Genomic DNA, 56875 nt, shown 5'->3' with positions numbered 1-56875 from the left:
CGAACTGCATGCCGAGCGCGACGAGCAGCGTGCGCTTGCCCTCGGCGAGGTCGTCGCCCGCCGGCTTGCCGGTGACCTCGGGGTCGCCGAACACGCCGAGCAGGTCGTCGCGCAGCTGGAACGCGACGCCGATGTCGGCGCCGAACGCGCGCAGCCCGTCGATCAGCTCCGGCGAGCCGCCCGCCATCGCGGCACCCATGTGCAGCGGCCGTTCGACGGTGTAGGCGGCGGTCTTGAGCCGGTCGATGCGCAGCGCGGCGTCCGCGGACGAGTCGCCCCGCGCCTGCGTCAGCACGTCGAGGTACTGGCCCGCGAGCATCTCGGTGCGCATGTCCCGCCACGGCTCGCTCATCCGGCGCAGCACCTCCGGCGGCAGCCCGGCGGCGAAGAGCATGTCGTCGGCCCACGCCAGCGCGACGTCACCGATCAGCACGGCCGCCGACATGCCGAAGCGCTCCGACGAACCGAGCCACCCCTGCTCGCGGTGCCGCGCGCCGAACGCGATGTGCACGGTCGGCTTGCCCCGGCGCACCGACGAGGCGTCCATCAGGTCGTCGTGGATCAGCGCGCACGCCTGGATCAGCTCCAGCGAGCTGACCGCCGTGAGCACCTCGTCCGCGAGTTCGCCGTCGGGATCGCCGCCCGCCGCCCGCCAGCCCCACCACGCGTAGGTCGGGCGGATGCGCTTGCCGCCGCCCAGCACGAAATCGGAGAGCGCGTCCACCGCGCTCGCGAAGCTCGGGTCCATCGCCTCCCCGGACGCGCGCCGGGAGGCCAGATAAGTGGTCAGCGCTGTTTCGACGTGCTGGGGCAGAGCGGCGTCGATGGGGTGGTGGGACACACGTCCATGGTCCGCTGTGTCCGGGACCACCCGCATGCCGGGGCCCGCGTACCACATGCTGAGCTGGGGTCTCACCTAGCGGAAGACCCACTAGGGTTGGTCCCATGACGTCGGTGGTGGAGCGGCTCCGGGGAGAGTCACCCAAGTTCTCGGTGGAGTTCCTGCCGCCTCGGGACGCGGAGGACGAGAAGGTCCTCTGGAAGGCCGTCCGCGAGCTGGAAGGCCTCGACCCGGCGTTCGTGTCGATCACCTACGGCGCCGGCGGGTCGCGCCGGGACCGCACGATCCGCGCCACCGGCCGCATCGCGCAGGAGACGACGCTGCTCCCCGTCGCGCACCTCACCGCCGTCGAGCACTCGGTGGCCGAGCTGCGCAACGTGATCGGCTGGTACGCGGCGATCGGCGTGCGCAACATCCTGGCGCTGCGAGGCGACCCTCCCGGCGACCCGATGGGCGAGTGGGTCGCGCACCCGGAGGGCCTGAACTACGCCGACGAGCTGGTGCGGCTGGTCCGCGAACTCGGCGACTTCTGCGTGGGCGTGGCGGCGTTCCCGTACGGGCACCCGCGGTCCGGCGACCTCGACACCGACCTGAAGTTCCTGCTGCGCAAGCTCGACGCGGGCGCGGACTACGCGGTGGCCCAGCTGTTCCACGCGCCGGAGCCGTTCCTGCGGATGCGCGACCGGGTGGCGGAGGCGGGCTGTTCCGCGGCGATCCTGCCGGGAATCATGCCGATGCTCTCGCCGCGCGGCCTGGCCAAGATCGTGGAACTGTCCGGCGCCGACCTGCCGCTGGACGTCGCGCGCCGTTTGGAGCCGTACACGGACGACGTGGCGGGGTTCCGGGCGACCGGCATCGACATCGCGACCGAGATGTGCCAGCGACTGCTCGACGAGGGCGTTCCCGCGCTGCACTTCTACACGATGAACAGGTCCAAGGCGACGAAGGAAGTGCTGGGGCGCCTGGGGCTGGTGACCCGCGCCTAGAGGGTGACGTTGCGCTTGTGCGCGATGAGGGCGAGCACGACGACGATCAGCGCGGCCCCGCCGGTGAGCCCGGCGACCAGCAGCGCCCAGCCGAAGAACGAGCTGGAGTTCTCGCCCGCGTACTGCACGGTGGCCTGCAGCATCGACGCCTGACCGGGTTTCGGAGACCACGCGATCGTGTTGTTCTCCTCCTCGCGGCCGTTGGTGTTCACGATCTGGCCGGGGAAGCTGACCTTCACCTGGATGTCCGCGCGTTCCACCGGGACCTGGGTCAGGTCGACCGACCCCGACAGCGTGACAAGATCACCTGACCGGCGGAAGCTGAGGCTGTAGCGGCTGTTCGACGAGCTGGTGGACGCCGACAGCGTCCGCATCTCGTCGAACGACAAGCCGTTGAAGAACAGCTGCGTACCCGCGTAGGACTCCACCCGGTACGGCTTGGTGGTGACGCGGCTCGCGAGCTCCGGCGGCACCTTGAGCTGCGGGCCGGGGTCGTTGTCCTGCGTCGGAGGCGTGGCCGCGACGATCTCGCCGGAGATGCGGTCGTCGTCCGACACGGCCATGGCGGCGTACACGCGAACGCAACCGCTCAACGAAAACAAAGTGAGCAGCAAGAAGACCGGCAGCAGAAGTGCCCGGGAACGACGCACGCGGACATCCTGCCAGCACGGCCCAAACGACGCAGGTCCCCTCCGAAGGTCGTGAGCTTGACTAACTACCTTTTGGTGTGGAGGGGCGCGAGGTAGCGTCTCGAAACATGGCATCCGTGCACGAGATCAGCAACAAATTCGTCAGCGACTACGTGGCGCTGGACCCCATCACCGCCACCAGTCTGGGCTTCGCGGGAGCCGACGACCAGCTGACGGACCTCTCCCCGGAAGGGCACGCGGCGCGCGACGAAATCGCCGTCCGCGCTCTCGCCGACATCACCGCCGCACAGCCCGCGGATGCCTCGGAGGAAGCGGCACGCGCCGTCTTCCTGGAACGGACGGGCCTGGAGCACGAGCTGTACGAGGCCGGTGAGACCGAGTCCTCGCTGAACGTCATCGCGAGCCCGATCCAGTCCGTGCGCGACATCTTCGACCAGATGCCCACCGACACGCCGGAGCAGTGGGCCACGATCGGCCGTCGCCTCTCCGCCGTGCCCGCCGCTCTCGACGGTCTGCGCGCTTCTCTCTCACACGCCGCTTCCCGCGGGCACGTCTCCGCGATCCGTCAGGTCACTCAGGTCGCCAAGCAGTGCGACACCTTCGCGACGACCTTCTTCGGCCCGTTCGCCGCTTCCGCCAATGTGGACGGCTCGGTTCGTTCCTCCCTCGACGCCGGCGCCACCGCCGCTGCCGCCGCCTACGCGGACTTCGCCTCGTTCCTGCGCACGACGCTGGCGCCGCAGGCGCCTGTCAAGGACGCGGTCGGCGAGGAGCGCTACCGCCTCGGTTCGCGCTACTTCACCGGGTCGCGGCTCGACCTGGCGGAGGCCTACGCGTGGGGCTGGGAGGAGTTCCTCGGCATCGAGGCCGAGATGAAGAAGGTCGCCGCGCGGCTCAAGCCGGGCGCGTCCCTGGCGGAGACCGCGGCGTTCCTCGACGAGCACCCGCGCTACCAGGTGCACGGCCAGGACGGCCTGCAGAACTGGATGCAGGAACTGTCCGACAAGGCCCTGCTCGACCTGCGCGACGTGCACTTCGACCTGCCGGACGCGCTGATGAACCTCGAATGCAGGATCGCCCCGCCCGGTGGTGCCGTCGGCGCCTACTACACGCAACCGACCGCCGACTTCTCCCGCCCCGGCCGCATGTGGTGGTCGATCGCCGAGGGCAAGTTGGTGTTCCCGACGTGGCGCGAGACCTCGACGGTCTACCACGAGGGCGTGCCGGGCCATCACCTCCAGTGCGCGACGGCCGTGTACCAGTCGGAGACGCTGAACGACTTCCAGCGCCTGATGTGCTGGGTGTCGGGCCACGGCGAGGGCTGGGCGCTCTACGCGGAACGCCTCATGCGCGAACTCGGCTACCTCGACGACGACGGCGACCTGCTCGGCATGCTCGACGCGCACCTGTTCCGCGCGGCCCGCGTGATCATCGACATCGGCATGCACCTGGAGCTGGAGATCCCGGCCGGCACCGGCTTCCACCCCGGCGAGCGCTGGACGCCCGAACTCGGCCTCGAGTTCATGATGACCCGCACGCTCTCGGAGCCCGCCCACATCCGCGACGAGATCGACCGCTACCTCGGCTGGCCGGGCCAGGCACCGGCGTACAAGATCGGCGAGCGCCTGTGGCTCGCCGCCCGCGAGGACGCGCGGGCCCGCAAGGGCGCCGACTTCGACCTCAAGGTCTTCCACAAGGAGGCCCTGGAGATGGGCGCGATGGGCCTCGACACCCTCCGTGAACGGTTGGCCGCCCTCTGACCCGCGCCCGCCACGCAACGCTCTGAACTGCGCTGATCGACCCTTATGCAAAAGACGTTTGCGGACGTCCGCAAACGTCTTTTGCATAACTGATATATCGGTAGGCTGATATATCAGATGTCAGTGATCATCGGTGAGGCGAGGGTGGAGGCTGCTGTCCTTGCCGGTGCCGGCCGCTTGCGCCTTGAGTTCGCGAGCGAACTCCGGATGCGCTTTAGGGCGTTACGCCGGGTCGGCCCACCGGACGCGCACGCGGTTCGTGATCGGCTCCGGGTCGTCGGTCCGCACGAACTCGAGCCACGGACCCGGCTCGGGCCGGACCGAGGCGAAGCCGTCCCCGTCGCGCACCACCGGATGCCCGGTCGCCCTGGCCGACTCCAGCGGATCACGTGAGTCGACGACGACGGCCGCGATCACGCCGGGATATTCGGGGCGGGGTTCGAGGACGCAGAACTCGTTGCCCTGCGGATCGCGCAGCACCACCCACGGCACGTCGCCCTGACCGACGTCGGCGAGTTCGGCGCCGAGCTTCAGCGCTCGCGCCACGACGTCCGCCTGGTGTTCGGGCGACGACGAGGCCAGATCGATGTGCACCCGGTTCTTCTCGATCTTCGGGGCGTCGTTCCACACGAACGTCAGCTCGATCTCGTCACCGGCGAACTCGGACCAGAACGCGGCCAGGGCCGGGGGATCCGCCGCCTCGAACGTGATTTCCACGCGTACGAGGGTACTGTCTCGCGCGTGGCGAAGCTGGTGCTCGGACCCCTCCTGAGGCATGTCGACGAATCGTCCGCGACGGTGTGGGTCGAGACGGACGCCGCGTGCGAGGTCGTGATCGCGGGGAACACCGCGCGCACGTTTCAGGCGGGACGGCAGCATTTCGCGCTCGTCAGACTCGAGAACCTCGGTGAGCGCACGGAATACGACGTCCGGCTCGACGGCGAACAGGTCTGGCCGGAATCCGGCAGCGGGTTCCCGAAACCGGTCATCCGCACCGGTGAGGTCCGCCGGATCGCCTTCGGCTCGTGCCGCGCCGCGCCGACCCAGCCCGTCGGCCCCGACGCCCTCGACGCGTTCGCGCAACGGCTCATGGAGACGCCCGAGGACGAGTGGCCGCAGGCGCTGATCCTGCTGGGAGACCAGGTCTACGCCGACGAACCCACCGAGGCCACCAAGCAGTGGCTGCGGGAGCGCAGGCAGGGCACGGAGGAACCGGACGGCGAGGTCGTGCACTTCGGCGAGTACGCCCGTCTCTACCACGAGACCTGGGGCGACCCGGAGATCCGCTGGCTGCTGTCGGTCGTGCCGACGGCGATGATCTTCGACGACCACGACGTGCGCGACGACTGGAACACCTCCGCGACGTGGCGCGCGGAGATGGCAGACAAGCCGTGGTGGCGCGACCGGATCCGCGGCGCCCTCTCCTCGTACTGGGTCTACCAGCACCTGGGCAACCTCAGCCCGGACGAGCTCGCGCGGAATCCCTTGTACGCCAAGGTGAAAGCCCAGGAAACGGACGTGCTGCCGTTGCTGGAGGAGTTCGCCGAGGAGGCGGACAAGGAGGTGGAGGGCCGCAAGTCGACGTGGTGGAGCTTCCGCCGCGACTTCGGCCGCGCCCGGCTGCTCATGGTCGACACGCGCTGCGGCCGCATCCTCGAAGAGGACAGGCGGCAGATGGTCAGCGACGCCGAGTTCGACTGGATCGAGCAGAACACCGGCGGCGACATCGACCACCTGCTGATCGGCTCGTCGCTGCCGTGGCTGATGCCGCACGCGCTCAGTCACTTCCAGTCCCTCAACGAGATCGGCGCGCGCAAACCGGGCTGGCAGGGCAAGGCCGCCGAGGCGATCAGGCAGGTGGTCGACCTGGAGCACTGGCCGGCGTTCCGCGAGTCGTTCGACCGGCTCACGCGGATGATCGAGAAGGCCGCGGGCAACGGCGCCGCGACGGTCTGCGTGCTGTCCGGCGACGTGCACCACAGCTATGTCGCCGAGGCCGAGTTCCCCAAGCCCACCAAGGCCGTGGTCGCGCAACTCGTGTGCTCGCCCATCCACAACGAGGCGCCGAAGTTCCTGCGGCCGGGGTTCCGGCTGTCGTGGTCGCGCGGGGCCTCGTGGGTGTTCCGCCGCCTCGCGACGCTGGCCGGCGTGCCGGAGGACCTGGTGCACTGGCGCAAGACCAGCGGCCCGCACTTCGGGAACTCCGTGGCAGTGCTGGACTTCGACGGCCCCCGCGCCCGCTACCGGCTGCTGTCGGCAACGGGCGAGGAGACCGCGTCCGTCCTACTTGGTCGCGAGCCGCAGTAGCGCCCACAACTGCGCGATGGCGTCGTCGTCGCCGACCGTCGTGACCAGGCGGTCGGGCAACCGGCCCCACAGCCAGCGGTACATCGTCATCGGGCTCGCCGACACCTGCGCGTCGGCGGCGTGCGCGTCCTCCGGGTCGACCACGCGCCACGCCGACGCGCCGCGCGGGCCGCAGCGCGTGAGCCACAGGTGGTCCTCGACCTGAATGGCCACGAGGCTCTCCCGCGACCCCCGCACCCCGAGCACGTCCAGCTTGTGCCCCAGCCACAACGTGAGCACCTCGTCGACGCCGTCGATCGCGACCTCGTCGGCGACGGCGCCGGGTTCCACGCCGGAGGCGCCCTGGACGTCCATGCGGTGCACCGTCGTCTCATGCGCGAGCCGTCGCCGCCAGAACCCGTAGTTCTGCCGGTCAGGCCACCACGTCGCGCACGGCTCGTCCTCGTCGTGCGCTTCGAGTTCCGCGATCACGGCCTCCGCGCCCGACCGCATGAAGTCGAGCGTGTCCTCGCCGGGCGCCGGGTAGTCCTGCCACTCCCCGGCCCGGGGTTCCCGGCCGAGCCTGATCCACGCCAGCACGCCGCGGTAGCCACCGCCGATGTGCCGCACGGTCTCCCCGAGGTTCAGACCGGGACAGGCCGGCACGCCCTTGTGCGGTGGCTGGCCGATCGCGGACATGGCGAGCAGTTCCGCCTCACGACGCAGGATGTCGAGAGAGTTCACCGCTTCTCCTCGCTCATCACGCGGTCGACGAGCAGCACGAACTGATGGGTCTGGCGCACCAGGTCGTCGGCCGTGCGCGCGTCAACGTGCCGGGTGATCCCCGCGAGCACGGCAGCCCGCGTGGACGACCACGACGCGAAGAAAGCGGCCCACTCACTCATCTCCGGCGCGAGCGCGCCGAGCAGCACCCACGCGCTGGTCGGCCTCGACCGCCCGCGATGGGGTCGTCCACGTAAGGCGAGCACCGCGGCGGCAGCGCGCAGTGCGGCGAGATAAGCGGTCGCGAACCGCTGCGGGGGCTCGGGCGTCCGCTCCGACTCGGCGAGCGAGTCGTGGGCCTGCCGCAGCAGGGCGAGCGCGGACGCGGGTGGCAACGGGATGGGGAAGGCTGCCGGATTCGAAAGATCGGCTGTCATCTCGGCCTCCTCGTGGCGTCGGTGAACGACGTCACCGCCGAGGGGAAGCCGGCGGCTCTCGGAGGTGGGGTGCTTCCCCCACCCCACCTCCGAGGCATGGTGAGACTCGAACACATGTTCGAGTCCTCGTCAGCGTAGCTCCCGGCCGATGGATTCCTCAACCCGCCCCACCACGTGGGCGCGAGTCGTGGTCTGATGGATACGTGAGTGCGCTCGAACACCCTGGAATCCGCAAGGTCGCGGAAGCCCTGCCGTCAGCCACCGCCGAACGCATCGTCGTGCTGCCGGACGCCGTGCGGACCGCGGCGGCCGCCGCGGAAGCGGTGGGCGTGCAGGTAGGCGCGATCGCGAACAGCCTGCTGTTCGCCGCGGTGCGTGACGGAGTCGCCGCCCCGCTGCTGGTCCTGACCTCGGGCGCACACCGCGCGGACACGTCGATGGTGGCCGAACTCGTGGGCGCGGACGCGGTGAAGCGCGCTGCCCCGGAGTTCGTCCGCGAGCACACGGGCCAGGTGATCGGCGGGGTGTCGCCGGTCGGGCACCCGGCGCCGATCGAGACAGTCGTGGACAAGGCGTTGTCCGGCTACGAGGAGATCTGGGCGGCGGCGGGTCATCCGCACGCCGTCTACCCCACGACCTTCGCGGACCTGGTGGCGCTGACGGGTGGACGCGTGGCGGTGGTGACGGCATGACGGCCTCGCCGCGCCTGGAGCGCATCGTCGAGATGACGGCCTCGGAGCTGAACGTGCGGCTGGGCGAAGCGCTCGCGCTGTACGTGACGGCCATGAACTACCCGCCCGGCACCGTCGAGCAGCGCGCCCCGATGTGGCTCGCGCACATGATGCGCGAGGACTGGCGTTGCGTCGTCGCGCTGGGGGAGCAGGACGAACTCGTCGGCATCGGCTACGGCTACCGCGGCGCGGCCGGCCAGTGGTGGCACGAGCAGGTGCGGCGCGGGCTGATGCAGGTCTCGCCGCCCACCGTCGTCGAGGACTGGCTCACCGACTACTTCGAGCTGACCGAACTGCACGTGCTGCCGCGCGCTCAGGGCCGTGGCCTCGGCGAGGAGTTGTTGCGCCGCCTGATGGAGGGCGTGTCGTCCTCCCGCGTGCTGCTGTCCACGCCCGAAGGTCCGAGCAAGGCGTGGAAGCTCTACCGCCGCGTCGGCTTCGTGGACGTGTTGCGGCACTACCAGTTCACCGGCGACCCACGGCCGTTCGCGGTCCTCGGCCGCACCCTTCCCGTCAGCTAACCCAGAGCCGCCCAAGCCCCCGAGTCGCGCTGTGGCTCGGGGGCTTGTTGTTGCGATCACCCGGCCTGCGTCCTACTCTCACTGATATGCAATATATTGGATATGGGTCACTGAAGGAGCGAGCGGCGGCCGAGATCCGAGCGGCGATCGTGCGCGGCGACCTGGAGCCGGGCACGCCCATCAAGGACGTCGAACTGGCGGAGAAGCTCGGCCTGTCCCGCACCCCGGTGCGCGAGGCACTCGCCACGCTGACCGACGAGGGCCTGGTCGAGACCAAGCCGCACGCGTACACCCGCGTCACCGCGCTGGAAGCGGAACCCGTGCGCGACGCCCTCGTCGTCGTCCAGTCCATGCACGCCCTCGCCATCGGCATCGCGGTGCCGAAGATGCCGGCCGAGGACATCGCCGCGATGCGCGCCGCGAACAAGGCCTTCAAGAAGGCGCTCGACGCCAACGACGCCGTCGCCGCGCTGGCCGCCGACGACGAGTTCCACGCGGTGGCCGTCCACCGCTGCGACAACTTCGCGATCGCCGCGACCATCGACCGCTTCACCCCGCTGGTGCGCCGGGCCGAGCACAGCCGGTTCTCCTCGCCGGACGGCCGCCACTCCGTCACCCAGCACCAGCAGATCATCGAGGCGTGCGAGAAGGGCGACCCCACACTGGCCGCCACCCTGGTCGACGCGAACTGGAACACCCTGGAGGACGAACTGTGAACAGATACCCGCTCCTCTTCGGCCCCTCGCCGGTCCACCGCCTGGACCGCCTCACCGCCCACCTCGGCGGCGCCGCGGTGTGGGCCAAGCGCGAGGACTGCAACTCCGGCCTTGCCTACGGCGGCAACAAGACCCGCAAGCTCGAGTACCTCGTCGCCGATGCGCTGGCCACCGGCTGCGACACCCTCGTGTCGATCGGCGGCATCCAGTCCAACCACACCCGCCAGGTCGCGGCCGCCGCGGCCAGAGCAGGCCTGAAAGCCGTGCTGGTGCAGGAGAGCTGGGTCGACTGGGCCGACGTCGGCAGCGATCGGGTCGGCAACATCCTGCTCAGCCGCATGATGGGAGCCGACGTCCGGCTGGTGAGCGCCGAGTTCGGCATCGGCGTCAAACCCGCCTGGGAACAGGCGATCGAAGAGGTCCGCGCGAACGGCGGCAAGCCCTACCCGATCCCGGCCGGCGCCTCCGACCACCCGCTGGGCGGCATGGGCTTCGCGAACTGGGCCGACGAGGTCCGCCAGCAGGAAGCCCAGCTCGGCGTCTTCTTCGACACCATCGTCGTCTGCTCGGTCACCGGCAGCACCCAGGCGGGCATGGTCGCCGGTTTCGCGAACGACCCGAACCGCCGCGTGCTGGGCATCGACGCGTCCGCCAAACCCGCCGAGACCCTCGCCCAGATCACCCGCATCGCGCACAACACCGCCAAGCTCCGCGAGGTCACGGTGTCCGAAGAGGACATCCTCCTCGACGACCGCTTCCACGCCGGCACCTACGGCATCGCCGACGAGTCCACCATGGACGCCATGCGCCTGGGCGCGAGCCTCGAAGGCATGATCACCGACCCGGTCTACGAGGGAAAGTCCCTGGCAGGGCTCATTCACCTCGTGTCGTCGGGGGAGATCGGCCGCGACAGCACGGTCCTCTACGCCCACCTCGGCGGGCAGCCGGCGCTCAACGCCTACAGCTCCCTGTTCCCCGCGTAGATCACGCGCGCAGGCGCAGACCCTTCGGCGTGGCGCGGAAACCGGCTTCCTGCAGGACCGTCGCCAGGTGCGAGGTCAGCGCGACCTCGCCGTCGGCTCGCTGGACCGCGAGCTGGCCCAGCCAGCCGTCGCGGACGGCCCGGCTCAGGGCGTTCGCGGCGGTGCGCAGGGTCGGCTCGTCGTCGGTGAACGACAGCAGCGATTTACCTCCTCTCTCGACGTAGAGCGCCGGGGTGCCGTCGACCAGCACCGCCAGCGCGCCGGCCTTGCGGGCCGGCCGGTGTTTGCCCTCGCCCAACGGATCCGGCCACGCCAGCGCGGCACCGTAGGGCTGGGCGGGATCGGCCGCGGCGAGCACCACCGCGGCCTGGTCGGTCTGGGACGGCTGACCAGGAGGACGGGACAACGCCCGCAGGCGATCCACCGCGCCGCGCGCCGCGAACTGGGCCGCGCCCAGCCCCTCGACGACGTAACCGCGGATGACCTGACCCGACTCCTCCATGGCCCGCAGCACCTTGTAGACGCCGCTGAACCCGCCCGTCACGCGCTCGGTGTCCAGCGCGCCCCTGGTCAGCACGCCGTGGCGTTCCAGGAAAGCCTCGGCGCGAGCGTGCGCCCGGCGGGTCGGGTCCTGCGCCGGCGCGACCGCCAGGGACCAGCGACCGGCCGCGGTCGGCGGCCCCGTGCGTGAAGGCATGTCGGGACGAGCGGCGCGCAGCCGTGCGTAGCGGCCGCGCGGGGCAGTGCGGCGAGGCTTGTGCGCCGCCCCGCCACCGGACACCAGCGCGCGCAGCGGCGCCAGCGTGTCGTTGGTGATCAGCCCCGCCCACACCAGATCCCACAGCGTGCCGACGACTTCGGCGTCCGTGCACGTCACGGTGAGCGAGGCCCGATCGACCACCTGACGGAAGAACAACGCCCCGCCGGACAACGCCTCCAGCACCGCCGTGTGCAGCGGCGACTCCGGAATGGACTCCGGCACCAGGTCGGGCAGCAGCAGATCGGCCACGTCGGTCGGGGCGAGCGCGATCCAGCCGTCGCCACCGGCCAGCGCGCCACACCCCGTCCACGTCACCTCGCCGGACGCCGTCAGCTCGTCCAGCAACGCCGGGTAGTAGCCGGGCAACCGGGACGGGAACAGCAGCGATTCCAGGGCACTCGCGGGAAGTGGCGCTCCAGCGAGCTGTTCCACCACCGAGAACACGTCGTCGACCGTCGGTGCCGCCCGCAACCGGCGGCCCAGGCCGTGCCACTGCGGGAGGAACCGGCCGAGCGCGGCGGGTTCGACCGGCTCCACCTCGGACCGCAGCCGGGCCAGCGAGGCCCGGCGCAGGCGGCGCAGCACGTCCGCGTCGCAGTACTCGGTGTGCGTGCCGCCGGGACGGAGCTCACCGCGCACCAACCGGCCCGTGGCGGCCATCCGTTCCAGCACCCCCGTCACCACGGCCACGCCCAGACCGAAGCGGGCAGCGGGTTCGGAGGCGGGGAACGGCCCGTGCGTGCGGGCGTAGCGGCTCAGCAGGTCGCCCAGCGGATCCGCCACCGGCTCGGTGAACGCTTCCGGCACGCCGACCGGAAGTGCGACACCGAGCGCGTCCCGGACCCGGCCCGCGTCCTCGATCGCGATCGTGCGTTCCTCACCGGCGATCCGGACGCGGATCGCCCGGCGCGCGGCCACCAGTTCGTCGAGCCACTCGCGGGGCACACCGCGTTCGAGCGCCTCCGCGTCGGAGAGATCTCCCAGGAACCGCAACAGGTCCGCGGTGTCCTCGGCATGACGCGGGCGGCGGTCTTCCGAGAGACGGCGCAGGCTGCGTTCGACCTCGGCCACGACCTCCGGGTCGAGCAGTTCGCGGATCGCCTCCGAGCCCAGCAGTTCCGCGAGCAGCGTCGAGTCGAGCGACAACGCCGCCGCACGTCGTTCCGCCAGCGGAGCGTCCAACTCGTAGAGGAACATGCCGACATAACCGAAGAGCAGGCTGCGGGCGAACGGCGACGGCGACTGCGTCTCCACCTCGACCACGCGCACCTTGCGCGCGCGGACGTCCGACATCAGCTCCCGCAGGCCCGGCACGTCGTACACGTCCTGCAGGCACTCGCGCATCGCCTCCAGGACCACCGGGAAGCTCTCGTACTTCGAGGCAACCGACAGCAGCTGCGCCGACCGTTGCCGCTGCTGCCACAACGGGGTGCGACGGCGTGGATCACGGCGGGGCAGCAGCAGGGACCGCGCGGCGCACTCGCGGAACCGGGCCGCGAACAACGCCGAGCCGCCCACCTCCGCGACCACGATCTGCTCGACCTCGTCGGGATCGAGCAGCACGTCCTCCGCGCCCGCCGTCACCTCCACGCCCTCGTAGTCCAGGGCATCGGGCAGCCGCAGCACGATGCCGTCGTCGGAGTGCGCGGCCTGCACCTCGACCCCGCGCTTCTCCCGCAGGCGTGCCGCGATCGCGAGCGCCCACGGCGCGTTGACCTGGGCGCCGAACGGGGAGTGCACGACGAGCCGCCAGTCACCCAGCTCGTCGCGGAACCGTTCCACCAGAACGATCCTGTCGTTCGGGACGTGCCGGGTGGCCTCCCGCTGCTCGCCCAGGTACGCGAGCAGGTTGTCCGTCGCCCACTCGTCCAGACCGGCGGACCTGGCCCGTTCACGCGCCGCCGAGTCCTCCATCGTGGACACTTCGCGCAGGAACTTGCCCATCGCACGGCCGAGTTCCAGCGGACGGCCGGGAGCGTCGCCCTTCCAGAACGGCATCCGCGCGGGCTGCCCCGGCGCGGGCACCACGATCACCCGGTCGTGCGTGATGTCCTGGACCCGCCACGACGACGTGCCCAGCAGGAACGTGTCGCCGACCCGCGACTCGTAGACCATCTCCTCGTCGAGCTCGCCGACGCGCGAACCGGCACCGTTCTCCGATGCCGGGGTCATGACGGTGTACATCCCCCGGTCGGGGATCGTGCCGCCGGACGTGACCGCCAGCCGTTGTGAGCCCGGCCGGCCGCGCAGCTCGGAGTTCACCCGGTCCCAGGTGATCCGGGGCCGCAGCTCGCCGAACTCCTCGGACGGATACCGGCCCGACAGCATGTCGAGCACCGCGTTCAGCGCCGAGTCCGGCAGTCCGGCGAACGGCGCCGCCCGCCGCACCAGCGCCGTCAGCTCCTCGACCGTCCACGTCTCCATCGCCACCATCGCGACGATGTGCTGCGCCAGCACGTCGAGCGGGTTGCGCGGGAACCTCACGGCCTCGATCGCGCCGTCCCGCATCCGTTCCGCCACCACCGCGCACGACACCAGGTCGCCGCGGAACTTCGGGAACATCACGCCCCGCGACACCGCGCCCACCTGGTGACCGGCCCGGCCGACGCGCTGCAGCCCGGACGCGACCGACGGCGGCGCCTCCACCTGCACCACCAGGTCGACCGCGCCCATGTCGATGCCGAGCTCCAGCGACGACGTCGCCACGACGCACGGCAGCCGCCCGGTCTTCAGGTCTTCTTCCACGGCCGTGCGCTGCTCCCGCGACATCGAGCCGTGGTGCGCGCGAGCGACGGACGCGGTCTTCTGCACCGTCATGCCCGACTGGCCGATGGCCTCGGCCGGGAACGACTCCAGCTCCGTCGCTTCCTCGGCGAGTTCGTTGAGGCGCGCGGTCAGCCGTTCCGCGAGCCGCCGCGAGTTCGCGAAGACGATCGTCGACCGGTGCGCCCGCACGAGTTCCAGGATCCGTGCCTCGACCGACGGCCAGATGGAGGTGCGCTGCTCGGCTCCGGCGGCCGACCCCGACACCTCACCCGTCGGCTGGCCGAGCAGCGCCATGTCCTCGACCGGCACCTCCACCTCGACCTGGATGACCTTGGGCGTCTTCGGCTGCACGATCGACACCGGCCGCCCACCGGCGAGGAACGTGCTGATCTCCTCGACCGGCCGCACCGTCGCCGACAACCCGATCCGCTGCGCAGGCCGTTCGAGCAGCGCGTCCAGCCGTTCCAGCGACAACGCCAGGTGCCCGCCGCGTTTGGTGCCCGCCACCGCGTGCACCTCGTCGACGATCACCGTCTCCACGCCGCGCAACGACTCGCGCGCCGACGACGTGAGCAGCAGGAACAACGACTCCGGCGTCGTCACCAGCACGTCGGGGGGAGTGCGCCCGAACGCCCGCCGCTCCTCCGGGGACGTGTCGCCCGTCCTCATGCCCACGGTGATCGACGGTTCCGTCACCCCCAGCCGGTGAGCGGCCTGCCGGATGCCGGTCAGCGGAGCGCGCAGGTTTCGTTCGACGTCCACCGCCAGCGCTTTCAACGGCGACACGTACAGCACCCTGCAGCGCCGTTTCGGCTCCGCCGGCGTCGGGGAGGCGGCCAGCCGGTCCAGTGCCCACAGGAACGCGGCCAGCGTCTTGCCCGAGCCCGTCGGGGCGATGACCAGCGCGTGTTCGCCCGCCGCCGCGGCCGCCCACGCACCTGTCTGCGCCTGGGTGGGCGCGGCGAAGGCACCGGCGAACCACTGTCTTGTCGCTGGTGAGAATGCCTCCATCACGTCCATGGCGACCATCATGACGCCGGGGTCCGACAATTTCCGATCGCGCAGGTCCGAGCACCCGGCGAAGCCCTCTGTGGCACGATCACCGCAGTACGTCTGCGAGGGGAGCACGGTGCGCGTCCTGTCCGTCGACCTGGGCACCGCCAACACGGTTGCGGTGCTGTCCGACCACGGCGTGGTGGATGTGGACGGTGGGCCGACGATGCCCTCGTCCGTCTACCTCGACGAGGACGGCTCCCTGCGCGTCGGCAGAGAAGCGGAGCGGCGGTCGCGCCAGGACCCGTCGCGCTACGAGGCGAACCCCAAGCGCCACATCGACAAGGCGACGCTCAAGCTCGGCGAGCAGAACCTGCCGGTCAACGACGCGCTCGCGGCCATCTACGCCCGCGTGCTGGAGGCCGTCACGGCACTGCTGAAGGGCGAGCACCTCGACGAGATCCGCCTGACGCACCCGGCGGAGTGGGGCCCGAGCAGGCGCAACAAGCTGCTGTCCTCGGCCAGGCTCGCGGGCATGACCGGCGAGCTCGTGCCGGTTCCCGAGGCCACCGCGGTCGCCTCGCTCAGCGGTGGCCGCCCGCTCGCCGTCTACGACTTCGGCGCCGACACGTTCGACGTCTCCGTGCTCGACGCCCAGCACCGCATCCTCGCCGACGGCAGCCTCAGCGACGTCGGCGGTCTCGACGTCGACCAGGCGCTGCTGGAGCACATCGGCCGCACGGTCTCCCACAAGGACCCGGCCGGCTGGCAGCGGCTGATGCGCCCCGTCACGGTGGACGACCACCGCGCCCGTCTCGGCCTTCGCGAGGAGCTGCGCCTCGCGAAGGAGGACCTCTCCGAGCTGCCTCAGGTCGAGGTGCTGATGCCGGAGCCGTTCGAGAAGGTCGTCATCACGCGCGCCGAACTGGAGGCGCTGGTCCGGTCGAGCCTGATCCGCACCACCGAGCTGCTCATCTCCACGGTGCACCGGGCCGGTGTCACGCCCGAGCACGTCTACCTCGTCGGCGGATCCTGCCGGATGCCGCTGGTCGCGCAGATCATCGCGGAGAAGGTCGGCATCGTCCCGACCAACCCCGACCACCCGGAGACGATCGTCGCGACCGGCGCGCAGGTCGTGGACCGGGCGTCGATCACGCTCAGGGCCGAGGACGAGAAACCCCGCTACGTCGAGCCGCCCACGGTCGTGACCGCGCCGGTCAGCCCCGCCGTGAGCGGGCCGCACCCGGTGAACCCGAACGTCAGCGGCCCGAATCCGGTGGTCAGCGGCTCCTACCCGAGTGGTTCGTACCCGAGCGGCTCCTATCCGAGCGGCTCGTACTCGGCGAGCGGCGCCTACCCGGTCACCGGCCCGTACGCGGTGAACCCGAACGTCAGCGGCAGCTACCCGGCGAACTTCCCGCAGCAGGCGGCGAAGAAGAAGGACAACAAGAAGGTCCTCATCGGTGCCGGCGCGGCGGTCCTCGTGGTGGCGGGCGTCATCGGCGCGGTCTTCGCGCTGTCCGGCCCGAGCCTGCCCAGCGCCGACGAGTGCAAGGACGACACCGCGCAGGACGGCCAGGGCTTCACGAAGTGCCTGCGCCAGCTCGCGGGCACCGTGCCGGACGGCGGCGGCTGCGAGAAGGCCGACTCCGCGCAGATCACCGGCATGGAGGAGATCAAGGGCACGGTCGTGAGCTGCACGATCCGCGACGGCTACGCGGTCCAGTACATCCTCACCGACAGCGTCACCGGCGCCGAGAACAACGCCGCCTCCATCGCGAAGTCGTTCCAGACCGACCACGTCGAGGCCGACTGGACCGGCAACGGCCTGGAGGGCGACTACCGCGCGGCCACGTCGAGCGGCACCGGCGTGCTGGTGTTCACCGCCAAGGGCCGTCCGATGTTCGGCATCCTCACCAAGACCGCCGAGGAGAACGCGGACGAGCTCAAGGCCGACGAAATGGCCGATTTCTTCGAGAAGTCCGTGCAACCGGGGGAGTAACCGCCCCTGATGGACCTGTCGGCGAGAGGTCCCGCCGTGTCACGATCGTGATCATGGTGACCGTCGCGCCGCAGGTCGAACGCGTGCAGCGCAAGGTCGTCCGGGTCCTGACCGGCACCCAGATCCTGGGGTCGGCGGCGGTGACGATCGGCCTCGCGTTCAGCACGCTGATCGCCGCGTCGCTCTCCGGGTCCGAGGCCGTCGGCGGGCTGGCGCAGACCGCGGCCGTCGCCGGTGCCGCCATGCTCGCCCTGCCCGGCGCCCGGCTCGCGCAACGCAGCGGGCGTCGTCCCGCGCTCGTCCTCGGCTACGGCATGGGCGGGCTCGGCGCCTTGATCGCCGCCGTCGCCGTGGGTTTCGGTCTGTGGCAAGTGCTGCTGGTGGGCCTCCTCCTGTTCGGAGGGGCGTCCAGTGCGAACTACGCGGCTCGTTATGCCGCAACGGATCTGGCGCATCCACAACGCCGTGCGCGCGAACTCTCCCGCGTGGTGTGGGCGGCCATGATCGGCGCGATCATCGGCCCGAACCTCGCCGATCCCGCGGGGAAGGCGGCCGCGTCCCTCGGCCTGCCCGCGGGGGTGGGGCCGTTCCTGCTGGCGGCCGTCGTGCTCGGCGCCGCCGTGCTGGTGATCCAGTTCGGGCTGCGGCCGGACCCGCTGGTCGTCGTGAAGAGCACTCGACCGGTTGAATCTCCGGACTGCTGCGCGGGAGGTGCCAGCGGCGAGAGCCCCCGCGGCCTCAAGGTCTGGGCGACGCTCGGCCCGATGGCACGACTTGCACTCGTTGGTGTGACGTTGTGCCACACCGCGATGGTCGGGCTGATGTCGATGACGCCCGTGCACATGAACCACGCCGGGTCGTCGTTGCGCGTGGTCGGCATCGTGATCAGCCTGCACGTCGCCGCGATGTACGCGGCGAGCCCGCTGTTCGGGTGGATGGCGGACCGGCTGGGCCGCGTGCCGGTGCTCGCGATCGGCGCGTCGCTGGTGGTCGCGGCGTCCGGGGTCGCGGGCATGGCGCCCTCGCACGACGCTCCGCAGCTCGCCGCGGGACTGGCGCTGCTCGGGTTCGGCTGGTCGGCGGGGATGGTGGCGGGATCCGCGTTGCTGACCGAGTCAGTACGGGTGGAGGACAGGCCCGCCGCGCAGGGACTGTCCGATCTGGTGATGAACGTCGGCGCCGCCGTCGGGGGAGCGGTGTCCGGCATCGTCGTGACGGCGTGGTCGTACGCGGCGCTCGGGCTGATCGTCGGGTTCATCGCGCTGCCGCTGCTCGTCGTGTGCCTCTTCGCATCGCTGCGCAGGCCCGTTCGTTAGGGTCTCCCGGTGCGCATCACCATGTTCCGCAAACTCATGGCGGGGGAGTTCGGCCAGGTCAGGGCCGAGATGATCGCCCGTGACCACGTGCTGTCGTCGCTCGGGGGCCGTACCGCCGACGAGGCGCTGGAGGCCGGAACCGGCGGCAAGGAAGTCTGGATCGCGGTCTGCGAAGCGTTCGATGTTCCGGAAAATCGCCGCTGAGCGAGGTGCCGGGAGTGTCGCGTGTGCTCGAACACGTGTTCGGCTACAGTGGCCCCGACCCCCGGCTTCGCAGAATTGTCAGACCCCGCCAGTAGCGTCAGGTCCAACATGACGAAGCAACGGCAGACGACAAAAGGTGGACCCAAGATGGCACCCGCAGCACCCGACCGGGACAAAGCGCTCGAGCTGGCTCTGGCGCAGATCGACAAGCAGTTCGGCAAGGGCTCCGTGATGCGGCTCGGCGAAGAGGGCCGTGCCCCGATCGCCGTGATCCCGACCGGCGCGATCGCCCTGGACGTGGCGCTCGGCATCGGTGGCCTGCCGCGCGGCCGGGTCGTCGAGATCTACGGTCCGGAGTCGTCGGGTAAGACGACCGTGGCGCTGCACGCCGTGGCGAACGCCCAGAAGGCCGGCGGCATCGCGGCGTTCATCGACGCGGAGCACGCCCTCGACCCCGAGTACGCGAAGAAGCTGGGCGTCGACACCGACGCGTTGCTGGTGTCGCAGCCCGACACCGGTGAGCAGGCGCTCGAGATCGCGGACATGCTGGTCCGCTCCGGCGCGCTCGACATCCTGGTCATCGACTCGGTCGCCGCCCTCGTGCCGCGCGCCGAGATCGAGGGCGAGATGGGCGACAACCACGTCGGTCTGCAGGCCCGCCTGATGAGCCAGGCGCTGCGCAAGATCACGGGTGCGCTCAGCAACTCCAACACGACCGCGATCTTCATCAACCAGCTGCGCGAGAAGATCGGCGTGATGTTCGGCTCCCCGGAGACCACGACCGGTGGTAAGGCGCTGAAGTTCTACGCCTCCGTGCGTCTGGACGTGCGCCGCATCGAGACCCTGAAGGACGGCGGCGAGCCCGTCGGCAACCGCACCAGGGTCAAGGTCGTGAAGAACAAGGTCGCGCCGCCGTTCAAGCAGGCCGAGTTCGACATCCTCTACGGCAAGGGCATCAGCCGCGAGGGCTCGCTCATCGACATGGGCGTCGACCAGGGCATCCTGCGCAAGTCCGGCGCCTGGTACACCTACGAGGGCGACCAGCTGGGGCAGGGCAAGGAGAACGCCCGCAAGTTCCTGCTGGACAACCCGGACATCGCCAACGAGGTCGAGAAGCGCATCAAGGACAAGCTCGGCATCGGCGCCACTCTCGACGCCGACGAGACGGTTCCCGTCGCGCCGGTCGAGTTCTGAGGTCGTGAGGGTTGGACGAGGCTGAGGAGCAGCGCAAGGCGCGGGACATCTGCTACGCGCTGCTCACCGCTCGGGCCCGCTCCCGGCAGGAGCTGTACGACGCCCTGCTGCGCAAGGAGATCAGCCCCGGTGTCGCCGAGGTCGTCCTCGGCAAGTTCGACCGCGCCGGTCTGATCGACGACGCGCAGTTCGCCGAGATGTGGGTGCGTTCCCGGCACACGTACAACGGCCTGGGCCGTCGTGCCCTGGCCATGGAACTGCGCCGCAAGGGCGTGGCGGACGAGGTGGTGGCCGAGGCCGTCGCCGCGGTCGACAGCGAGGCCGAGGAAGAGCGTGCCCGCGAACTGGTCCGCAAACGCCTGCGCACCATGTCCGGCGTGGACGAGACGGCGAAGATCCGCCGGCTCGTGGGTGCGTTGGCGCGCAAGGGTTATGCGGAAGGCCTCGCCTATCGCGTGGTGCGCGACGAGTTGCGCACCGCAGGGGCAGAGGCCTCGGCACTGGACGAGCCCTGGTCTTAGGCCAGGGCGGGTCCCGCCCACGTATCCGTTGGCGTGCCGTAACCGATCACGCCATTGCGGTGGTTGGCTCCGAGTAGCCTGAAAAGCGTGAGCACTACTCCCGACGCGCCGTCCGCCGTGACCCCTACGGTCTCCGACCTGCTCTGCTTCGACCTCTACACGACGTCGCGGGCGGTCACCGGCTTCTACCGGCCGATCCTCGACAAGGCGGGCATCACCTACCCGCAGTTCCTGGTGATGCTGCTGCTGTGGGAGCGGGACTCGAGGCCGATCCGGGAGCTCGTGCACGAACTCGACCTGGAGTACAGCACGCTCTCCCCGTTGATCAAGCGGCTGGAGAAGAGCGGCCTGCTGGTGCGCGTCACGCACCCCGACGACGAGCGCTCGGTGCTCGTGCAGCTCACGGACAAGGGTCGTGACCTGCGGTGGATCGGTGCCGAGATGTTCAATCAGCTCGGCCAGGCGCTCGGCATGACGCTGGAGGAGATCACTGTTCTCCGCAAGGCGCTGAACCGGGTCAAGCACGGCGCCGAGCGCCAGTGAGCTGAAACACATCGCGTGCGAGGTAACTCGTCGGGTAACTTACATCGTGCACGACCTAATCGAGCGCGATGCACCACCGCATGGTGGCCGACGAGAGAGTGAGAGACCAATGCGAGTTCGCAAGGTGTTCGCGGTTCTGGGAACGCTGCTGGCGCTGGCCGCCGTTGTTCCGTCCGGCGCCGGTGCCGCGGAGGAGACCGAGAAGCAGGGCACCAAGAAGCCGACCATCGTGCTGGTGCATGGTGCGTTCGCCGACGCCTCCAGCTGGAACGGTGTCGTGGAACGCCTGCAGCGCAAGGGATTCCCGGTCGTCGCGGTCGCGAACCCGCTCAGGTCCGTCACCGGCGACGCGAACTACCTGCGCAAGGTGCTCGCCTCGATCGAGGGCCCGATCGTCCTCGCCGGGCACTCCTACGGCGGCATGGTCGGGTCGCAGGCGGCGCTCGGCAACCCGAACGTGAAGTCGCTCGTCTACGTCGCGGCGTTCGCGCCGGAGAAGGGCGAGAGCGCTCTCGAACTGTCGAACAAGTTCCCGGGCAGCACCCTCGGCGACACGCTGTCCGCCATCGACATCGGTGACGGCAGCAAGGACTTGACGATCCAGCAGGACAAGTACTGGCAGCAGTTCGCGGCCGACGTGTCCCGCAAGGACGCGACGCTGGCGGCGGCGACACAACGGCCGATCAACGACACCGCGCTGGCCGAGAAGGCCGGCGAGCCCGCGTGGCACACCATCCCCTCGTACTTCGTGGTGGCGGGCAAGGACAAGAACATCCCGATCGCCGCGCAGAAGTGGATGGCCGAGCGCGCCCACGCCCGTGCGGTCGTCGAGGTCCGGGGCGCCTCGCACTCGGTGGCGGTGTCGCAGCCGGACACCGTGGCCGACCTGATCGTGCGCGCCGCGCGGTAGTTCTGACGACGAAAGACGGGGAATCCGGGACGCGGGCAGGGGCGTCCCGGATTCCCCGCGTTCTCAGGGCTTCGCGAGCGTGCAGCCGGGCAGCGCCAGGTTCAGCGTCGTGCCGGAGCCGAAGCAGGAGACGAAGCCGAAGGTCTGCTGGCCGTAGTTGGTGCCCTTGCGAACGGTGATCTTGCCGCCGGCGTCGACCTCGCACGGGTTGTTCATCGTGCAGCGGCCGCCGCTCTCGTTGCCGGTGTTGTTGACGCCGACGACCTTGCCGCTCGCGTTGTCGATGATCGGCGAGCCCGACGTGCCGCCGATGGTGTCGCACGAGGGCGTGTAGCGCAGCGAGTCACGCCACGTCCAGCTCGCTTCCTTGACCTGGTGGACGAAGTCGTCGATCTGGCAGGAGTAGATCTTCTTCCAGTACCCGGAGACGATCCGGATCTCGGTCCTCACGGCGGGGCGCGAAGCCGACAGTTCGAGCGCGCGGCCGCCGTGCTGCTGCTGGATCTGCTGGTACGTCGAGTCGAGCCGGTAGAGCGCGGCATCGGTGCCGGTCATCGTCGCGTAGACGATCTTGGAGCTCTTCAGCTTCCCGATCTCCGCACCGGAGCCGCCGAGCAACGTGAAGGTGCGGTCCACCGGCTTGTCGACGAACACCTGGCCCGGCTTCATGAGCTCGACGCAGTGGCCGTTCGTGAGGACGAGCGCCTGGTCCGAGGGGATCGAGGAAGGCAGGCGGACGAGCGAGCCGGAGCAGTTGCTGAGTTTCACCGCGCCGGTGAAGTCGACGGCGGCCTGTGCCGGTGTCGTCGTCACGCCGAGTACGGCGATCGCTGCGAACAGGGTGCCGGCGAGTCGTCGTGCCATGTACGGATCGTAGTCGCTTCGCTACCTTCGGGAGTCGGCTGACTGGCCGATCGTCACTCGATCGAGTGACGCTGCCGGGTGGCGCTAACGGGTAAAGCAGACCAGTCGACGTCGTGGTCACACATCGCAACCGCCAGGAGCCGTGATGACCTATCCGCCGCCCGTCTACACCCCGCCTCCGGCCGCACCGCAGAGACCCACAAGATTCGGTGCGCTCGCCTGGGCCGCGGTGATCCTCGGGATCGTCGGTGTCGTCGGCTCGTGGGTCATCTTCCTCAACAACCTCACGGCGATCGCCGCGTTCGTCGGGATCGTGCTCGGCGTCATCGCGTTGTTCGGCACCCGCAAAGTTCTCGCGACGGTCGGTGTCGTCCTTTGTGTCCTGGCGATCGTCTTCACCGTGGTGGCGCAGCAGGCCGCGGTCGAGGAACTCGACAAGATCCTCAACGGTGACGTGAACCAGGGCCAGGTCGGCGCGCCCGGCGAGACCGCCCGGCAGGACGCGATCGCCGAGAATCCGACCTGGGGCAAGCGGTACTCGTGGGCGAACGGCCTCTCCGTCGACGTCGCCGCACCGGTCGCGTGCACGCCCGGCCAGTACGCGGCGCCGCCGAACATCGCCCGCGCGGTGAAGTTCGAGATCACCATCACGAACGGGACGAGCGCCGCGTTCGAGACCGCGCTGATGTCGGTCGGCACCGACGCGCAGTTCAACGGGCAGAAGGCCGACATGGTGTTCGACAGCAGCGGCGGCTGCGACAGCACGTTCGACTCGGCGACCGTGCTGCCGGGCAAGACCTACACCTTCCACGTCGCGTACGCGGTCGGCGCGCAGCCCGGTGAGATGCAGCTCGTGTTCGAGCCGACCTTCAACTCCGACAAGGCGGCGTTCGTCGGCCAGGCGTAAACCGTTCGCTCGCGGGCGCGTGAGCGGGATACAAATCAGGGCATGTTGCGCAAGTACCCGCGAACGCCCCACCTGGAGGGCTCGCGCCTGCAACCGGGCGACGAGGACCTCGACCAGGTGCCGTTCCGCGCGATCGCGGGACGGCACCTCGTCGTCGAGGAGAAGCTCGACGGTGCCAACGCGGGCATCAGCTTCGACTCCGGCGGTGTGCTGAAACTCCAGTCACGCGGCCATTTCCTCGCGGGCGGGCCGCGGGAACGGCAGTTCGCACCGTTGAAGGCGTGGGCCGCGACGCACCAGGGCGTGCTGTGGGAGAGGCTCGGCACGCGGTACGTGCTCTACGGGGAATGGTTGTACGCCAAGCACACCGTGTTCTACGACGCGCTGCCGCACCACTTCTGCGAGTTCGACCTGCTCGACCGCTCTTCCGGGGAGTTCCTGTCCACACCGGAACGTCGCCGGGTGCTCGCCGGCACGCCGGTGGTGTCCGTGCCGGTGCTGCACGAGGGGCCGTTGCTTCGGTTGAAAGACCTCACCGCGTTGATCGGCCCGTCCCTGTGCCGCACTCCGGGGTGGCGTGACGCGCTGGTGGAGGCGGCACGAGCGGCAGGGCAGGACCCGGAAGTCGTTGTCGCGGAGACGGATTCGGACGACGACATGGAAGGCCTCTACATCAAGGTGGAGGAGGACGGGCGCACGGTCGAGCGCTACAAGTGGGTACGGCCGACGTTCGTCACCGCCGTGCTGGACTCGGGCAGCCACTGGCAGGACCGCCCGATCCTGCCGAACCGGGTGGTGGCCCGTGTTTGAGCAACTCTGCCCCACGGGTCCGCACTGGACTCTCGACTGGGACGCCGTCCGCTCGGCGTTCCCCTGGGTGCGCGCAATGGAAGGCGTACCGCAGGATCCGGTGCACCACGCCGAAGGTGACGTCGCCACGCACACCCGGATGGCCTGCGAGGCCCTGGTGTCGCTGCCCGAATGGCGCGCGCGTCCCGAACCGGACCGCGTGCGGTTGTTCGCGACGGTGCTGCTGCACGACGCCGCGAAGCCGTTCCGCACGCAGATCGCGGACGGCCGCGTCACCGCGCACGGACACTCGCGCGCCGGAGATCTGCTGGCGCGCAAGCTGCTGTGGGAGATGGGACGCCCGATCGCCTGGCGCGAGCACGTCGCCGCGCTGATCCGGCACCACCAGGTACCGTTCTGGGCACTGGAACGCCCCGACCTCGACCGCATCGCGTTCCGGGTGAGCCTGCTCGCGCGCAACGACGACCTCGCGACGCTCGCCCGCGCCGACATCCTCGGCCGGATCTGCGGCGACGCAGCCTCGGTGCTGGACAACATCGCGCTGTTCGAGGAGTACTGCCGCGAACGCGACTGCCTCGACCGGCCGCGCGCCTTCCCGTCCGATCACGCCCGCTTCCAGTACTTCCGCACGCCCGGCCGCGACCCGGACTACGCCGCCTACGACGACACGCGCGTCGAGGTGACGGTGTTGTCCGGCCTGCCGGGAGTCGGCAAGGACCACTGGATCGCCCAGCACCGGCCGGGCTGGCGCGTGGTGAGTCTCGACACGGTGCGTTCCCGGCTCGGCATCGCGCCCGACGGCGACCAGCGCGCGGTGGCCGCCGCGGCGTTCGAGGAAGCCCGCGTGCTCCTGCGGGCGGGGGAGCGGTTCGTCTGGAACGCGACTAACATCTCCCAGCAAATTCGCGAGCGCTGCATCGGACTCGCGGCCGACTACCACGCCCGGATCACCCTGATCGGTCTCGAAGCGCCGAAGAACGTGATCCACGCTCGCAACCGCGTCCGTCCGGAACCGGTACCGGCCGCCGTGATCGACCGGCTCGCCGGCAAGTGGGAGGCGGTCGACCCCACCGAGGCGCACACCGTTGAACGGGTGGACACGGCACCGGCCTCGACGCGTCTGTAAGCCGCCGCAGACAGCCTCGGGTCGCGCTCCAAGATCCATATATCGGTTCGGCCGGGTCCGGCCCTGCTCGGCCGGTTCGCACGCTCACCTTGATTATGTCAACCCGTCACCCCTGCTGAACTGGCCCTTAGCAATGAGTCTTTGGACTTCGTCGTCAAAAGAGTCGTTGCAAGGGGTGGATGAGGTGCGCCCGGCGGGCTGCGGAGGCCCGCCGGGCGCTGACGTATCGGTTGGCGAGGGCGACAGCCGATATATCGGTGGGCAAGCGGTCAGCGACGGTGTTCGCCGTGGTGGCCGATGGCTCGGACGAGCCAGAGCGTGCCCGCGCCGGCGACGACGAGGACGGCGATGCCGGTGAGGAAGCCGACGCTCGTGGACGAGTCGTCGGGCTGGGGCGGTGGGCTGCTGTTGGACTTCTGCTGCGCGATGGGCGGGACGTTCGTCATCTGCAGCGAGTTCGCCTTCACCAGGCCGGTGCCCTCCAGCAGGAGCATGTGCTTGAGCAGGAGGGTCAGGGCGGTCTGAGCGGCGATGCGCGCGGGGACGTTCTTGGTCGTCGCGCGGGCGTGGGCGACCTGGGTGATGAGCGAGCCGTCGGCGGCGCGGGACAGGTTCGCGTACATGCGGTCGAGCTCGTCGCCGGAACTGGACGAGATGGCGTTCGCCCACGACTTCTGTTCCGTCGTCGGTTCGACCGGGAGGTCCACGCCGATCTGCCGGGCGGCCTCGGTGACCGCCTGAGTCAGCTGGGTGTGCTCGGCGGCGAGCTGGCCCGCGACCTTGCGGACCTTCGCGTCACGGGCGCGATCGGAGCTCTCGCGGCTGGACGGTTTCTGCCAAAGCGAATGCTGGGTGAGCATCACGAGCAATTCCCGGTCAGACGGTTCGACGTTCTGACCGATGACGCGGACCGAGTTCACCTGTGCCTTGGCCGTCACCAATTCGAGTGCCGACGGATCGACCCTGCCGGTGTTCTCCAGAACCGTCATTGTACGAATCAGCATTTGCACGGTCTGGTGGGCGAGTGTGCGAATTGCGGTGTTCTGCGTTGTTGCTCGCGTTTGCACGGACATGACGAGAAGGCCGCCCTGGGTCTGCCGGACGATCGTCGCGTAGGCGCGGTCGTGGTTGTCGCCGGTGCGTTGCGCCATCTCGTCGATGAGCGCCTGGTGCTCACTGCTGACGTCGTTCGGCAGGACCACGCCGAGTCCTTCGGCGGATTTCAGGAGGTCGATGTCGAGTCGTGAATGCCCTTCGAAGATGTCCCGTCCGGAGTTGCCTATCCCTGTGTTCGTAGTCCGTGCCGGAGCTTCTTTGCTCACCGGTATCAACCAAGAGTTTGCTTGGCGCAGAGATACCATGAATGAGCGGTCTGACGGCTGTACTTCTGTCGATTGCGCATTGGCTGGGACGACTCCGATGAAAGCCCCCAGAAATACGACAGACAGGATGGTAAACAGCGCTGCGTGCTGTCCCAGCGTGCCCAACCGGTGACGCATAGTGCCCGTTCCCTCCCGTGATCGAGCTGCCTTCAAAGGTGATACGCGCAGGTGAGGTCAGGGTTCACGGGTGCACTCAGGCTCCTATGTGACGTGCATCACACCTTGATCTGCGAACCATTCGGACTGAATTTACGTACCCGAGAGGTTTTCGCGTTCGGGATGTACTATCTGTAGGATTCCACGCTCGGCCACCGAGTCGCTAGGTCTGCCGCCCGAAGCGAACCCGTCGCCGATATCTGGGGAGGTCGTCAGCTTCATGGGTGATCAGGGCAAGGTCGCACAAGCCCACCAGGACGAAGAATTGCTCACGCTGCTCTACGGTCAGTTTCAGCGGATGCTGTTCTCGCAGGTCCTGTGCCTGACCAACTACGACCGCCAGTGGACGGAAGACGTTGTTCAGGAGACGTTGATCAGGGCTTGGCAGAACTCCGCACATCTCGTTCGTGAACCCGGGATGTTGCGTGGTTGGCTTTGTACTGTGGCTCGTCGCATTGTGATCGACGGATGGCGAAGCCGACAGGCGCGCCCGCAGGAAGTCGAATTGTTGCGTCCGGACATCGCCGAATCTCCGGACGACACCGAACAGACACTTTCAGTGATGGTCATTACCGATGTAGTACGCCAATTGAGTGACGAACACCGTTCAGCCATCTACGAAACGTATGTCATGGGGCGAACGGTGAGGGAGGCCGCGATCGTTCTCGGAATTCCCGAAGGAACCGTCAAGTCCCGGCTGTACAAGGCGATGCACACGATCCGCCGGGCGCTGCAGGACAGGAGCTAGTGATGGTGACCCGTCAACCACATCACGAGCACGTGGGAGCAGGAGCAGGACAAGATCAAGACGACGAAAACCGCACGAGCCCGGAAGGGCCGTGCGGCGATGTCGCGGGGTACGCGCTGGGTGTGCTCGACCCGGCCGAGCACGTGATGTTCTCCCGGCACCTAGCCGGGTGCGAAGACTGCCGGCGCGACGTGGCCGACTTCGGCACGTTCGCGCCGATGTTGCGGCCGGTGCTGCGGGAGAACCCGCCCGGTGCGCGTCAGCCGTGCCCGATCGCCCGCAGCATCCTGCTGGTGGCGGCGGGCGTCGTGGTGGCCATCGCCGCGGTGCTGTCGGTCGTGGAGTCGCTGTCCTCGCACGCCGACCCGATCGATGTCGGCAGTCTCACTCGTGCGCAGTCCACTCACGCCCAGCCGTTTGAGCTGCTCGGCCGTGTGTAACTCTCGCTGCGACACGGAGCGGGGGCCGGCGAGCAGGCAGGCGAGGCGGAGCCATCCGCGCACCAGCCTGGCCACGATCATCACTCGCTCCCGCTCACCACTGCGAACAGCTCACAGTTCCGTTCACCGTTACCTGTGGGTAAGTTTGCCCGACGACGAAGCGCAGGTCTTTACGGTCGCTACCGAAGGAACCACCGAACCTTCGACCTGCGGTCCTCTCGGTACCGAAGGCAGGGGTAGACAGAGGTGACATCTCCACTGCTCGGCCGGGACGCGGAACTCGCGACTCTCGGACGTTTGCTGGACGACGCTGTGCGGGGGACGGGCTCCTGCGTGGTCGTGACCGGCGGGTTCGGCATCGGCAAGACGGCGCTGCTCGACGCGCTCGCCGCCGAGGCCCGCGGACGCGGGTTCACCGTCCGCCTGGCCAAGAGCGCCCGCCTGGAGAGCCACCTCCCCGGTGCCGTGGTGCGTCAGCTCGCGCCGTGCCTCGCCAACGAGCACGACCTGGAAGAGCTGTACGCGCGCGCCGCGAATTCCGCCCGCAAGGCGCCGATCCTCATGGTCATCGACGACGTGCACGTCGCCGACACCTTCTCCAAGCGCGCGCTCGCGTACCTGCGTCCACGACTGCAGCAGATGCAGGTCGTCATCGCACTGGGTGCGTCCCAGGGCTACCTCAACATCGACGAGGTCACGCTGCCCGAGATCGCCGGTGCCCACCCGCACCGGATCGATCTCGCCGGCCTCGACGTCGCGGCCATCGAAAGCCTCACCGACACCTTCCCCGGCCGTGACGCGCGGCGTTGCCACGAGCTCACCGGCGGCAACCCCTACCTGCTCCAGGCCTTGCTGCGCGAGGAAGGCGAGGGGTCGGCGGCCGTCGGCGAGATGATCGGCATGCGGCTGCGCGAGTACACCGGAGCCGCCGAGGTCGCCCGATCCGCGGCCGTCCTGGACGGTGACGCGGGCCTCGAACTGCTGTCCGCGCTCACCGGCTTCGACGCGCTGCCCGCCGTCGACACGCTGGTCCGCCTCGGCGTGCTCGCCGACACCGACCCGCTGACGTTCCGGTATCCGTTCGTGCGCAACAGCATCCTGGCCGACATGCCGATCGCCGTCCGTTCCGCCGCGCACGCCCGCGCCGCCTGGCTGCTGTTCGAGTCGGACGCTCCGGACGAGCGCGTCGCCGAGCACGTGCTGAAGGCCAGATCCGTGCGCTTGCCGTGGTCCGTCGACGTGCTGCGCGAGGTCGGCGGCGTCGAGCACCTGGAACGGGCGCTCGAAGAGCACCTGTCCGATGAGGACCGGCTGGCGATCGAGGTCGAGCTCGGTCACACGGAACACCTGCAGGACAACGCACTGGGTCGAGATCGCGTCCGCGACGCCCTGGTGCAGTGCGAGGACCCGAACCTCGCCGCGAACGTGGCGCTGTCGTTGATCCGGCGCATGTGCATGGGCTCGGACGCGCACTTCGCGGTCTCGCTGGCGATCATGGTCGTCGCCCGGCTGCTGCCGGAGGACCGGGACAAGGTCTGGAACCTCGTCTGCACCACCTATCTCCTGGCCGCCAACCGCGACGCGCACATGGCCAACTGCGCCGGCAGGTACTTCGACGACCTGGTCGGCGACGTCCCGAAGGACCCGAATCTCAAACGCGCCCGGTCGGCGTTGCTCGCGGTCGGCAACGCCCGCAGCGGCGACTCGTACTCCGAAGCCGTCGAGTACGCGCTGGAAGCACTCGAAGGCGACTGGGTCGACGTCTTCGGCGAGCCCTACATCTTCACGTTCATGGTGCCGGTGCTCGGTGACGATCCCGAGCACATCAACAAGTTCTGGCTCTCGCACAGCACCGCGCCGGTCTCGCACGACCCGCACCTGCGTCGCGGGATGCTCAGCATGATCGCCCGTGCCTCGACCTTCCACAACAGCGGCGATCTGGCCCGCGCGTACACGTTCCTGACGCCGCCGGTGTCGACCGGCAACAGGGACTGCCCCGCCGTCGTGCTCGCGACCGCGAAGCTGGCCGAGGTCTGCATCGAGATGGGGCAGTTCGACGAGGCCGCCCCGCTCGTCGCCGAGGACGGCAACTTGTTGCAACACATCAACATCGTCTTCGCCCGAGGCCGGCTCAAGCTCGCGTCCTGTCACGCGGAGGGCGCGCTGGAGGACCTGCTGGAGGCGGGCCGGCGGCTCGCCACCCGCGAGATGCCCAACCCCGCGCTGATGGCGTGGCGGCACCACGCCGTGCGCGCCTACCTGGCACTCGGCAACCGTGACGACGCCGCCCGGCTGGCGCACGAGGAACTCGACCTGGCCAAGCGGTGGGGTTCCCCGAGGGTGATCGGGACCGCGTTGATGAGCGTCGGCATGAGCACCGATGACATCGACGTTCTCGTTGAGGCGGAACAGATTCTCGGCTCGTCACCGCACCGGCTGCTGCACGCCCAGTCGTCCTACTGGCTCGGCCACCACCTGCGCCGCAAGGGCCGCACCGAGGCTGCGGCCCCGCACCTGCGCAAGGCGTTCGAACTGGCCCGTCAACTGAGCGCGCACCCGCTGGCCAAGCTCGCGGGCGACGAGGTCCGCGACGAGGACGACCAGGTGCAGGGCCTGACCAAGCAGGAGAACAGGGTCGCCAGGATGGCGGCGCAGGGCCTCACGAACCGGCAGATCGCCGAAGCCCTGCACCTCACCCGCCGCACCGTCGAACTGCACCTGTCGAGCGCCTACCGCAAGCTCGGCATCACGGGACGAGCTGAGCTCGTCGCCGCCTTGTGGTCCTGACCGCGATCAGCAGCCCCGCCAGCAACGCCATCATGATCACGGTGACGACCGACGACAGCACCAGGAACTCGTTGAGCCTGCCGCCCGCGAGGTAGGCGCCGAGCGCGACCGCGACGATCGCGCACACGGCACGGTCCATGATGGACTCCATCGACAGAAGCGTTGCGCGGTAGCGGGAGTCCGGAATCGCGTCGTTGAGCAGCTTCTTCTGGATGGGGAAGCTCATCCCCGCAGTCACGGAGAACAGGCACAGCAGCACGATCGTCACGACACCGCCGGACGGCACGATGAACCCGATCGCCAGCGCCATCACGACGGTCAGCAGGAACACCGACCTCGCCGACCCGATCCGGCGCGACAGCCAGTGCGGGCGGGCGGCCGCGATCGCCTCGAAGATCGTCATCGCGGCCAGCACGGAGCCGTACCAGCCGACCGAGACGTCCTTCGACTCCAGCACCGGCTGGAACAGGTTCACCTGCAGGATCCGCACCAGCGTGAACATCGCGATGCCCTGGATCATCAGCAACAGCAGCCAGCGCGACGTCCTGAGCGAACCGAACGCGCCGCCGACGCCCGCGAGCAGCTTCGCCGTCTTGCCCTCCGGGCGTTGCCAGCCCGGAATCGGCGGCAGCCGCAGCGCCAGCACGACGGCGATCGCGGCGTTGATCGCGGTGAGCCAGTACGGCGACGGCATGTTCCACTGCATCAGCAGGCCGATCACCGGCCAGTACACGATCTTGCCGACCAGGCTGTACGACCGTCCGACCCCCTCGACCTTCAGATAGAGGTGCCCGGCGTCGTGCGCGTGGAGGTACTCGTACAGGTACGCGCTCTGAGCACCGGAGATCAACGACCTCGCCAGCGCGATCAGCAGGAAGTGCACCAGGAACCCGGTGTAGTTCCCCGCGAGCACCGGCACCAGGTTCGCGACGACCAGCACGCTCGCGCCGAGCCACAGCGACGTGCGGTAGTCGAAGCGGTCCGCGACCATGCCGGTCGGGATCTCCAGCAGGCAGAACGCGATGTAGTAGATCGACTGGATGCCGAAGATCTCGGCGTCGCTGAGCCCGAGCTGCTTCTGGTACTCGTAGAAGACCGGGATCCACAGCAGCAGCCCGAAGAAGAACTGGAAGCCGTACGTCAGGCGGACGGCACGCGCCACATCCGGAGTCGCCGGTACGCGAAGACCCAGCATCAGATCGAGTACGGCCGCAGCTGCAGGACGTACAGGACGTCGTCGGTGGCGAGCCACTCGATGTCGACCGGCGAGTCGAACGTGTAGTCCGGCGAGAAGTGCGCCTGCAGCAGCCGTCCGACGATCGCGAGCCGTTGCAACTGGGCGTGGGCCTTGATGCCGAGATCTTCTTTCGCGTCACCGAGGGAGACCGTGCGGCCGCCACCCTCCACAGTGGAGTAGAGGTACTGCATCGGCTGCTTCGAGCCTTCGACGACGTCGGTGACGTTCGGCGAGACGTTGACGTAGACGTTGCGGAAGTCGTTGCGGTTCATCGGGTTCGTGGTGACCATGACCCCGCCGAAGTCGGCCCTGACCTGCTCCTGGATCACGACGCCCATGAAGCAGTCGTCCAGCGAGATGCCCGCCTGCTGCCGGAGCCGCACGCTGCGGACGGACACGAGAGACGCCCACACCTCCTTGACCGACTCCACGATCTTCTCGGCAGTGGTCACGTGGTTGTACGACTCGTAGATGCCCGCGGCGGAGAACCCGGCGAGGTCCTCGGCGTTCGACGAGCTGCGCACCACGAACGTCCGCACACCCGCGAGGTTCTCGACCAGCGCGGTGTCCAGTTCGGACAGCAGGTAGTCCGGCACGCGGGTCTTGCGGATCAGCTGCTGCAGCTCGACGCACAACGGCTCGATCTCGCGGGCGTTGAGCTCCAGTGCCATCTTCAGCTTGCCGATGGCCTGCTGGATCTTCGGCGACGACTCCAGGAAACCCTGGTGCATCGAGAACGGGAGGGCGACGCCGCGCGGCACCCGCACCCGTTCCGCGAGCAACTGCTGGGCGGCGGCGAGCAGATCGTCGTCCTCGGTCTTGTTCAGCAACTTCGCCAAATAGGGCATGAGGTTGTCGCGTGGCGGGCGCGGCACCGAGAAGAAGCCGAGCAGGCGGCGCGGAGACTCGGAGGCGAGCACGTGGTGCAGCTCGCCGAGGTTCGCGGCCTTCGTGCCGTAGCGGTGGCGGTCGTTGTAGCGAATCCTGCCGAGAGCGAGGATCGGGTTGTAGGTGTGCTCGGGCTCGTCGAGCGTGACGCGCTGCGCGTACCAGGCAGGCCGCTGGCCGGCGTCCTCCGGCTCGTCGATCAGCCGCAGCCCGACTTCGGCGCTGCGCGGGGACACCTCGTACTCGACCCACTGGCCGTCGAGGTTCTCCCGATCGATCAGGTCGAACGCGCCGATCTGGATGGCGTTCGGGATGGACCAGCCGGTCGCGAGGACGTTCGTGTGCGACAGGGGAGTGGTGTGCCCGGCGTTGATGATGCCGGCGAGCCGCGGAATGTCGTCGGGAACGCGATGCATCACCACGATGTCGAACCACTCCAGCGTGTTCGCGCGGTACTCCTGCTCGCTGCGGAATGCACGCAACCGGCCCTTCGTGATGCCGGGGTTCAACGCGACGAACTCGGCGGTCGAGAACAATTCATGCGCCAGGATTCGTGGAAGCCTTTCCGCGGGCAACTCCGCCACCTCCTGTTCCTGGAGATGGTTCGCCGGCTTGAAGAACAACGGCACAGCGGCGTCGACGTTCTTGCGCACCTCGGCGTAGAAGAACTCGATCATGTCCGCCGACATGGTGTCGACCTCGACCGTCTCCAGCGAGAACATCCGCCTGTCCTCGCGCTTGTGCAGCGACAGGATGCCGAGGAAGAACCGCCGGTCAGAGGCGTTGTAGAAGCTCTGGTTGAACTCGTCGATCCGCGCACGCATCTCGGGCTCGGCGATGCCCAGGATCTCGGTGCCGATGTAGATCGCGTGGAACTCGTGACGTGCGTTGTTCAGGAAGTGGATCGTCCCGTTGTGCTGGTCGACCACCACCTTGACGAATGAATAACCACCCAGACTGCCGGACAGCTGGTTGAATGCCGACATAGTCAGCTGTTCTCCGACCAACCCCGCCACGTCGGCTTCCTGGACAGCCACACCCGCTCCTCTCGTGCGTCATTGCAACGAGCAAGTGTGACACCTGGGAGTTTGGGGTTATTCCGGTTGAAATCTCAATTGGCGGCCGTTCGGTTCGCTTTCCCTCAAACCCCCGTTAATTGGAGACCGGCGTCACCTGCCGTTGGGTGAACAATCCAACGTGGTGGGACGCCGGTCTCGTGATGTGAGCCGAACTTCCGGTCCGTGATCTGGGTTACCCCAGCTGGACGGACTCCCGGGCGAGGGTCTCGACGCGCTCCCAGTCGCCCTTCGCGAGGGCGTCCTTCGGGGCCAGCCACGAGCCGCCGACGCAGCCGACGTTGGCCAGCGCGAGGTAGCTCGGCGCGCTCTGCGGCGTGATGCCGCCCGTCGGGCAGAACCGCACGTGCGGGACCGGGCCGCCGATCGACTTCAGGTAGTCGACGCCACCCGCCGCCTCCGCCGGGAAGAACTTCAGCGCGGTCAGCCCGCGCTCGGCCAGCCGCAGCACCTCGGACACCGTCGCCGCGCCGGGCAGGTAGGGCAGTCCGGTCGCGTCGGCGGCGTCGAGCACCCGGTCGGTCGTGCCGGGGGTGACGAGGAACGCCGCCCCGGCCTTCGCCGCCTGCTCCGCGTGCTCCGGCGCTGTGACGGTGCCCGCGCCGATCACGATCTCCGGCACCTCGCGCGCGACGTTCTCGATCGCGGCGAGCGCGGCAGGGGTGCGCAGCGTGAGCTCGATGACGCGAACGCCCCCGCGCAGCAGTGCCTGGGCGAGTGGCACCGCGTGGTCGGCGTCGTCGACCACGACGACGGGGATGACGGGCGACAGCGCGAGCAGGTCCGCCCCGGTGGTCACCCGAAGATTGTCACCGTTGGTCACGAGTGCACTCCTTGCCAGATCTCTTGGCCAGATCTCTTGATCGAAAACCGATATATCGCAGACCGTCCTTGTGCTCGTCCTGCCCACCCCGGATGCAAAAAACGTTTGCGGACGAAGTCAAAAGACTCATTGCAAAGGCGGGTGGGCAGGGACGGTGAGACAGGTGGTCGGCTGCTGTGGTCGGGCTGTGCGGTCAAGCTGGACCGCCCCTGTGCAATGAGTCTTTTGCGGACGAAGTCCAAAGACTCGTTGCTAAGGGGCAGGTCAGCAGTGGTGCCGAAGCCAATATATTGGCCGTACGGGTGTCTAGGACAGCGGGCTAGTGGTGGGTGACCGGGGCGAAGTGGTCGGCGGTGATGGGGCCGAACACCGTCGCGCCGCGGTCGGCCGGTCCGACGCTACGGCGTAGCGCGGCGAACAGCTCGCGGCCCGTGCCCATCCACTCGCGGCTCGTCGGCGGGAAGTCCACCAGGGGACGCGTCGCCAGTTCCTCCGCGGACACCTGGATCTCCAACGTGCCCGCGGTGGCGTCCAGCCGGACGACGTCGCCGTCGCGGACCCGGCCGAGCGGGCCGCCGACGGCGGCTTCCGGGGTCAGCTGGATGGCGGCCGGGATCTTGCCCGAGGCGCCGGACATGCGGCCGTCGGTCACGAGGGCGACCTTGTGGCCGCGGTCCATCAGCACGCCGAGTGGTGGCGTCAGCTTGTGGAGCTCGGGCATGCCGTTGGCCTGGGGGCCCTGCTGGCGGACGACGACGACCACGTCGCGGTCGAGCTCGCCCGCCTTGAAGGCTTCCTGGAACGCCTCCTGGGTGGTGAAGACGCGGGCGGGGGCCTCGACGACGTGGTTCTCCGTCGCCACCGCGGAGACCTTGATGACCGCGCGGCCGAGGTTGCCGGTGAGCATGCGCAGGCCGCCGTCGGAGGCGAACGGGTCCGTGGCCGGGCGCAGGACGTCGAGGTCCAGGGAGCGGCCGGGGCCGTCGACCCAGACCAGTTCGCCGTCGGCCAGCATCGGCTCCTGGCGGTAGCGGTTCAGGCCGTGGCCCGCGACGGTGTTGACGTCGGCGTGCAGCAGGCCGGCGTCGAGCAGGGTGCCGACGACGAACTGGACGCCGCCCGCCGCCTGGAAGTGGTTGATGTCGGCGCTGCCGTTCGGGTAGACCCGTGCGATCAGCGGCACGATCGCCGACAGGTCGTTCAGGTCGTCCCAGCTCAGGTCGATGCCCGCGGCGGCGGCGATGGCGACCAGGTGCATCGTGTGGTTCGTCGAGCCGCCGGTGGCCAGCAGCGCGACGACGCCGTTGACCACGGCCTTCTCGTCGACGACGTGCGCGATCGGGGTGTAGCCCTCGCCCTTGGCCATCTCGACGGCGCGGCGGCCGGCGTGCTCGGTCAGGGCGCGGCGCAACGTGGTGCCCGGCGGGACGAACGAGGCGCCGGGCAGGTGCAGGCCCATGACCTCGACGACCATCTGGTTCGAGTTCGCGGTGCCGTAGAACGTGCAGGTGCCGGGGGAGTGGTACGAGGCGGCCTCGGCCTCCAGCAGGTCGTCGCGCGACGCCTTGCCCTCCGCGTAGAGCTGCCGGACGCGGGCCTTCTCCTTGTTCGACAGGCCGGACGACATCGGGCCCGCGGGCACCAGGATCGCCGGCAGGTGCCCGAACGACAGCGCGCCGATCAGCAGGCCCGGCACGATCTTGTCGCAGACGCCCAGCAGCACCGCGGCGTCGAACATCTCGTGCGACAGGGCCACGCCGGTCGACATGGCGATGACGTCGCGGCTGAACAGCGACAGCTCCATGCCTTCACGGCCCTGGGTGATGCCGTCGCACATCGCGGGCACGCCGCCCGCGAACTGGGACACGCCGCCGACGGCGCGGACCGCGTCCTTGATCCAGGACGGGTACTCCTGGAACGGCTGGTGGGCCGACAACATGTCGTTGTAGGAGGACACGATCGCGACGTTGGACTTGCGCAGCGCGCGCAGCGCCGCCTTGTCGCCGCCGGTGATTCCGGCGAAGCCGTGCGCCAGGTTGCTGCACGCGAAGCCGGACCGGGACGTTCCGTCCTGCGCGGCGGCGGCCACGCGTTCGAGGTACACGCGACGCGAATCGGCGCTTCGGGCGGCGATCCGGCGTGTCACCTCTGTCAGAACAGGATGCAGTTCGGTCATGGGGGTCTCCGGGTCATCACGGGCCGTGGTGGGGCCCTTACGAGACGACAACGGTGGCGTCCCACAGACGGGCGTGACGCCACACACAGTAAGTCATGGCTGGTCGCGGACACAAAAACGATTCAGTAGATGGGAGGCGACCAGTTTTGAATCTTGGCGTGTGGTGCTTGTCACATGGCTTGAGATTGGGCAGAGTGCGGGGCACGACCTTGGAACGGAGGTGTCCCATGAACTCCACGGAGATCGTCGAGCTGCGCCGGGTCATCGGTCAGATGCGGCATGCCGTCAGCAACCTGCGCGCCAGGTATGGCGACGTGGCAGCTGTGCAACGCCTGGCCAACGACGTGGAACGCATGGACATCGACGCAACCGAACTCGTCGACCTGAGCACCCCGAGGCAGCGCGAAGCGCCTCAAGTGGAACGCGAGGTCGTGGTCGTGCCAGACACGCCCTACGACGAGTCGCTCTGGAAGGACGCAGACGACGAAGGACTCGGTGGCTACCGCAACCGGACCTGAGCCGAGCTGAACACGCGGCCCCCGCCTGACGCGGGGGCCGTAGTCGTTCCTCCACAACGACGTGGACCCCCAGAAAGGTGAGTAATGGCGAGGGCAGAGATCGCCGCCAGGACTCTGCGCACGGACCGATGGTGGTTGCCGCCGCTGACGACATTCGTCGGCTTGCTGCTCATCTCGATCTACGCGGCGTTCCGCACGTTCCAGGGGGACTACTACTGGGTCGACCAGTACCACTACCTCACACCGATGTACTCGCCGTGCCTCACGGAGGAGTGCGTCCCGGCGGCCTCGCACTTCGGTCAGTGGTTTCCGGCGCTGCCCGGCTTCCTGACCCCGCCGCTGCTGATCATCCCGTTCCTGCTGGGATTCCGGATCACCTGCTACTACTACCGCAAGGCCTACTACCGCGCGGCCTGGGCGTCACCGCCCGCGTGCGCCGTGGCCGAGCCGCACAGCAAGTACACCGGTGAGACCAGGTTCCCGCTCATCGCGCAGAACCTGCACCGCTACTTCTTCTACGCGGCCTCGCTCCTGCTGCTGGTGAACATCTACGACGCGGTCTCCGCGTTCAGCACCGGCGTGGGTCTCGGCAACATCGTCCTGCTGGTCAACGTCGGCCTGCTGGGCGCCTACACGCTGTCGTGCCACTCGTGCCGCCACATCGCGGGCGGGCGGCTCAAGCACTTCTCCAAGCACCCGGTCCGGTACTGGATGTGGACGCAGATCTCGAAGCTGAACAACCGGCACATGCAACTCGCGTGGGCCTCGCTGATCTTCGTCTGCCTCACGGACCTGTACGTCGCGCTGGTCGCCTCGGGAACGATCTCCGACCTCCGCTTCATCAACTAAGGAGTGGTTTTGCCCGAGCTGGAAAGGCATTCGTTCGACGTTCTCGTGATCGGCGCGGGTGGTGCCGGTCTGCGAGCCGCGATCGAGGCCCGTGAGCACGGCCTGCGCACCGCCGTTCTCTGCAAGTCGTTGTTCGGCAAGGCCCACACCGTCATGGCCGAGGGCGGGATCGCCGCCGCCATGGGCAACGCGAACGAGAGCGACAACTGGCAGGTCCACTTCCGCGACACCATGCGCGGCGGCAAGTTCCTCAACAACTGGCGCATGGCCGAACTGCACGCACAGGAAGCGCCGCAACGGGTCTGGGAACTGGAGACCTACGGCGCGCTGTTCGACCGCACCAAGGACGGCCGCATCTCGCAACGCAACTTCGGCGGCCACGAGTACCCGCGTCTCGCGCACGTCGGCGACCGCACCGGCCTCGAACTGATCCGCACGCTGCAGCAGAAGATCGTGTCGTTGCAGCAGGAGGACTTCAAGGAGTTCGGCGACTACGAGGCGCGCCTGCGGGTGTTCCAGGAGTTCACCGTCACCGACCTCGCCAAGGACGGCGACAAGGTCGCCGGCGCGTTCGGCTACTGGCGCGAGTCCGGCCGGTTCGTGCTGTTCGAGGCGCCGGCGGTGATCCTCGCGACCGGCGGCATCGGCAAGTCCTTCAAGGTCACCTCGAACTCCTGGGAGTACACCGGCGACGGTCACGCGCTCGCGATGCGCGCGGGTGCCTCGCTGATCAACATGGAGTTCATCCAGTTCCACCCCACCGGGATGGTCTGGCCGCCGTCCGTCAAGGGCATCCTCGTCACCGAGTCCGTGCGCGGTGACGGTGGCGTGCTGCGCAACTCCGACGGCAAGCGGTTCATGTTCGACTACATCCCCGAGGTGTTCAAGGACAAGTACGCGGACAACGAGGAAGAGGCCGACCGCTGGTACACCGACCAGGCGAACAACCGGCGCCCTCCGGAACTGCTGCCGCGTGACGAGGTCGCCCGCGCGATCAACTCCGAGGTCAAGGCCGGGCGCGGATCACCGCACGGCGGCGTCTTCCTCGACGTGTCCACACGTCTGCCCGCCGAGGAGATCCGGCGGCGGCTGCCGTCCATGCACCACCAGTTCAAGGAACTGGCCGATGTGGACATCACCGCGCAGCCGATGGAGGTCGGCCCGACCTGTCACTACGTGATGGGCGGCGTCGAGGTCGACCCGGACACCGGATCGTCTTCCGTACCAGGGCTTTTCGCCGCCGGCGAGGTCTCGGGCGGCATGCACGGCTCGAACCGGCTCGGCGGCAACTCGCTGTCGGACCTGCTCGTGTTCGGGCGCAGGGCGGGAGCAGGTGCCTCGGAGTACGTGCGGGCGATGAGCGAACGTCCTGTGGTGCCGGAGGAACTCGTCGCCGAGGCACGCGAGACGGCCCTCAAACCCTTCCAGCAGGAAGGCGGCGAGAACCCGTACACGCTGCACATGGAACTGCAGCAGTCGATGAACGACCTCGTCGGCATCATCCGCAAGGCGGGTGAGATGGAAGAGGCGTTGCAGCGGCTGGAGAAGCTCAAGGAACGCGCGCAGGCGCTGACCGTCGAGGGACACCAGCAGTTCAATCCCGGCTGGCACCTCGCACTCGACCTGCGCAACATGCTGCTGGTGTCGGAGTGCGTGGCGAAGGCGGCGTTGCTGCGCACCGAGTCCCGCGGCGGCCACACCCGTGACGACTATCCCGTGATGGACGCCGAGTGGCGCCGGAAACTGTTGGTGTGCAAGGCGTCCGGTGACGGCGCCGAGGTGACGGAGAAGGCGCAGATCCCGATCCGGCACGACCTGCTGGACCTGTTCGACCGCAGCGAGCTGGAGAAGTACCTCACCGCCGAGGAGTTGTCATGAGCTACCAGGGGAAGTTCCGGGTGTGGCGCGGTGACGACTCCGGCGGTGCGCTGGAGGACTTCACCGTCGAGGTCAACGAGGGCGAGGTCGTCCTCGACATCATCCACCGGCTGCAGGCCACGCAGACGCCGGACCTCGCGGTGCGGTGGAACTGCAAGGCGGGCAAGTGCGGCTCGTGCTCGGCGGAGATCAACGGACGCCCGCGGCTGCTCTGCATGACCCGAATGTCGATCTTCGACGAGTCGGAGACGATCACGGTCACGCCGATGCGGACGTTCCCGATCATCCGCGACCTCGTGACCGACGTGTCCTTCAACTACACCAAGGCGCGCGAGGTCCCGTCGTTCGCTCCGCCGAAGGATCTGGCGCCGGGCGAGTACCGGATGCAGCAGGTCGACGTCGAGCGCTCGCAGGAGTTCCGCAAGTGCATCGAGTGCTTCCTGTGCCAGAACACCTGCCACGTGGTGCGTGACCACGAGGAGAACAAGGAGGCGTTCTCGGGGCCGCGGTTCCTCATGCGGGTCGCCGAACTGGAGATGCACCCGCTCGACACCGCGGACCGCGTCGACCAGGCCCAGGAACAACACGGGCTCGGTCTCTGCAACATCACCAAGTGCTGCAGCGAGGTGTGCCCCGAGCACATCCACATCACCGACAACGCGCTCATCCCCATGAAGGAGCGCGTCGCCGACCGCAAGTACGACCCGATCGTCTGGCTCGGCAACAAGCTGTTCAAGCGGTCCTAGCGACGGCCTGCGGTATGACCAGCCCGGACTCGTAGGCCATCACGACGGCCTGAGCCCGGCTGGTCAGCCGCAGCTTCGTCATCACGCGGTTGAGGTGCGTCTTCACCGTGCCCTCCGTGACCGTCAGCCTGGTCGCGATCGCCGTGTTCGTCAGGCCGGTGCCGACGAGCCGCAGCACCTCGCGTTCGCGGTCGGTCAGCTCGTCCAGCCCGACCGAACCCCACGGAGAGACAGCCGAATCGCCCCTCAGGTACGCCGCCACGAGCCTGCGCATCACCGTGGGGCCGAACTGCATCTCCCCGGACGCGACGGCGGTGATCGCGGCGATCAGCCTGGCCGGCTCGGACTCCTTCAGCACGAACCCGGCCGCCCCCAGCCGCAACGCCTCGTGGACGTACTCGTCCAGGTCGAAGGTGGTCAGCACCAGCACCCGCGCGGACGTCGCGGCGCGGGTGAGCGCCGCCAGCCCCGGCAGGCGGATGTCCAGCACGATCACGTCCGGTCTCGACGACCCGGCCAGCGCGCAGGCGGTGTCGCCGTCCCCGGCCTCACCGACGACGGTCAGATCTGGTGCAGCGTTCAGCAAAGCGACCAGGCCGGCACGGAACAACGGCTGGTCGTCGACTACGAGTACGCGCGTCACAATGCCCTCATTCTTGTGACGTCACCGCGGTAGATCCCCCACCACGAGCGTACCGCGAAAGTTGACGGGAGATCCACTCTTCGTGAGACGACCCGGTTCCGCCTCCGTCGCTACGTTCGGCGCCATGCGAACCGCATCGGCCGATCTGCTCGCCGTCCGGACGATCACCGTGGACGGCTCGGACGTCTACCTCCGGGTCACGAACAGTCCCGTCGACCTGGAGATCCGGTGGTCCCGCGACGGCGACCACCGGGTGGCGGGCAGCCCCGTGCTGTTCCCGGCGGGGGACCGTGCACGCCGGTTGCTCGGCACGAACTTCCGCGCCGGCACCACGTTCTGCCTCGACGTGGTGGGTCAGGCGGGCGAGGACTGGTGCGGTGTCGTCGACTGGAACGTCTGACTTCCGAAGGGACTCTCGATGAAACGCGCTCTCGCCGGCCTGCTCGCCGTGGGCTTCGCGATGCTGTCGGCCACGCCCGCGCAGGCGGCGTCGACGACGATCACGGTGCCGTTCAAGGAGAACCAGATCACGTGGTTCACCACCGCGCGCACGATCACCGTCGCCGGGTCGAACATCGACGCCCAGGTCGCGCTCGGCGGTGTCATGCAACTCGCCTGGTACAAGTGCGGCGACCGCAACACGCGCGGGGCGTTCGTGCGGATGGAGGAGACCCGCAAGCACGTCGGCACGAACTTCAAGGCGGGCACCAAGTTCTGCCTCGCCTCCAACAGCCCGTACACCTCGGGCACCGTCGGAGGAACGCTGTGGTGGAGCGGCAACTGACCGGACTGCTCGCCGTCGCCCTGCTGGCCGGGTGCACGGCGGCACCTCCGGCAGAGCCCCGGCTGGTCGACCAGGTGCAGTACACACGGGACATGCGGGACGGTTCCGCGAGGTTCACCTGGCCGGACGGGCGCGAACCCGACCTGGGGGTGCTCGCGGAGAAGTCGGGACCGGGCCAGGACAAGGCACCGGCCGGCAGCGAGCGGATCGTCCTGGAGATCACCAACTCGTGCGCCTGGTACCTCGGCTGGCAGGACGCGCGCGACCGCGGCGACCAGCAGGCCGAGAGCGCCGCGCTGAAGGTGATGGACGAGGTGCTGCCGACGTTCTCCCCAGAGGACCCCGACGGGCAGCGTTACGCCCGTGAGACGGCCGCGAAGGCCAGGACGGGCGACGGCTCGCTGGCCGCCGGCTACGTGACGAACAACTGCGAGTCCGTGCACTGGAAATAGCGACGGGGGCGTGTCCGATGTGGACACGCCCCCGTTCGCACGAACCGACGGATCAGACGGTGATCCCACCGCCGACGCCCGCCGTGGAAGCGTTGCCGAGCTGGACCTGCCCGGCGGCGTCGTTGTCGGTCTTGATGACCTTCTTGTTGCGGCGGTTGCGCTTCTCGAGGTAGGTCGCGAGCCACGTCAGCAACAGGCACAGTCCGATGTAGACCAGGGCGACCACGATCATCACCGGGATCATCGGGCGGCCGAAGTTGACGGCGTCACCACCGATGCGCGTACCCCACCGCAGCAGCTCCTCGAAGGTGATGAGGAAGCCGAGCGCGGTGTCCTTCAGCAGCACGACGAGCTGGCTGATGATGGTCGGCAGCATCGCCCGCAACGCCTGCGGCAGCAGCACGAACGTCATCACCTGCGTCTTGCGCATGCCCAGTGCGTACGCGGCCTCGCTCTGGCCCTTCGGCAGCGAGTTGATGCCCGCGCGGAAGATCTCCGCGAGCACCGAGCCGTTGTACAGCATCAGGCTGATCACGACCGCCGTGAACGCGCTCAGCTTCACCCCGGCCACGGGAAGGCCGTAGTAGAAGAAGAACATCATGATCACGAGCGGGATCGCGCGGAAGACCTCGACGATCACCGCCGCGGGAGCGCGCACCCAGGCGTGGTCGGACAGCCGTGCCGCGGCGAAGATCGCGCCGAACACGAGTGCCAGCGCCGCGCCGACGGCGAACGCGCCGAGCGTGTTGCCGATGGCCTCGACGAGCGAGAGCTGGATCTGCTTGTAGTTGATCCAGTCGAGCCTTCGGGCGGTGAACTGGTCGGTGACGATGAACCTCATCACCACGTACACCAGCGCCGCGGCCACCGCCGCGATGCCGATGACGGCCATGATCTTGTGACGGACGCGGGCCTTCGGACCCGGGACGTCGAACAGCACCATGCTCATCGGGCCACGCTCCACCGCTTCTCGAAGACCTGCTGGACGTACGTCAGCGGCATCACGAGGATGACGAACCCGATGGCGACCCACACGAGTCCGACGAGGACGTTGTCACCCTGGTCCGACAGCTGCTCGCGGATGTTGCCCGCCTGGAAGACGGCGAAGCCCGACGCGACCGTCGTGTTCTTCAGCAACGCGATCATCGTGCTCGTCATCGGCGGCACGACCGAGCGCAGCGCCTGCGGCAGCACCACGTTGCCGAGCATCTGCGTGAACGTGAGACCCAGCGCGCGGGAGGCTTCGGCCTGCCCGACCGGCACCGTGTTGATGCCCGATCGCACGACCTCGCAGACGAACGCCGCCGTGTAGAGCGTCAGCGCCACCACCGCGGCCGTGTACTCGTCGATCTTCAGGATCTCCAGCAGCGGGTACGCGAACACGAAGAACACGAAGACCAGCGTCAGCGGCGTGTTGCGCACGACCGTCACGTACGTCGTGCCGACACCGCGGAACACCGGCACCGGGCTGACCCTCAGCGCCGCGAGGAGCGTGCCCAGCACCAGCGACAGCACCGCGGAGACCGCGAAGAGTTGGAGAGTCTGGCCAAAAGCGCGCAGGAACAGATCTAGGTTGTTGGTGAGGACGCTCATCGGTTTCCTTGCCGTCCGTCCGCCTTCAAAGGAACGGCCGGTGGACCCACGCGGGATCCACCGGCCACGTGAGGAACCGTCAGTACCGGTCGATCTTCGGCTTCTCGGCGGACGAGCCGGACTTGCCCAGCGTGCCGTCGTAGATCTTCTGCCACGTGCCGTCGTCCAGCGAGGCCTGCAGGACGTCGTTCACCTTGTCGCGCAGGGCCTTGTCGTCCTTGGGCAGGCCGATGCCGTACGGCTCGCTGGAGAACGTCTTGCCGACGACCTTCAGCTTGCCGTCCTCGGCGGCCGCGTAGCCCTTGAGGATCGCGTCGTCCGTGGTGACCGCGTCGACCTCACCGTTGAGGAGCTTGGTGACGCACTGCGAGTAGCCCTGGAACTCGAGGACGTTGCCCTCCTCGGTCAGCTTCTCGTCCTTGATGCGCTTGGCCGGCGTGGAGCCGGTCACCGAGCACACCTTCTTGCCCTTGAGGGTTTCCTTGCCGGTGATGTCGGTGTTGTCCTTCTTCACCAGCAGGTCCTGGCCGGCGACGAAGTACGGGCCCGCGAACGAGACCTTCTCCTTGCGGCCGGCGTTGATCGTGTAGGTGCCGACGTAGTAGTCGACGTCACCGTTGATCAGCGCCTGCTCGCGAGCGGCCGACTGGATCGTCTTGAACTGGATCTTCTCGGGGTCGAAGCCCAGCTTCGCCGAGATCAGGCGCGCGATGTCGATGTCGAAACCGCTGTACTTGTTCGTCGTCGGGTCCTTGTAGCCCAGACCCGGCTGGTCCTCCTTGACCCCGACGATCAGCGAGCCACGGGACTTGATCTTCTCGAACGTGGGCGAGCCGTCGACCTTGACGTCCTTGGCGACCTCGAAGAGGCCGGCGGGCGCCGCCGTGTCGGTCGGGCTGCCCTCCTTGCCACACGCGGTCAGGGCCAGTGCGCCCGTCAGCAGCACCGCCGCAAGGGTGCGAACCCTCATCGTCCTTCTCCTGCCATTCGTTCGAAACGTGGGCTGACTACTAGTGAGTCAGGATCTTGCCAAGGAAGTCCTTCGCGCGGTTGGACTTCGGCGCCGAGAAGAACGCTTCCGGGGTGGAATCCTCGACGACCTCGCCGTCGGACATGAAGATCACCCGGTCCGCGGCCTTGCGGGCGAAGCCCATCTCGTGCGTGACGACCAGCATCGTCATCCCGTCCTTGGCCAGGCCCGTCATGACGTCCAGGACCTCCTGGACCATCTCCGGGTCGAGCGCGGACGTGGGCTCGTCGAACAGCATCACCTTGGGCTTCATGGCGAGCGCGCGGGCGATCGCCGCACGCTGCTGCTGTCCACCGGAGAGCTGAGCGGGGAACTTGTCGGCCTGGTTGGCGATCCCGACCCGCTCCAGCAGTTCCATCGCCGTCTTGCGCGCCTCGGCGGCGGGCGTCTTGCGCACCTTCGTCGGCGCGAGCATGACGTTCTCGACGATGGTCTTGTGCGCGAAGAGGTTGAAGGACTGGAACACCATGCCGACGTCGGCGCGCAGGCGGGCCAGTTCTTTTCCTTCGGCGGGAAGCGGTTGCCCGTCCACCTCGATGACACCAGAATCGATCGGTTCGAGGCGGTTGATGGTCCGGCACAGGGTCGACTTACCGGAACCCGACGGCCCCAGCACGACCACGACCTGCCCCTTCGGCACTTCCAGTTCCACGTTCTTGAGCACGTGCAACGGGCCGAAGAACTTGTCCACACCCGCCACACGAATCATCGGCGGTGCAGAGGCGGCAGTCATCCAGTCCTCCATTGGGGGTCGTCGGCGTTGGCGGAAACCTAGGTGTCCGCCACCACACCAGTCCAGGACATTGAGCAAGACTTAGGGTCTCAACTCTGTCACAGGCAGACATCGGTTGCCCGGGAGGTAGCGAAAGTGCGCGTGCTGCTCGTCGAGGACGACGACAGGGTCGCCGAGGCCTTGGTCCCAGCCCTGACCAGACGGGGTTTCCACGTGGACCGGCAGGCCACGGGCCGCGGCACGCTCGACCGCCTCGCAGGCGTCGACGTGGTGCTGCTCGACCTCGGCCTGCCCGACATGGACGGTGTGACGCTGTGCCGTGCCATCAGGGCCGCGTCGGACGTCGCGATCATCGTGGTGTCCGCGCGAGGGGAGATCGACGACCGGATCCTCGGCCTGCACGCCGGGGCCGACGACTACCTGGTCAAGCCCTATGACGTGGGCGAACTCGTCGCGCGCGTGCACGCCGTCCGCCGTCGCCGCGGCGCGGACCCGGTCGGCGTGGGCGCGGTGTCCACAGAGGTGTTCGAGACCGGCGACGTGCGGGTCGACCTGGGGCGTCACGAGGTCACGGTCGCGGGGGAGTCGGTCGCCCTGTCGCGCAAGGAGTTCCAGGTGCTCGCGCTGGTGATGGCGGCGGGCGGCGCGGTGTGCACGCGGGAGCGGATCCTCGCCGAGGTGTGGGGCCGCACCTGGTCCGGAGCGAACCGCACGCTGGACGTGCACGTCGCCACCCTGCGGACCAAGCTCGGCAGGCCCGCGTTGCTGGAGACCGTGCGCGGCGTCGGATATCGGCTGGGGCAGGTGTGATCTCAATTGGGTGATCTTTTGTCGTCGGCGTGTCGCGGCCGGGCGGGGTGACGGCCCGTGAGGTCACGACTGCTGGGCGTGGTGCTCGCCCTGATCGTGCTGGTGCTGGTGGGCCTGGGCGTGCCGCTGGGCCGCAACGTGGCGGCCGCGGAGCAGCAGGAGATGTTCCTCGACCGGCTCACCGACACCAGCCGGTTCGCCTCGCTCGCGCAGCGTCCGCTCATCGACGACAGCCCGCACCTGCTGCGGCCGGAGCTGGAGCGCTACGACGAGCTGTACGACATCGGCGTGGCCGTGGTGGCCCGCGACGCGCCGACCGTGCCGCTGGTGGCCTCGCGCAACGACCTCGCGCTCGGTGACCCCGCCGTGCAGGACCTGGTCAGCAAGGCGCTGGCCGGGCGCCTGCCGGTCGCGCCGGCGTTGTTCACGCCGTGGAGCGACGCGAAGGTCGTGCTCGCCGAACCGGTCCTGGTCGACGGCGAGGTGCGCGGTGCGGTGATCACGTTCTCCCCGACGGCCAAGACCCGCTTCGAGGTGCTCGCGTGGTGGGCGCTGCTGCTCGCGGGAAGCCTGCTGGTGCTGGCGCTCGCGGTGCTGCTGGCGCTTCCGGTGGTGCGCTGGACGTTGCGCCCGGTGCAGGCGCTGGACGAGGCGACCGGGAAGCTCCTCGCCGCGGTGGTGTCGGGCCGGCCGGTGCCGCCGGTGGGCGCGGAGAGCGGGCCGCCGGAACTGCGGCAGCTGTCGCGGTCGTTCGACCAGATGGCCGCGAACGTGAGCGATGTGCTTGCCGCGCAACGGGCCTTCGTCGCGGACGCGTCACACCAGTTGCGCAATCCGTTGACCGCGCTGAAACTGCGGCTGTCCAACCTGGAGGGTCACGTCGACGGTGAGGGGGAGGTGCACCAGGTCGAGGCGCTGAGCGAGACCGACCGGCTCAACCGCATCCTCGACGAGCTGCTCGCCATGGCGCGCGCCGAGTCCAGTTCCGTGGACCCGGTGCCGGTCGACGTCGACAAGTCCGTGGCCGCGCGGCTGACCGCGTGGTCGTCGGCCGCGGCGGCGAAGGACGTGCATCTCGTGCTCGACGGGGAACGCGTCGGCATGGCCCTCGTCCCGCCGCGCGGTGTCGAGACGATCCTGGACGCACTGCTCGACAACGCGTTGAAGTTCACCGCCGAGGGCACGCTGATCGTGGTGGACGCGCGCAAGTCCGACGGCGTCGTCCGGCTCTCCGTCGCCGACCACGGGCCCGGTCTGCAGCCCGACGAGCTCGAACGGGCCACCGACCGGTTCTGGCGAAGCCCCGCGCACCAGAACGTGCCCGGCTCCGGGCTGGGGCTCTCGATCGTGCGGCTGCTGGTCGAACGCGTCGAAGGCACCGTCCAGCTGGAATCACCCGAGGACGGCGGCTTGAAGGTCGTGATCGAACTGCCCGCCGTCTAGACCCCGGGGATCAGACTTTGGCCTCGCGGTAGTAGCGCATGGCGCCGGGATGCAGCGGCACCGGTGATGTCTCGATCGCGGACCGCTGCTCTATCGTGCGCGCCGCCGAGTGCGCCTTCACCAGGTCGGGCTGGCCCTCGAACAGCTGCCGCACCAGCGCTTCGGCCACGTCGTCGGGCATCGACTCGTTGACGAGCAGGAAGTTGCGCACGACGAGCGTGATGACCGGCCCGGACTGCAGGTAGTAGGTGGAGGCGGGCAGCGTCGCCGATCCGTAGACGGGGTACTGCTGGCGGAACTTCAGCAGCTCGTCCTTGAGGTCGAGCATCCGCACGCCGAGCCCCTTGGTGAGATCGGTGATCCGGCGCGTCGGCAGGCCGCCCGACCAGAAGAACGCGTCGAGCCTGCCCTCCTGCATCGCACCGGCGGAGTCGTCGAGGCCGAGGTTCACGGCCTGCGGCCGGACGTTCTCGGACTGCAGCAGCTTGGTCGCGATGATCTCGACGCCGGACTCCTTCGCGCCGATCGACACGCGCAGCCCCGACAGGTCGCGCAGCTTCGCCACCGGCAGGTCGGCGCGGACGATGACCTGCAGGTAGTCGTCGTGCATGCGGGCCAGCGCGCGCAACCGGTCGGAGCCCGGCATGTCTTCGAGCGCGTCCGCCTGGGAGAAGCCGACCTGGGCCTGGTTGTTGATCAGCCGGGTGACGTTGTCCTTGGAGCCGGCCGTCTGCACGACCTGGGGCCGCACGATGCCGAGACGCCCGCTCCAGATGTCCGCGAGGCCGTTGCCGAGCGAGTAGTAGACGCCGCCCTCACTGCCCGTGGCCATCGTGATCTTGATGTCCGTCACCGTGCTGCTACAGCCCGTCAGGACCGTTGCGGCGGTCAACAGGCTCACGGCGGCATGCAGTCGTCCCAGCACCAGCGCATCGTGCCACGGGGGTGCCCGGCCCTTGCACCCGACGAAGGTCCTGCCTGGTCACGGCGCGAATGGGACATGCTTTGTGCGGTCCGCGAAACTCGGGCGTTTGACCAGGGGTTATCGTGTTCGTGTGAGTACCGCGCAGGTTCGCAAGAGCTTCCAGATCCGCACGTTCGGGTGTCAGATGAACGTGCACGACTCCGAGCGGCTCGCCGGTCTGCTGGAGGACGCGGGCTACGCGCGTGCCGGCGAGGACGAGCAGGCCGACGTCGTCGTCTTCAACACCTGCGCGGTCCGCGAGAACGCCGACAACAAGCTGTACGGCACGCTCGGCCACCTCGCCCCGCAGAAGACGGCGAACCCGGGCATGCAGATCGCGGTCGGCGGCTGCCTCGCGCAGAAGGACCGCAGCGAGATCGTCCGGCGCGCCCCGTGGGTGGACGTCGTGTTCGGCACGCACAACATCGGGTCGTTGCCGGTGCTGCTCGAACGCGCCCGCCACAACTCCGAGGCACAGGTGGAGATCCTCGACGCCCTGGAGACGTTCCCGTCGTCGCTGCCTGCCTCGCGCGACTCGGCCTACTCGGGCTGGGTGTCGATCTCGGTGGGCTGCAACAACACCTGCACGTTCTGCATCGTGCCGTCGTTGCGCGGCAAGGAGAAGGACCGCCGCCCCGGCGACGTGCTGGCCGAGGTGCAGACGCTCGTGGACGAGGGCGTGCTGGAGGTGACGTTGCTGGGCCAGAACGTCAACTCCTACGGCGTCGAGTTCGGCGACCGGCTGGCGTTCGGCAAGCTGCTGCGCGCCTGCGGTGAGATCGACGGACTGGAGCGCGTGCGCTTCACCTCGCCGCACCCCAAGGACTTCACCGACGACGTCATCGCCGCCATGGCCGAGACGCCCGCCGTGTGCCACAGCCTGCACATGCCGCTGCAGTCCGGTTCGGACCGCCTGCTCAAGGCGATGCGCCGCTCGTACCGCACCGAGAAGTACCTGGGGATCATCGACAAGGTCCGCGCCGCCATGCCGGACGCCGCGATCACCACCGACATCATCGTCGGCTTCCCCGGCGAGACCGAGGAGGACTTCCAGGGCACGCTCGACGTGGTGCGCCAGGCCCGTTTCTCGTCGGCGTTCACGTTCCAGTACTCGAAGCGCCCCGGCACCCCGGCGGCCGACCTGCCGGACCAGTTGCCCAAGGCCGTCGTGCAGGAGCGGTTCGACCGGCTCGTGGCGCTGCAGAACGAGATGACGCACTCGTTGAACATCGAGCAGGTCGGCCGCACGGTCGAGGTCCTCGTCGCCACGGGTGAGGGCAAGCGCGACGCCGAGACCCACCGCATGAGCGGCCGTGCGCGTGACGGACGCCTCGTGCACTTCGCGCCCGGTGCGATCGTTCCGCGTCCTGGTGACGTCGTGGAGACCGTCGTGACGTACGCGGCCCCGCACTACCTCGTCGCGGACGGCGAACCGCTGTCGTGGCGCCGCACCAAGGCCGGTGACCGTTCCGAGGCCGGCATCAAGCCCAAGACCGCGGGCATCGGCCTCGGTCTGCCGTCGTTCGGAGCGCCCGAGCCGTTGCCCGTGGTGTCAGGGTGCGCGGCCCAGTGAGTGATGAGGACTTCTTGCGCAAAGAGATCGACGCGGTGGAGCACGAGGCGGCCAGGCGCATCGACCCCGGAACGGGCGCGCTGACGATCTCGATCGCGGTGCTCGCGATCCTGGTGTCGCTGGTCCTGCCGTGGATCGGCGAGCACACCGGCCTGCAGGTCGTGCTGGGTGAGTCGTCGCTGTTCCTTCCGACGCTGTTCTCCTACCTCGCGCTGGGCATCGGCGTGCTCGGCTCCGGCATCACGCTCGCGGTGCGGCGCTGGGGGCTCACGTGGGTGTGCTCGCTGGGGCTGTTCGCGGGGTCGATCATCGGCGTGCTGTCGATCTGGACGCAGCAGACGACGACGAGCAACAAGACGATCGGTCCCGGTCCAGGGATCGGATTGATCATCGCGGTGATCGCGGTGATCCTCCTGCTGGTGAAGTGGGTGCAGATCGCGGCCTCACGCCCGCCCCAGCTGTGACGAACGGGGCGCAGTGCCCCCTGAAAACGCCTGAGGGCCCCTCTCCGCACGGGAGAGGGGCCCTTTCAGGGCTTGCTGACTAGCGGGTCGCCAGGGCCTGCTCAGCGGCGGCGAGCCACTCGCGCCACTGGGCCGCCTGCGCCTCGGCCTGCTCGGTGCGGCGCTTGTCGCCCGCGGCACGGGCCTTCGCGGCCTGCGCCTCGAACTGCTCCACGCGCTCGCGGAACTGGGCCACGCGGGCCTCGGCCTCGGGGTCGGACCGGCGCCACTGGGCGTCGACCGCGCCGCGGACCTTCTCCTCGATGGAGCGGAGCTTGCCCTCAAGCTCGCGGATGCGCTCGCGCGGCACCTTGCCGATCGCGTCCCAGCGCTCCTGGATCTTGTAGAGGGCGTTGCGCGCCGACTCGAGGTCGCCCGTCGGGTCGATGCCCTCGGCCTCGGCGAGCAGCTCCTCCTTCAGCTTCGCGTTGGCCGTGAACTCGGCGTCCCGCTCGCTGAACGCTTCGGAGCGCTTCTGGAAGAACGCGTCCTGCGCGGCCCGGAACCGCTGCCACAGCGCGTCGTCGGCCTCCTTGGGCGCACGCCCGGCGGCCTTCCACTCGACCATGAGCTCCTTGTAGCGACCGGCCGTGGTGCCCCAGTCGTCGGAGTCGACGAGCTTCTCGGCCTCCTCGACCAGCGACTGCTTGGAGGTCTTCGCCACCGAACGCTGGCGGTCGAGGTCCGCGAAGTGCGAGCCGCGACGGCGGTTGAACGCGTCGCGCGCCTTCGAGAACCGGCGCCACAGCTGCTCGTCGGTCTTGCGGTCGACGCCGCGGATGGTCTTCCACTCGTCGAGGATCTGACGCAGCCGGTCGCCCGCGACCTTCCACTGCGTCGACTCGGTCGCGATCGACTCCGCCTCGTCGACCAGCGCCTGCTTGCGCGCCACGGACTGGGCTCGGGCGGCCTCCTTGGCCTCCTTCGCCTTCTCCATGCCGGCCTCTGCCTGGACCAGCACGTGCTCGACGCGGGCGGCCAGCGCCTTCAGGTCGCCGACGACGGCGGCCTCGGCGAGCTGCTCCTTGACGTGCTTCGCGCTGGTCATGGCGTGCTTGGGGTCGCCGGCACCGGACTTGAGCCGCGACACGAGCAGCTCGACCTCGGTGCGCAGGTCGTCGAAGCGCCGCGCGAAGTGCGCGAGACCCTCGACCGGCTCACCGGCCTGCCACGACCCGACAGCACGTTCGCCGTCCTCGGTCTTCACGTACACGGTGCCGTCGGCGTCCACGCGCCCCCAGCGGTCAGGGTGGTCCGACGCCACGGGGACGGCCGGAGGCGTCGCCTGCGGTGCGGTCTCCTTCGGCGTTTCCTCGACCCCACCCTCGGCTGCGTCCGCGACTGGGGCGGTCACGGCCACGGCCTCCGGTGTGCTGTCCTGCTCCGACATCGCCGGTTCCTCCCATCTGACGCCCGTGCCTGCCACGGGCGCCCCGCCGTTGGCGGGGCCGATGCAATACGGGCGCTGGAGGGTCTCCCGTCCCCAGTGCCCCGCGCGCATTCAAACAGGTCAGAGCTCGACTCGGTACTGGGAGTCCACGATAGGTAGCCTCGTCGCTCGTGATCACCCGTGCCGCGGTGGTGCCGCACCCACCTCTTCTGGTCCCGGAACTGGTCGTGGGAGCCGCCGCAGAAACCGAGCCCGTGCGGGCCGCAACCCTTGCCGCAGCAGGAAAACTGCCCGGTCCGTGGGTCGCGGTCGCCGTGGACGACAGCGGCCCCTCGACGTACTCGCCGCCGTTGTCGGGAACTTTTCTCGGTTATGGGGTCGATGTGCCTGTGTCACTCGGCGGTGACCTGCCGCCGGATGCGCGGATTCCGTTGCCCGTGCTGGTCACCGCGTGGCTGAGGGAACACTGCGGAGTCGAGGTGTCACGCGTCGAACTCGTGCCGCCTGACCTGCCCGCTTCCGACTGTGTCTCGTTTGGACAACAACTCGCCGCGGAGGTGAATTCCGGGTCGGAATCTGAGGACGTTGGACTCTTGTTCCTCGGCGACGGCTCCACCCGGCACGGCCCGCGCTCGCCGGGGTCCGACGACGAGCGTTCGGGACCTTTTGATTCTTTGGTCCACACTCTGCTGGCGAACGCCGACGTGTACGGCCTGCTCGGTCTCGACGTCGGCCTCGCCCGTGAACTGGGCGCGCAGGGTCGTGCGGCGTGGCAGGTCCTCGCGGGCGTGCCAGGACCGTGGCGCGGCCTGGGCGCCGAGTTCTTCGCACCGTTCGGCGTGGGCTACCACGTCGCAGTCTGGGAGCGCCCGTGATCACCCCCATCGCAGTCGTCGGACCCACCGCGACCGGCAAGTCCGACCTGGCCGTCGCGCTCGCGGAGCGGTTCGGGGGAGAGGTCGTCAACGCCGACGCCATGCAGCTCTACCGCGGCATGGACATCGGCACCGCGAAGATGCCGCTCTCGGAACGCCGTGGCGTGCCGCACCACCTGTTCGACGTCCTGTCCGTCACCGAGACCGCGTCGGTGGCCGCCTACCAGCGCGAAACGCGGGCCGTCGTCGAGGAGTTGCTCGCCGCCGGCCGTCCGCCGGTCCTCGTCGGCGGATCGGGGCTGTACGTGCAGGCCGTGCTGGACGACCTGAAGTTCCCCGGCACCGACGACGCGGTGCGCCTGCGTTTCGAGGCGGAACTGGCCTCGGCGGGCTCGGAGGCGTTGCACCGGCGTCTGCAGGAGCTCGACCCGGCCGCCGCGATCGCGATCCTGCCGTCCAACGGCCGCCGCATCGTGCGCGCGCTGGAGGTCATCGAGCTGACGGGGCAACCGTTCTCGGCGAATCTCCCCAAGCCCGGCCCCGCCCGTTACGGCACCGTCCAGATCGGCGTCGACCGCGAGGTGTCCGAACTGGACGGCCGCGTCGACCAGCGAGTGGACGCGATGTTCGCTTCCGGCCTGGAAGACGAGGTGCGCGCTCTCGTCCGGCTCGGCCTGCGCGACGGCAAGACCGCGTCGCGCGCGCTGGGCTACCAGCAGGTGCTGTCCGCAATGGACGGAGCCTGCACGATCGACTTCGCCGCGGAGGAGACCAAACGCGCCACCCGCCGGTTCGTGCGCCGGCAGCGGTCGTGGTTCCGGCGTGACCAGCGCATCACCTGGCTCGACGGTGCTCGGCCTGATCTTTTGGAGGCCGCCGGTAACCTTGTCCCGTGGAGTTCGTGAAGGGGCACGGCACGGAGAACGACTTCGTCGTCCTGCCCGACCTCGATGACGCGTTGGACCTGACCGTCGCCCGCGTGCAGGCGCTGTGCGACCGGCAGCGAGGCCTGGGCGCCGACGGCGTGCTGCGCGTCGTGCGCACAGGTGGCTCCGAGGGCAAGTGGTTCATGGACTACCGCAACGCCGACGGATCCATCGCCGAGATGTGCGGCAACGGCCTGCGCGTCTTCGCCCGCTACCTGGTCGACGCGGGCCACCAGCCGCAGGGCACGTTCGTCGTGGGCACGCGCGCGGGGGACCGCACGGTCACCACGCACCCGGACGGGTCCGTCACGAACGACATGGGCCCCGCGCGGGTCACCGGCACGTCCATCGCCGCGGTCGACGGTTCCGGCATCGGGGGCTTCGCGGTCGACGTCGGCAACCCGCACCTCGCGTGCGTCACCGAGGTCCCGGTCGAGGACTTCGACCTCACCGCACCGCCCGGCTTCGACCCGGTGATGTTCCCGCACGGCGTCAACGTCGAACTCATCAACGTCATCGGCGCGGACGCGCTGCGCATGCGCGTCTACGAGCGCGGCGTCGGCGAGACCCGCTCGTGCGGCACCGGCACCGTCGCGTCCGTCGCCTCCTGGCTCGCCGGCCAGGGCAGGACCACGGGCTCGGCGACCGTCGACGTCCTCGGCGGTCAGGTGTCGGTCACCATCGAGCTGACGACGTCGACCCTCACCGGACCTGCCGTGCTCGTCGCCCGCGGCGAGCTCGACAAGTCCTGGTGGGACGCCCTTGCCTGATCCGATACCGCGTAACTGATATCCGATATATCAGTTGAGCTGGTAAATCTCGATCTTCCCGAGCCGGTCGGGCCTGACGACGCTCGGGTTCGAGTCGGGCGCGGTCAGGCAGACGAGCTTGTCGTCGACGACCGCGACGGCGAAGCACGTCTGCGTCGTCTCCACCTTGTTGGTGATCTTGCCGCCCTCGGTCACCCGGAACACCGCGGGCTGCAACGCGGCAGCCACCCAGACGCCGTCCCCGTCGCCCGCGATCCCGTCCGGCGCGATCCCGAACTCCTTCACATCGGCCCACACCCTGCGGTTTTGCAACGATCCGTTGCGGTCTACCGAAAACGAACTGAGCTGGAACGCAACGGTCTCGGCGACGACCAAGATGGTGCCGCTCTCGGACTCACCCGTGGGGTCGGGCAGCAGCGCCATGCCGTTCGGGAACTTGAGGTCCTCGGCGGCGACGCTGACGGACCCGTCGGGCTGGACCAGCGCGAGCGCGGCGCCCGGCGGTTCGAAGTCGGGTTCGAGCAGTCGCGCGATACCGACGTCGTCGATCAGGCCGTGCAGGTCGAAACCGAAGTTGCCGACGTACGCGCGGCCCTCGGAGTCGACGAGCATGTCGTTGGCGTGGAAGGTCGCGATGTCCGATATATCAGCGTGCAGGACCAGGTCGTCGCCCTCCAGGCGACGGACGGTGCGGTCGAGCATCGACACGACGAGCAGGCGTCCGTCGGGCAGCCAGCCGAGGCCCGAGGGCTGGCCGTCGAAGGCGACGACGACCTCGTCGTCGCCCGTCGTGAGGTCGAGGGCGTGTACTTCGCCCGCGTAGAAGTCGGAGTAGTAGAGGCGTCCATCGGGACCGCGTCGCGGCCCCTCGCCGAAGTGAAGACCGTCCCGCAGCACCGAGGTGTCAGCCATGGGCCTCGACGCTAGACGTGGCCGGCAGGTCCCGCATAGAGCGCAGCGGCGAGAACAGCACCCACCCCATTCCGGCCACCGAGCCGATCAGGGAAACCCACAGCGTCGGCACGATCCCGATCCACGAACCGAGTCCGCCGCCCAGCAGCGCGCCCAGCGGCGTCGCGCCCCAGACCACCCAGCGGATCGAGGCGTTCATCCGGCCCAGCAGGTGGTCGGG

General features: G+C 68.9%; 55 protein-coding genes (2 of these 55 only partly in view). 34 read left to right on the top strand and 21 right to left on the bottom strand.

Annotation, left to right across the window (positions count from 1 at the left end; all coding sequences use genetic code 11):
- Window positions 1-877, bottom strand: partial view of a polyprenyl synthetase family protein gene (locus SK854_RS29360; RefSeq protein WP_406601844.1) — the 5' portion only. The gene continues 227 nt to the left of window position 1, outside the view; 877 of the gene's 1104 nt are visible here — the first part of the coding sequence; its start codon is at window positions 875-877; its stop codon lies off the left edge, out of view.
- Between the two features lie 68 nt (window positions 878-945).
- Here SK854_RS29360 and metF point away from each other — a divergent pair, with 68 nt between their 5' ends.
- Window positions 946-1827, top strand: coding sequence for a methylenetetrahydrofolate reductase [NAD(P)H] (gene metF / locus SK854_RS29355; RefSeq protein WP_319978352.1), 882 nt, complete (start codon window positions 946-948; stop codon window positions 1825-1827).
- Here metF and SK854_RS29350 read toward each other — a convergent pair.
- Window positions 1824-2420: a DUF3153 domain-containing protein gene (locus tag SK854_RS29350; protein ID WP_319978351.1), complete on the bottom strand. Its 597-nt coding sequence runs from the start codon at window positions 2418-2420 to the stop codon at window positions 1824-1826. The genes metF and SK854_RS29350 overlap by 4 nt on opposite strands.
- 164 nt (window positions 2421-2584) lie before the next feature.
- Between SK854_RS29350 and SK854_RS29345 the strand changes: the two genes are divergently transcribed.
- Window positions 2585-4237, top strand: a complete 1653-nt coding sequence (locus SK854_RS29345) for a DUF885 domain-containing protein (RefSeq protein WP_319978350.1) — start codon at window positions 2585-2587, stop codon at window positions 4235-4237.
- 222 nt (window positions 4238-4459) lie between these two features.
- Here the strand turns inward: SK854_RS29345 and SK854_RS29340 are convergent, their stop codons facing one another.
- The gene (locus SK854_RS29340; protein ID WP_319978349.1) at window positions 4460-4954 is read right to left on the bottom strand and encodes a VOC family protein; all 495 of its coding nucleotides are present in this window, start codon (window positions 4952-4954) and stop codon (window positions 4460-4462) included.
- Between the two features lie 24 nt (window positions 4955-4978).
- Between SK854_RS29340 and SK854_RS29335 the strand changes: the two genes are divergently transcribed.
- Window positions 4979-6544, top strand: a complete 1566-nt coding sequence (locus SK854_RS29335) for an alkaline phosphatase D family protein (RefSeq protein ID WP_319978348.1) — start codon at window positions 4979-4981, stop codon at window positions 6542-6544.
- On the opposite strand, the gene SK854_RS29330 is transcribed toward SK854_RS29335, so the two are convergent.
- Window positions 6521-7267: a maleylpyruvate isomerase N-terminal domain-containing protein gene (locus SK854_RS29330; protein ID WP_319978347.1), complete on the bottom strand. Its 747-nt coding sequence runs from the start codon at window positions 7265-7267 to the stop codon at window positions 6521-6523. The two genes, SK854_RS29335 and SK854_RS29330, sit on opposite strands and share 24 nt — an antisense overlap.
- Entirely contained in the window at window positions 7264-7683 is a 420-nt protein-coding gene (locus tag SK854_RS29325; RefSeq protein WP_319978346.1) for an SAV_6107 family HEPN domain-containing protein, read from the bottom strand. Before SK854_RS29325 ends, SK854_RS29330 begins: the two co-directional genes overlap by 4 nt.
- Before the next feature lie 203 nt (window positions 7684-7886).
- Between SK854_RS29325 and SK854_RS29320 the strand changes: the two genes are divergently transcribed.
- The 4 genes from SK854_RS29320 to SK854_RS29305 all read left to right on the top strand — a co-directional run bounded on the left by SK854_RS29320 (window position 7887) and on the right by SK854_RS29305 (window position 10634).
- Window positions 7887-8375 carry a YbaK/EbsC family protein gene (locus SK854_RS29320; RefSeq protein WP_319978345.1) on the top strand — a complete coding sequence of 163 codons (489 nt, stop codon included), beginning with the start codon at window positions 7887-7889 and terminating at the stop codon, window positions 8373-8375.
- Entirely contained in the window at window positions 8372-8935 is a 564-nt protein-coding gene (locus SK854_RS29315) for a GNAT family N-acetyltransferase (protein ID WP_319978344.1), read from the top strand. The genes SK854_RS29320 and SK854_RS29315 overlap by 4 nt, the downstream gene beginning before the upstream one ends.
- 86 nt (window positions 8936-9021) lie before the next feature.
- Window positions 9022-9651 carry a GntR family transcriptional regulator gene (locus SK854_RS29310; protein ID WP_319978343.1) on the top strand — a complete coding sequence of 210 codons (630 nt, stop codon included), beginning with the start codon at window positions 9022-9024 and terminating at the stop codon, window positions 9649-9651.
- Complete coding sequence (locus SK854_RS29305; protein ID WP_319978342.1) at window positions 9648-10634, top strand: 1-aminocyclopropane-1-carboxylate deaminase; 987 nt, start codon at window positions 9648-9650, stop codon at window positions 10632-10634. The genes SK854_RS29310 and SK854_RS29305 overlap by 4 nt, the downstream gene beginning before the upstream one ends.
- A gap of 1 nt (window position 10635) precedes the next feature.
- Here the strand turns inward: SK854_RS29305 and SK854_RS29300 are convergent, their stop codons facing one another.
- Window positions 10636-15192: an ATP-dependent helicase gene (locus tag SK854_RS29300; RefSeq protein ID WP_319978682.1), complete on the bottom strand. Its 4557-nt coding sequence runs from the start codon at window positions 15190-15192 to the stop codon at window positions 10636-10638.
- Between the two features lie 97 nt (window positions 15193-15289).
- Here SK854_RS29300 and SK854_RS29295 point away from each other — a divergent pair, with 97 nt between their 5' ends.
- The 7 genes from SK854_RS29295 (at window position 15290) to SK854_RS29265 (ending at window position 21843) form a co-directional block, all read left to right on the top strand.
- The gene (locus tag SK854_RS29295) at window positions 15290-17155 is read left to right on the top strand and encodes an Hsp70 family protein (protein WP_319978341.1); all 1866 of its coding nucleotides are present in this window, start codon (window positions 15290-15292) and stop codon (window positions 17153-17155) included.
- 53 nt (window positions 17156-17208) lie between these two features.
- Window positions 17209-18471, top strand: a complete 1263-nt coding sequence (locus SK854_RS29290; RefSeq protein WP_319978340.1) for an MFS transporter — start codon at window positions 17209-17211, stop codon at window positions 18469-18471.
- A 9-nt stretch (window positions 18472-18480) separates the two neighbouring features.
- Complete coding sequence (locus SK854_RS29285; RefSeq protein ID WP_177320610.1) at window positions 18481-18675, top strand: DUF3046 domain-containing protein; 195 nt, start codon at window positions 18481-18483, stop codon at window positions 18673-18675.
- 147 nt (window positions 18676-18822) lie between these two features.
- Window positions 18823-19869 (top strand): recombinase RecA, encoded by a 1047-nt coding sequence (gene recA / locus SK854_RS29280; RefSeq protein ID WP_090073224.1) that lies wholly within the window; start codon window positions 18823-18825, stop codon window positions 19867-19869.
- Window positions 19870-19880: 11 nt separating this feature from the next.
- The gene (locus SK854_RS29275) at window positions 19881-20390 is read left to right on the top strand and encodes a regulatory protein RecX (protein WP_319978339.1); all 510 of its coding nucleotides are present in this window, start codon (window positions 19881-19883) and stop codon (window positions 20388-20390) included.
- A gap of 87 nt (window positions 20391-20477) precedes the next feature.
- Window positions 20478-20933 (top strand): MarR family winged helix-turn-helix transcriptional regulator, encoded by a 456-nt coding sequence (locus tag SK854_RS29270; protein ID WP_319978338.1) that lies wholly within the window; start codon window positions 20478-20480, stop codon window positions 20931-20933.
- A gap of 109 nt (window positions 20934-21042) precedes the next feature.
- The gene (locus SK854_RS29265) at window positions 21043-21843 is read left to right on the top strand and encodes an alpha/beta fold hydrolase (protein WP_319978337.1); all 801 of its coding nucleotides are present in this window, start codon (window positions 21043-21045) and stop codon (window positions 21841-21843) included.
- Between the two features lie 63 nt (window positions 21844-21906).
- On the opposite strand, the gene SK854_RS29260 is transcribed toward SK854_RS29265, so the two are convergent.
- Window positions 21907-22707: a S1 family peptidase gene (locus tag SK854_RS29260; protein WP_319978336.1), complete on the bottom strand. Its 801-nt coding sequence runs from the start codon at window positions 22705-22707 to the stop codon at window positions 21907-21909.
- Between the two features lie 145 nt (window positions 22708-22852).
- On the opposite strand from SK854_RS29260, the gene SK854_RS29255 reads away from it, so the two are divergent.
- From SK854_RS29255 to SK854_RS29245, 3 genes are read left to right on the top strand one after another with little or no spacing between them, the layout of a single operon-like run.
- A complete protein-coding gene (locus SK854_RS29255; RefSeq protein ID WP_319978335.1) occupies window positions 22853-23614 on the top strand; it encodes a hypothetical protein in 762 nt (253 codons plus the stop codon).
- A gap of 42 nt (window positions 23615-23656) precedes the next feature.
- Complete coding sequence (locus tag SK854_RS29250; protein WP_319978334.1) at window positions 23657-24424, top strand: RNA ligase family protein; 768 nt, start codon at window positions 23657-23659, stop codon at window positions 24422-24424.
- Complete coding sequence (locus SK854_RS29245; protein WP_319978333.1) at window positions 24417-25550, top strand: AAA family ATPase; 1134 nt, start codon at window positions 24417-24419, stop codon at window positions 25548-25550. Before SK854_RS29250 ends, SK854_RS29245 begins: the two co-directional genes overlap by 8 nt.
- Before the next feature lie 269 nt (window positions 25551-25819).
- Here the strand turns inward: SK854_RS29245 and SK854_RS29240 are convergent, their stop codons facing one another.
- Window positions 25820-27049 carry a DUF4142 domain-containing protein gene (locus SK854_RS29240; RefSeq protein WP_319978332.1) on the bottom strand — a complete coding sequence of 410 codons (1230 nt, stop codon included), beginning with the start codon at window positions 27047-27049 and terminating at the stop codon, window positions 25820-25822.
- 259 nt (window positions 27050-27308) lie between these two features.
- Here SK854_RS29240 and SK854_RS29235 point away from each other — a divergent pair, with 259 nt between their 5' ends.
- From SK854_RS29235 to SK854_RS29225, 3 genes are all read left to right on the top strand, one after another.
- Window positions 27309-27836: a sigma-70 family RNA polymerase sigma factor gene (locus SK854_RS29235; protein ID WP_319978331.1), complete on the top strand. Its 528-nt coding sequence runs from the start codon at window positions 27309-27311 to the stop codon at window positions 27834-27836.
- 2 nt (window positions 27837-27838) lie between these two features.
- A complete protein-coding gene (locus SK854_RS29230) occupies window positions 27839-28276 on the top strand; it encodes a zf-HC2 domain-containing protein (protein ID WP_319978330.1) in 438 nt (145 codons plus the stop codon).
- A gap of 246 nt (window positions 28277-28522) precedes the next feature.
- Window positions 28523-31063 carry a helix-turn-helix transcriptional regulator gene (locus tag SK854_RS29225; protein ID WP_319978329.1) on the top strand — a complete coding sequence of 847 codons (2541 nt, stop codon included), beginning with the start codon at window positions 28523-28525 and terminating at the stop codon, window positions 31061-31063.
- Here the strand turns inward: SK854_RS29225 and SK854_RS29220 are convergent.
- The 4 genes from SK854_RS29220 to edd form a co-directional block, all read right to left on the bottom strand.
- Window positions 31023-32258 (bottom strand): MFS transporter, encoded by a 1236-nt coding sequence (locus tag SK854_RS29220; RefSeq protein ID WP_319978328.1) that lies wholly within the window; start codon window positions 32256-32258, stop codon window positions 31023-31025. The two genes, SK854_RS29225 and SK854_RS29220, sit on opposite strands and share 41 nt — an antisense overlap.
- The gene (locus SK854_RS29215) at window positions 32258-34225 is read right to left on the bottom strand and encodes a PEP/pyruvate-binding domain-containing protein (protein WP_319978327.1); all 1968 of its coding nucleotides are present in this window, start codon (window positions 34223-34225) and stop codon (window positions 32258-32260) included. The genes SK854_RS29220 and SK854_RS29215 overlap by 1 nt, the downstream gene beginning before the upstream one ends.
- A gap of 214 nt (window positions 34226-34439) precedes the next feature.
- Window positions 34440-35063, bottom strand: a complete 624-nt coding sequence (gene eda, locus SK854_RS29210; RefSeq protein ID WP_319978681.1) for a bifunctional 4-hydroxy-2-oxoglutarate aldolase/2-dehydro-3-deoxy-phosphogluconate aldolase — start codon at window positions 35061-35063, stop codon at window positions 34440-34442.
- 343 nt (window positions 35064-35406) lie between these two features.
- Window positions 35407-37263 (bottom strand): phosphogluconate dehydratase, encoded by a 1857-nt coding sequence (edd, locus tag SK854_RS29205; protein ID WP_319978326.1) that lies wholly within the window; start codon window positions 37261-37263, stop codon window positions 35407-35409.
- A gap of 227 nt (window positions 37264-37490) precedes the next feature.
- On the opposite strand from edd, the gene SK854_RS29200 reads away from it, so the two are divergent.
- From SK854_RS29200 to SK854_RS29185, 4 genes are all read left to right on the top strand, one after another.
- On the top strand, window positions 37491-37781 hold the full coding sequence (locus SK854_RS29200; RefSeq protein WP_093599759.1) for a hypothetical protein: 291 nt from the start codon (window positions 37491-37493) through the stop codon (window positions 37779-37781).
- 84 nt (window positions 37782-37865) lie between these two features.
- Window positions 37866-38630 (top strand): hypothetical protein, encoded by a 765-nt coding sequence (locus SK854_RS29195; RefSeq protein WP_319978325.1) that lies wholly within the window; start codon window positions 37866-37868, stop codon window positions 38628-38630.
- A 9-nt stretch (window positions 38631-38639) separates the two neighbouring features.
- Complete coding sequence (locus SK854_RS29190; protein ID WP_319978324.1) at window positions 38640-40508, top strand: fumarate reductase/succinate dehydrogenase flavoprotein subunit; 1869 nt, start codon at window positions 38640-38642, stop codon at window positions 40506-40508.
- Window positions 40505-41254 (top strand): succinate dehydrogenase/fumarate reductase iron-sulfur subunit, encoded by a 750-nt coding sequence (locus tag SK854_RS29185; RefSeq protein ID WP_319978323.1) that lies wholly within the window; start codon window positions 40505-40507, stop codon window positions 41252-41254. Before SK854_RS29190 ends, SK854_RS29185 begins: the two co-directional genes overlap by 4 nt.
- Here SK854_RS29185 and SK854_RS29180 read toward each other — a convergent pair.
- Entirely contained in the window at window positions 41241-41897 is a 657-nt protein-coding gene (locus SK854_RS29180) for a response regulator transcription factor (RefSeq protein WP_319978322.1), read from the bottom strand. The two genes, SK854_RS29185 and SK854_RS29180, sit on opposite strands and share 14 nt — an antisense overlap.
- Window positions 41898-42021: 124 nt before the next feature.
- On the opposite strand from SK854_RS29180, the gene SK854_RS29175 reads away from it, so the two are divergent.
- Genes SK854_RS29175 through SK854_RS29165 form a run of 3 tightly spaced genes read left to right on the top strand, consistent with a single transcriptional unit; the run spans window position 42022 to window position 43133 of the window.
- Window positions 42022-42297, top strand: a complete 276-nt coding sequence (locus SK854_RS29175) for a hypothetical protein (protein WP_319978321.1) — start codon at window positions 42022-42024, stop codon at window positions 42295-42297.
- Window positions 42298-42315: 18 nt separating this feature from the next.
- A complete protein-coding gene (locus SK854_RS29170) occupies window positions 42316-42681 on the top strand; it encodes a hypothetical protein (RefSeq protein WP_093599744.1) in 366 nt (121 codons plus the stop codon).
- Window positions 42666-43133: a hypothetical protein gene (locus SK854_RS29165; protein ID WP_319978320.1), complete on the top strand. Its 468-nt coding sequence runs from the start codon at window positions 42666-42668 to the stop codon at window positions 43131-43133. Before SK854_RS29170 ends, SK854_RS29165 begins: the two co-directional genes overlap by 16 nt.
- A gap of 52 nt (window positions 43134-43185) precedes the next feature.
- On the opposite strand, the gene SK854_RS29160 is transcribed toward SK854_RS29165, so the two are convergent.
- The 4 genes from SK854_RS29160 to SK854_RS29145 all read right to left on the bottom strand — a co-directional run bounded on the left by SK854_RS29160 (window position 43186) and on the right by SK854_RS29145 (window position 46465).
- Window positions 43186-44082, bottom strand: coding sequence for an amino acid ABC transporter permease (locus SK854_RS29160; protein ID WP_319978319.1), 897 nt, complete (start codon window positions 44080-44082; stop codon window positions 43186-43188).
- Complete coding sequence (locus SK854_RS29155) at window positions 44079-44726, bottom strand: amino acid ABC transporter permease (RefSeq protein ID WP_319978318.1); 648 nt, start codon at window positions 44724-44726, stop codon at window positions 44079-44081. Before SK854_RS29155 ends, SK854_RS29160 begins: the two co-directional genes overlap by 4 nt.
- A 79-nt stretch (window positions 44727-44805) precedes the next feature.
- Window positions 44806-45696: a glutamate ABC transporter substrate-binding protein gene (locus SK854_RS29150; RefSeq protein WP_319978317.1), complete on the bottom strand. Its 891-nt coding sequence runs from the start codon at window positions 45694-45696 to the stop codon at window positions 44806-44808.
- A 40-nt stretch (window positions 45697-45736) separates the two neighbouring features.
- Window positions 45737-46465 carry an amino acid ABC transporter ATP-binding protein gene (locus SK854_RS29145; RefSeq protein WP_319978680.1) on the bottom strand — a complete coding sequence of 243 codons (729 nt, stop codon included), beginning with the start codon at window positions 46463-46465 and terminating at the stop codon, window positions 45737-45739.
- Between the two features lie 159 nt (window positions 46466-46624).
- Between SK854_RS29145 and SK854_RS29140 the strand changes: the two genes are divergently transcribed.
- The gene (locus SK854_RS29140) at window positions 46625-47299 is read left to right on the top strand and encodes a response regulator transcription factor (RefSeq protein ID WP_319964593.1); all 675 of its coding nucleotides are present in this window, start codon (window positions 46625-46627) and stop codon (window positions 47297-47299) included.
- Window positions 47300-47356: 57 nt separating this feature from the next.
- Window positions 47357-48742, top strand: a complete 1386-nt coding sequence (locus SK854_RS29135) for a sensor histidine kinase (protein WP_319978316.1) — start codon at window positions 47357-47359, stop codon at window positions 48740-48742.
- Window positions 48743-48752: 10 nt separating this feature from the next.
- Here the strand turns inward: SK854_RS29135 and SK854_RS29130 are convergent, their stop codons facing one another.
- Window positions 48753-49667, bottom strand: a complete 915-nt coding sequence (locus tag SK854_RS29130) for a TAXI family TRAP transporter solute-binding subunit (protein WP_319978315.1) — start codon at window positions 49665-49667, stop codon at window positions 48753-48755.
- 130 nt (window positions 49668-49797) lie between these two features.
- Between SK854_RS29130 and miaB the strand changes: the two genes are divergently transcribed.
- Window positions 49798-51279 carry a tRNA (N6-isopentenyl adenosine(37)-C2)-methylthiotransferase MiaB gene (gene miaB / locus SK854_RS29125; protein WP_319978314.1) on the top strand — a complete coding sequence of 494 codons (1482 nt, stop codon included), beginning with the start codon at window positions 49798-49800 and terminating at the stop codon, window positions 51277-51279.
- Window positions 51276-51743, top strand: a complete 468-nt coding sequence (locus tag SK854_RS29120) for an Rv2732c family membrane protein (protein WP_319978313.1) — start codon at window positions 51276-51278, stop codon at window positions 51741-51743. The genes miaB and SK854_RS29120 overlap by 4 nt, the downstream gene beginning before the upstream one ends.
- A gap of 79 nt (window positions 51744-51822) precedes the next feature.
- On the opposite strand, the gene SK854_RS29115 is transcribed toward SK854_RS29120, so the two are convergent.
- Window positions 51823-53172 carry a DUF349 domain-containing protein gene (locus tag SK854_RS29115; RefSeq protein WP_319978312.1) on the bottom strand — a complete coding sequence of 450 codons (1350 nt, stop codon included), beginning with the start codon at window positions 53170-53172 and terminating at the stop codon, window positions 51823-51825.
- Between the two features lie 170 nt (window positions 53173-53342).
- Here SK854_RS29115 and SK854_RS29110 point away from each other — a divergent pair, with 170 nt between their 5' ends.
- The 3 genes from SK854_RS29110 to dapF are packed head-to-tail and all read left to right on the top strand — an operon-like array spanning window position 53343 to window position 55743.
- Window positions 53343-54047 carry a class III extradiol dioxygenase subunit B-like domain-containing protein gene (locus tag SK854_RS29110; protein WP_319978311.1) on the top strand — a complete coding sequence of 235 codons (705 nt, stop codon included), beginning with the start codon at window positions 53343-53345 and terminating at the stop codon, window positions 54045-54047.
- Window positions 54044-54952, top strand: a complete 909-nt coding sequence (gene miaA, locus SK854_RS29105; RefSeq protein WP_319978310.1) for a tRNA (adenosine(37)-N6)-dimethylallyltransferase MiaA — start codon at window positions 54044-54046, stop codon at window positions 54950-54952. Before SK854_RS29110 ends, miaA begins: the two co-directional genes overlap by 4 nt.
- Window positions 54940-55743 carry a diaminopimelate epimerase gene (gene dapF / locus SK854_RS29100; protein ID WP_319978309.1) on the top strand — a complete coding sequence of 268 codons (804 nt, stop codon included), beginning with the start codon at window positions 54940-54942 and terminating at the stop codon, window positions 55741-55743. Before miaA ends, dapF begins: the two co-directional genes overlap by 13 nt.
- A 30-nt stretch (window positions 55744-55773) precedes the next feature.
- On the opposite strand, the gene SK854_RS29095 is transcribed toward dapF, so the two are convergent.
- Both SK854_RS29095 and SK854_RS29090 read right to left on the bottom strand, forming a co-directional pair.
- Window positions 55774-56655 (bottom strand): SMP-30/gluconolactonase/LRE family protein, encoded by an 882-nt coding sequence (locus tag SK854_RS29095; protein WP_319978308.1) that lies wholly within the window; start codon window positions 56653-56655, stop codon window positions 55774-55776.
- A protein-coding gene (locus tag SK854_RS29090; protein ID WP_319978307.1) for an MFS transporter crosses the window boundary here: on the bottom strand, window positions 56648-56875 show its final stretch. Its footprint extends 1014 nt past the window's final position; the window shows 228 of its 1242 coding nt (coding positions 1015-1242); its start codon lies off the right edge, out of view — the gene reads right to left on this strand; its stop codon occupies window positions 56648-56650. Before SK854_RS29090 ends, SK854_RS29095 begins: the two co-directional genes overlap by 8 nt.

The sequence above is a fragment of the Lentzea sokolovensis genome, assembly GCF_033949975.1.
Lineage (GTDB): Bacteria > Actinomycetota > Actinomycetes > Mycobacteriales > Pseudonocardiaceae > Lentzea > Lentzea sokolovensis.
The sequence above is the reverse complement of the archived record's forward strand: the minus strand, read 5'-3'. Positions and strand labels throughout refer to the sequence as shown.

Bases quoted from the DNA above. Each gene is read 5' to 3' on its own strand.
- metF (WP_319978352.1), top strand. From the start codon at position 946: ATGACGTCGGTGGTGGAGCGGCTCCGGGGAGAGTCACCCAAGTTCTCG.
- SK854_RS29345 (WP_319978350.1), top strand. From the start codon at position 2,585: ATGGCATCCGTGCACGAGATCAGCAACAAATTCGTCAGCGACTACGTG.
- SK854_RS29325 (WP_319978346.1), bottom strand. From the start codon at position 7,683: ATGACAGCCGATCTTTCGAATCCGGCAGCCTTCCCCATCCCGTTGCCA.
- SK854_RS29315 (WP_319978344.1), top strand. From the start codon at position 8,372: ATGACGGCCTCGCCGCGCCTGGAGCGCATCGTCGAGATGACGGCCTCG.
- SK854_RS29310 (WP_319978343.1), top strand. From the start codon at position 9,022: ATGCAATATATTGGATATGGGTCACTGAAGGAGCGAGCGGCGGCCGAG.
- SK854_RS29300 (WP_319978682.1), bottom strand. From the start codon at position 15,192: ATGATGGTCGCCATGGACGTGATGGAGGCATTCTCACCAGCGACAAGA.
- SK854_RS29290 (WP_319978340.1), top strand. From the start codon at position 17,209: ATGGTGACCGTCGCGCCGCAGGTCGAACGCGTGCAGCGCAAGGTCGTC.
- recA (WP_090073224.1), top strand. From the start codon at position 18,823: ATGGCACCCGCAGCACCCGACCGGGACAAAGCGCTCGAGCTGGCTCTG.
- SK854_RS29265 (WP_319978337.1), top strand. From the start codon at position 21,043: ATGCGAGTTCGCAAGGTGTTCGCGGTTCTGGGAACGCTGCTGGCGCTG.
- SK854_RS29260 (WP_319978336.1), bottom strand. From the start codon at position 22,707: ATGGCACGACGACTCGCCGGCACCCTGTTCGCAGCGATCGCCGTACTC.
- SK854_RS29255 (WP_319978335.1), top strand. From the start codon at position 22,853: ATGACCTATCCGCCGCCCGTCTACACCCCGCCTCCGGCCGCACCGCAG.
- SK854_RS29250 (WP_319978334.1), top strand. From the start codon at position 23,657: ATGTTGCGCAAGTACCCGCGAACGCCCCACCTGGAGGGCTCGCGCCTG.
- SK854_RS29240 (WP_319978332.1), bottom strand. From the start codon at position 27,049: ATGCGTCACCGGTTGGGCACGCTGGGACAGCACGCAGCGCTGTTTACC.
- SK854_RS29235 (WP_319978331.1), top strand. From the start codon at position 27,309: ATGGGTGATCAGGGCAAGGTCGCACAAGCCCACCAGGACGAAGAATTG.
- SK854_RS29230 (WP_319978330.1), top strand. From the start codon at position 27,839: ATGGTGACCCGTCAACCACATCACGAGCACGTGGGAGCAGGAGCAGGA.
- SK854_RS29220 (WP_319978328.1), bottom strand. From the start codon at position 32,258: ATGCTGGGTCTTCGCGTACCGGCGACTCCGGATGTGGCGCGTGCCGTC.
- edd (WP_319978326.1), bottom strand. From the start codon at position 37,263: ATGACCGAACTGCATCCTGTTCTGACAGAGGTGACACGCCGGATCGCC.
- SK854_RS29200 (WP_093599759.1), top strand. From the start codon at position 37,491: ATGAACTCCACGGAGATCGTCGAGCTGCGCCGGGTCATCGGTCAGATG.
- SK854_RS29195 (WP_319978325.1), top strand. From the start codon at position 37,866: ATGGCGAGGGCAGAGATCGCCGCCAGGACTCTGCGCACGGACCGATGG.
- SK854_RS29185 (WP_319978323.1), top strand. From the start codon at position 40,505: ATGAGCTACCAGGGGAAGTTCCGGGTGTGGCGCGGTGACGACTCCGGC.
- SK854_RS29175 (WP_319978321.1), top strand. From the start codon at position 42,022: ATGCGAACCGCATCGGCCGATCTGCTCGCCGTCCGGACGATCACCGTG.
- SK854_RS29170 (WP_093599744.1), top strand. From the start codon at position 42,316: ATGAAACGCGCTCTCGCCGGCCTGCTCGCCGTGGGCTTCGCGATGCTG.
- SK854_RS29160 (WP_319978319.1), bottom strand. From the start codon at position 44,082: ATGAGCATGGTGCTGTTCGACGTCCCGGGTCCGAAGGCCCGCGTCCGT.
- SK854_RS29155 (WP_319978318.1), bottom strand. From the start codon at position 44,726: ATGAGCGTCCTCACCAACAACCTAGATCTGTTCCTGCGCGCTTTTGGC.
- SK854_RS29150 (WP_319978317.1), bottom strand. From the start codon at position 45,696: ATGAGGGTTCGCACCCTTGCGGCGGTGCTGCTGACGGGCGCACTGGCC.
- SK854_RS29145 (WP_319978680.1), bottom strand. From the start codon at position 46,465: ATGATTCGTGTGGCGGGTGTGGACAAGTTCTTCGGCCCGTTGCACGTG.
- SK854_RS29115 (WP_319978312.1), bottom strand. From the start codon at position 53,172: ATGTCGGAGCAGGACAGCACACCGGAGGCCGTGGCCGTGACCGCCCCA.
- SK854_RS29095 (WP_319978308.1), bottom strand. From the start codon at position 56,655: ATGGCTGACACCTCGGTGCTGCGGGACGGTCTTCACTTCGGCGAGGGG.